Genomic DNA, 54,592 nt, shown 5'->3' on the forward strand with positions numbered 1-54,592 from the left:
CTCGCCTCCCAGGAACGAGGGATAGTCCCCCGTGATTAGCGGCATCAGCGGTCCCAAATATCAGACACGTCCGTCGAGCCACTGAGGAAGTTGTGGCCGCGGGCGTAGGTGAAGTCGGCGTGCTCCTGCGCGAAGATGAGGTATGCCTCCTCCTCGTGCTTCTCGGTGAACACGTAGAGCTGGTCGCTACCCAGCACGCTCGTCTGGAACAGACGCGCAGCGCGCACGGCGATGTAGCGGCGGGCCGACTCGGGCAGCTCCTCGTAGGCGAGGAACCAGGTCACGAAGTCGGCGGTGGGGGCCGACGAGAACGTGTCGGCGAGGGTGAGCGGGTTGATGAGGCGCGTGCCTCGGATCACCAGCGGCTCGCTTCCGCGTGCGGGGACGAGCTTGAGGATCGACTGCGGCGGCAGCACCTTGCCTTCCGCGTTGAGCGTGAAGGTGAACGACTCGCTGGTGTTGAACCACCAGCCAGCGGTTTGGACCTCGCGGCTCACCGCGCGGAGGGTGTCGCGCGCCTGCGAGGCGTACAGGTTGCCGAGCGCTTCGAGGTCGCTGATCGGCGCTTCGCCGATAGCACCGAGCAGCACATTGACGGCTTCGAGTTCCGTGGTCGGAGTGAGTTCGAGGTTCATGGATTCGGGGCAAAAAAACGGGGGACACCCATGTGGATGTCCCCCGTAGATGGAGAGAGATTGAAGCGCCGCGGGATTTGCCCAACGGCGCGGTATTGCTTACGGGGCCTTCGACAGCTCGATGGCACCGCGCGGAGCCAGGATGCCGTGACCCAGCGCGTACTTCGCCAGCATCAGGGTGCCCTGCTTCTCGCCCTGGTACACGTCCTCCAGGGACAGGTCCAGCAGCTTGAGGGTGCCGACCGCCGAGCGGTGGAAGATCACGCCCACGGTGTCCGCGAAGTTGCCGCGGTACTTGGCCGGGATCGAGGCCAGGGCCGACTCATCGACACGCGGCATCGCGTTGATCTTCACCAGCGGGATGCGGGCGACCGAGGAAATGATCGCCTGGCCGTAGGAGCCGTTCGATTCCGCGTTGATGTCGCGGTCGATCAAGTCCTTGTTCTCGGTCAGCAGATACCACTGAGCCGGGGCCAGTGCGCCAGTGAACTCCTGCGGGTTGTCCGGCAGCAGCTTCTCGTCGAACAGCATGCGGGCGTTGCGGAACGCATCGGCCAGCACGGTCGGATCGGAGGCCATCGTGGCGGCCTTGATGATGGCACCACCCGGCTGGCCTTCGACCTTGCCTTCGGTGGTACGAGCGGCCAGGATCGCGCAGCGCAGCTCGTTCTGCATGCGCTTGAGCGCCAGCTCCGCACCCTGCTGACGGGTGTACTCGGAACGCACGTCGTAGTGGTTCATCGCCTCGTCGATGTTGGCGATGAAGGCGTGCGAGATCAGCATCGGATCGAGGGTGATGATGGTCTCGTTGTGCTCGACCACCAGGCCCTTGATCTCGGTGCCCGGCACATGGTACTCGGAGCCGATGGTGCCGACGTTCGGGAACGAGGCGGACTTGCCGCTCTCGATGTTGCGCACCGACACGCGGCCGTCCAGCTTGTAGTTCTCGACGAAGCTGGTGATGGTTTCAGCAGTGTAGTTCTGCTTGAACAGCGCCCAGGCGTCGCCGTTGGCCTGGGCTTGACCCAGGCGGGAGGGGATTGCGTCCGACATTTAGTCCTTGCTTGAGGTTGAGTGGATTACTTGAACAGCGGCGACACGGCCAGGCGGGCGGAGACTTCCGCGCGGTAAGCCGGATCACGGTGGTAGCGCACATCGCGCATCGCTTCGACGACCTGCGCCTGCGACTGGAACGGCTTGGGGCCTGCATCGGCGTTCGATGCGGTCTTGCCATTCAGAAGGCGGCCGTTGCCGCCACGGAGGGCGACGAGGCCCTGGACTGCCAGCGCTGCGCGGCCGGCGTCGCCGGACTGCACCGCTTCGTTGAACGCCCGCTTCTGCTCGGCGCTCAGGTTGGTCTTAGCCCACTGGACCAGGCCGTCGTAACCGGCCTTGCCACCTGCGGGCGAGTAGACGGCGTTCTCGTAGGTCTGCACGCGAGCGCGCAGGCCATCGACGTACACGTCCACCAGCTCCTTCGGATAGCCCGCGTCCTGGAGCTTCTTGTAGCTCTCCTCGGACAGCGAGCCGTTCGAGTTGAACTCGGTGGCGAAGTCGTCCAGGTTCAGGCCAGCCCGCGCCAAGGCGTCACGCGCGTCATCCGCGGTGGCGTCGTCGATGGTCGCGGGGCCGCCCTTGCCACCCTTGTCGTCGGCTGGCGTGCTCAGTTGTGCGTAGGCGGCTTCCAGCTCCTCCACGGTCTTGTACTTGCCGCCGAACAGGCGCTCGCCATCGGTGCCACCCTGCGCGCCCGGTGCGGGCTGCTGGGTGTCCTGGGAGTTCTGCGGCGGCTGCTGACCTGGGGTCGGCTGGCCGTTGATGCCGTCAAGGCTGACGGTCACTTCGGACTTGCCCGGCTGCGACATTACTTGTCCTCGGGCTTGTAGTTGACGATGACCAGGCCGTTCGTCTTGCGGGTGATCTCGGCCTTGCCCTTACGCTCGACGCTCGGAGCCTTCGGGGCTTCCTTGGTCGGCTTGGCGGGCTTCTCGGTGGTTTCGTTCGACATTGCGTCCTTCTCGGGGTTACGGGGTTTGGGTCATCGCTGAGGCGATATTCGGAGCGGCACGGACCATCGCCTCCTGCGCCGAGGCGTCCTGCTGCTCGGCAGCAAGCTCGTCGTCGGAGCGGATCAGGCCCTTGGTGGAAATGTCGGAAGCGGCGGCCAGTCGGGAGATCGCCTCGCCACTGTTGAGGCGGCGCGCCTTCTCCTCTGCGCCGACAAGCGCATCCACTGCCTGACCGAACTCGATCAGCTTGTTCAGGTCGTGGCCGCGGCCGAGGGCGGCGATGCCAACGGTGATGCGCGGCTTGATGAGTTCCTGCGGCAGCTCGGGCAGGCGACCCTGCTTCTGGAGCTTGTGCAGGCGGCGGCGGATCAGCGGCAGCAAGAGCTGCTCGCCCGACATCGCCATGAAGCCGCTGAGGGCGTCGTCGAGTTCCTGGGTGAGCACCCGGATTTCGTAGGCGGTCACGCGCTCGCCGGGGCGCTGCACGGCGGACTTCACGCCGAAGATCAGCTCCAGCGAGTTCGCCAGCCCTTCGGCCTCCTGACGCACGAAGTTCAGGTCGTAGGCTTTCTGGAGCTGGAGCGTGGTCACGTCGCTGGCCTCGCCACGCAGCACCGCGCCGGACTCGGCCTCGGTGAGCTGGCGCTCGCGGATCGTCGAGGTCGGCTTGAGGAACATGATGATCTTCGCCAGCGCGGCGGCACCCTTACGGATCGCCTTGCGCAGCGCCTCCAGCGACTCGAACGCGCCCACGTAGTCGTAGACCAAGCCCTCGCCGTAGTCGTCCACGAGGGACGGCGGCGCGCACAGGGGAATCCACGGGCAGGCGTCGATGGGGTAGGTGCCCACGGTCTCGGGGACTTCGACGCCCTCGACCTCCTGGACCACTTCCCACTCCTTGCCATCTTCCGAGCGACGCACCCAGGTGTAGAGGTTCACGTCGTCGTTCTTGGTCTTTTCGTCGCGTTCCTGGGCGAGCTTCTGCATCACCGCCGCGCGGATCGAGTCCGGCAGCATGGCCGGGGCGATCTTGTCGAGCGTGATGATCTCCAGCACGTTGCCCAGGCCGTCGCGGTCGGTCACGTAGGAGGTCAGCGGATACAGCTTAGGCTTGCCCTCGTCGGGGTCGTAGAGCAGGAAATTGCCGAGGACGATGGCGTGCTTGGCCGCCTCGCTGAGGACCGGGCGGACGCCGCTGGTCTCCAGGTCGTTGACGATGACCCGCTCCACGTCCACCAGCGCGGCCTCCAGTTCGGAGGTCTCCACGCCAGCCTGCTCGGCGATGTTCTCGGCGACTGCCTGGTCAGGCGCGAGCTTGAACACCGAGGCGTTCGGCGGGAGCCAGGCCAGCACGATCTTCGAGGCCAGGGCGTTGACGCACTTCGGGCCGGTGTCGATGTAGGCGGAACCGGGGGTACGCGATTTCGCGCCCTCGTCCACCCACAGGCGGGGCAGGGTAACCTTGGCGCAGCGCTTGGCGCGCGTCTCGGCTTCTTTGCGGTTGGACTTGAGATCGCCGTAGCGCTTCGCGGCCGTCTGCTTCTCGGCCGAGGTCTGCTTGGCGTCAGCCATTCGGAATGGTCAGTCCTTGGTACTGCGTTGCGTTGTTCAGGTCCAGTCGGACCTTGGACTTACGCCGCTGATCGGCCGCGTGGCCGGTCGGCTGGGTGTCCTGGCGGGTCAGCAGGATCGGGTCTTTCTCCTGCTGGTCCGGCATGTTGGGCTTGCTGCACATGATTAGCGGGCGCGGTGCTCCATCTGCTCGACCTTCCGCAGCGCCTTTAGCCGGAGGATCAGGCGGCGCTCGCCCTGCCGGAGCAGGAACTCCTCCTTCGGCTTGGCGGGGTCGTAGATCACTTCGGGGTGCAGTTCGTCCAGGAGGTCGATCAGGTCGTAGGAGTGCAGAGGGATTTGCATAGAACTCCTGGGTTATGAATAGGTGGGGAAACTGTCGTTTCCCCCGATGATGACCACTAAACCCTTAGAGTCGGGCCAGCGATTCCGCGACCATCCGCAGGCGGTGGATCGGGCCGTTGTTGTCGATCACGGTGTCGATCAGGTCGCCGTGGACGCCTGCCTCGGAGGCATGCGCCGAGACCGGGGCCGCGCTGTCGCGGAGCACCTGGACCACCTGGCCGCCCCACTCACGGATGAACTGCGCCTCGTTGTCGAAGCGAACGTCCGACACCACGACGCCAGCAGCGCCGTCGCGGCGGGCCTGACGGATCTTCTGCGCGACCACCTTGACCCACAGGTCGCGGTCGATCATTTCACGGCCCCACTCGGTGCCCACGGTCTGCATCAGGCGGCGCGGGGTCTGCCCGTTGAGCCAGTCGAGCGGCTCCTCCTTGAGCGGGCCGTCCTCCATCGCGGACACCGGCAGGCCGGTGATGTCCGCCACGAAGGCGCGGATCGGGGCCGCGAAGGACAGCTTCACGAAGCCGTGGTCGCTGACCAGGAACTCGGCCAGGGTGTCTTTGCCGCTGCGGGCGCGGCCGGTGATTCCGATGATCTTCATGGGGACTCCAAAAGAGAAACCCGGCCTTAGCCGGGTACAATTCGTGTTCGTTATGGAAGGAGACAGGTATGGCGAGTTCTACGCCGAGTAACACAAACGGAGCGGAAATCTCTGAGCTTGCACAGAAGCTCTATGGCCTACAGGAGGCGATGGATGCGCTCGTGGCATCAGGGCAAGCACAAGGAATTCAGCGAGAGCGCTACGATGCGGCCAAGCAGCTCATCACAGATAAGCTCACTGAGTTCAGCTGCACGTATGAAACGTTGACTACGCCGAAGGCGATCCAGCTTTGGGTTTTCAATAGCCGAGAACCCGTAAGTCGGAATCCGTCAGAGATTGCACACTGGAAGCAGTTCTACGTGGACGAGTTGCGGTAAGCAGGATCAGGTGGCTTGGTTGTCGTCAGGCGAAACACCGGGCGATCAGCCAAGCCGCGCCAGCAACGCCGACAGCGGCCGGCCACAGCTTGACGCTGCCAGCCGAGCGGTACAGGGTGCGTTCGAGGGTGTTGAGGCTGCGCCACCACAGCCAGGCAGCGCCGTAGGCGACGAAGGCGAACAGCACGGCCAGCACGGCGACGATGGTGATGAACAGGATCAGGGTTTCCACAGCTTCACTTCCTTGGTCTTGGGGTTGTAGTCGCCGTAGCGCAGGATTCGCGCGAGGCGTGCTTGGCGGATCGCATCGTGCTTCGACAGCGGCTCGGTGCCGCCGCGGGGGATGCGGGTGGTGTAGGTGGTGACGACGGTGTTCCACAGCGCGCCGAGGTGCTCCTCGACGGACGCATCGCGGTACGCCTCGTGGATGGGCATGAGCAGCTCGTCCGCGCCCTTGTGGCCGATGCCGGGGAAGCCGGGGTAGTTATCCACCTGGTCGCCCGTGAGCACCTGCTTCATCCAGAACAGGTCAGCGTCGTGAGCCGAGATCGGCCGGACGCCCACGTCGGGACGGTTGGGGTTGTAGAGACGGATGCCGGGGATCGTCTGCATGTCCTTGTCGATGGACACGACGATGCGGCTGCCTGGCGCGCGCTTCGGATTCGGGTGCGAGGCCAGCAGCCCCAGCACGTCGTCACCTTCCAGGTTCTCGATCTCCACGATCTTGTCGCCGAACTCGTCGTAGACGAACTCGTCGAGCACGTACCACAGGGCAGGCTTGTCCTTGCTGGCACGGTTGAGCTTGTAGGTTGGGTCGATGTCCTTGCGGAAGTTGTGCTTCTTGCAGGACAGGGCCAGCAGGTAATCACGCGCGCCGAACTTCTCGACGATCTCGTCGATGTAGTCCTCCAGCTTCGCCTTCGCGCGCTCGGGCTGGATCGCTTCGACCTTGTTGCCGTCGCCGTTCCAGTCGATGTTCGCGGTGTTCGAGAACGCGAGCTGGTAGCGCAGCACATCGGCGTCGATCAGTAGCAGGGGGCCGCGCTTGTTCATGCGTCCACCCACTGCCATCCCAGGAACGCCAGCGCGAACCAGCGGTGCAGCCAGTTCGGACGCTCCCGGACCTGCACGAAGAAGTTGCCGCCAATGACCCAGGAACCGGCCGCCTGCGGTGGCCGATAGGTGACGTAGGAAGTCATGGCCGCTTCTCCGGGTAGCGCTCATACCACGCCTGTAGCTCGGCGGCGTAGCGCTTCATTCCGGCCTGGTACTCCGGGCCGTCGCCGAGCGGGTACTCGTGCTCGTCGCACACGAAGTCGGTGGTCGGGATGGTGTACGGAATCTGCGTGCAGGAGTTCCCCGTACACATCGACTGCCACATGATGATGTAGGAGTTCTCGCTGTGCCCTTTCAGGCACGAGCCATAGTCCGCACTCGGCGGCCAGGGCTTCATATCGCACGCAGCGAGGCCAGCACACAGCGCCAGGATCAGGAGAGCGCGCTTCATACCATGCTCTCGTGTACGGCGACCCAGCACTTCTCGCTAACGCGGCGGATGAAGTAGGTCGCGGTGCTCCACTCCACGGGGCGCAGCATGCGCTCGGTGCAGCACGGGCACTTGGCGTTGTAGGCATGAACCTCGGGCTGGTGTTCGAGCACAGCCACGCGGTAGGTGGTACACGGATCGATCACGCGGACATCGCCGTCAGCGGGGCCGCCAATGAAATGCACGCGAAGCCGGTTCTCGTTCATCGGTTCGATTCCTTGAGGACTTCCAGGGCGCTCGCCTTGTCGGCGTTGCAACGCTGGAGGCCGTCCTCGGCGTTGCCGCCGAAGCGGTAGAGGTCGTAGGTGGTGGTGGTCGGGTCAGCCATCACGGCGTCGAGTGAGGAGTGCGTGCCCTCAATGACGGTCGGCTGGAGGAACTGCTCCGGCACGACTTTCGAGGTGTGCGCGGCGCAGCTCGTCAGGAATGCGGCGAGACAGGTAATCGCCAGTTTCCGGGTCAGCATTTGCTGCAATCTCCACAGAGCGGTTGGTGGTGGCGCGGGCGTTCCGCAGCGCTGCATCGAAGGCAGAGCGGCGCACGGCTTCGCGGTTGAGGGTCTCGACGGTCTGCTTGAGGTCGGCCAGTTCCTTTGCCGACTCCTCCAGCTCCGTCACGCGCTGGGCCATTGCGGTGTACTTCCAGGCTGCGAAGCCGCCTGCCGCGAGCGCGGCAACGACCAGCAGCGCCGCGAGGGCGCGCAGGATGTTGGTTGGGTTCATCGGTTCTCTTGGACGTAACAGGCGACTCGCAGAAGCTCCGAGGGAGTCGCGTCGGACTTGATCTGATTCGCGCGTGCGGAGATCACGCGCACGTTGCCCCGGACGTAGCCGAGGTCAGGTTCGATGCGGTCGAGCGTGGGTGAGTTGGGGCCTTGGGCCTTGCGCCCGACAGCGCGGTACAGCGGGATGCCCAGTGCCGGGCAGAAGTCGGGGACCACGATGTCGTCCGACGTGAGGTCGAACGGCAGTCCCTTCCTAGCTGCCCGGCGTTTCGCTTGGCGCACCAGGGCGAGTGCAATGTCCCGCTTGCCGCGGGTCAGTGCGTCTCGGCCCAATTCCTTCCGATCTTGAACTCGCCATCGAGCGGACAGCGGAAGCCGAAGTAATCGCCAGCCTTGCGGATGGCAGCCTGGGCGGTCTTGCCCACGAACTCGGCCTTGTCCTCGTCCACTTCGATTTGCCACTCGTCATGGACGTTGGCGAGGAACTCGTAGTGGACGCCCGGCACCAACCCTGCGGCTTGCAGGTCGGCGTCGAGGATCACCAGGGCTTTCTTCATCACCAGCGCACCGGCCGACTGGAGCAGGGTATTGAGCGCGGCGTGGTCGCTGCGGATGTGCAGCTTCCGGCCGTCGAGACCGATCAGGTATCCCTTCTCGGCCGCGCGCTTCTTGACCCCGCGTACCAGCTTCTCCAGCGCAGGCAGCCCGGCCAGGAACTTCGAGCGGAGCTTCGCCCCGGCCTGGCGACCCTTGCCAACGATGGAGCCGAGCTTCGCGTCGCCTGCCCCATAGAGGAAGGCGTAGATGAAGGTCTTGGCGTTGTCGCGGGTTGGCAGTCCTGCCGCCGATTGGTTGACGGAGTGGATGTCGCCTTCGAGGATGACCTTGGCGTACTCGCCGCCGTCGTGCTTTGCCATGAAGTGCGCCAGGCAGCGCAGCTCCAATCCCGAGGCGTCCGCGCCGACCTGGAGCTTCCCTGTTGGGACGCAGAACAACGAGCGGCACTCGAATCCGTAGCCGCCTTCCTGGCCCTTGAGGATTCCCTTCTCCTTCGAGTGCTGGACCTTCGGCACCTGAGCGATGTTCGGCTTCGAGTGCGTCATGCGGCCGGTCACCGCTGCGTTCTGATTCACGCTGCCGTGGATGCGGCCGTCCTTCTTGATGGCCTTGAGCCACGCCTCGTCGCCTTCGGCGAGCTGGCCGAGGCGCTTGTTGACGATGAAGTGCTCCAGCAGGAGCGGGATGATCGGGAACTTGAGCGCGCCCAGGACTTCTTCGTCGATCTTCGGCTGGCCCTTCTCGGTGAACTCCTGGGGCTGCCAGCCGTACATTGCAGTCAAGCGGTCAGCAATGTGCTGGCGGCTTGCCGGGTTGAACACCACGTCCTTGTAGGTCGTGACCTCCACGCCCTTGACGTAACCGCGGCGCTTGTCGTCGCGCTTCGGTACGAACTTGCGCTTCACCACCTTCCACGGCGGAATGACCTTGCGCAGCTCGGCCTCCAGCGCAGTGCGCCGGGACACGAGGATGCACTCCAGCTCACGCGCCTTCTCCTGATCGAACAGGTAGCCGTAGCGCTGCTGACGCGAGAGGATCGGCGCGACGGCCTGCTCCAGCTCGATGGCCTCGGTAGGGAGGCCCTTGCTCATCAGCAACGCGAACAGCGCTTGCGTGACCGCAACGTCCTGGTCGCAGTAGTCGTCCATTTCCTGAGACCACTGTGCCCAGGGATCGAGGCCGCGTGCGGCCATCTGCGCCGCGTAGTCGCCTTTCCAGCGACCGAGGCGGTAGCCCCACGCTTCGAGGGCGTGGCGGCCGATCAGCTTGCCCGGCAACACCGGGTTCGCTCCCTGCTTCTTGCGGGCCTTGAAGTCGCGGTCCTTGAGGTCCGGGTAGACCAGCGTGGACATCAGCAACGTGTCGAAGTACGCCTGGACCTTGAAGTCCGGGAACACCTTGGCGATAGCCGGAATGTCGAATCCGGCGATGTTGTGGCCGACAACGCGCTTGGCCTTCTTGAGCCTCTCGACGGCCTGACGGACTGTCATTTCGCCCGTGCCGTGATCGTTGGCGGACAGGATGGGACCGCGCGGTGCGCCGGTCTCATCTACCTCTTGGAGGGAAATGCAGTGGATCGTGTCAAGTTCGTCGAGGAGGCCATTGGTCTCGCAGTCGAATACGAGGATCAACGGCGGTCCTCCTTACGGGTAGCCGTGGTTGGTTACGGGGATTGCGCGGACGCGGCGGCGGGCGCGGAGGATGTACTCCGGCTCGGGGGCCTTCGGCGGCGTGTGGACGCCCTGCGGCGCGTGGCCGGGGAAGTCGTCGTCCTCGAACAGTTCGTCCTGCTCGGGCTGGTCGGGATGCAGCGTGTAGCCGTAATCCTCGACGTAGTGCGTGATGCGGCGGATGGTGCGCTCGGTGCCGTTGTTGTTCAGCACGAACAGCAGCTTCTCCGATGCGTCGGCAACCGCGCCTTCGAGGGATACGACCACCACCTCGTCGGTGCTGGGTTCGTAGATGGCGACGTGGGCGCAGCACCGCAGATCGAACCGGGCGCAGTGCTCGTGCGGCGTACCGAACTCGAAGCCGATCAGGCTCACGAGGTGACCCTCGGGCGAGCGGAAGTTGCGGATGCCGTTCGGAGCGGCCTCGCTGGTCCAGTCGTTACGGCCGCTCAGGTACGCGGCCACGTAGGTGTAGCTCGCCAGTGACACGAAGAAGCAGTCGATGTCCTTGATTTCGGTCCCGTCGTAGAACGCGCGCAGGCTTCCGCCACCCAGGATCACCAGGTGGCGGACTTCGGCCGGCAACACGTCGAACAGGGACCGAGCGTGTTGCTCGGCAGTCATGGTTGGTCCCTTAGCGGATCAGGTTGGTGAAGCGCTCGGCGACGCGCAGGGCGCGCTCGGCTTCTTCCTCGTGCTCGTCGGCCTGCGAGTGCAGGACATCGGCCTTGTCGCGCAGCGTCGATGCGGTGGCGATGCGGTCGGCGCTGATCTTGAACAGCTTGTCCACCTGGCCCTCCAGCACCTTCACCACGTCGGTCACGGTGTCCTTGCGGAACGGAGCGGTCAGCAGGTCGATTGCGATGGCGACGATCTCTTTCATTGGGGTAGTTCCTCGGCTTTGATGTGGATGACCACGCGCCGCCCAGGCTTGCCGTACATGACACGGCAGGCTTGGTCGGAGCGCGGGAGTTGGTAGGGGAGAACGAGGCTCTCAGCGAAGGAGAGCGGCGCATCAGCTGGGATGAAGCCGACGACCGAGCGGCCGTCAGTAGTCGGAGGTGGATACATCGGATGACTCGTCGGCGAAGTCGCCGTATTCGCCCGGAGCATCTGCATTGAGCAGGCGGCCGGATGCGTGGTCGTAGCTGTAGTAGAGAACCTGGCCGTTCGACTGGCCGGTGAAGCGATCCTTTAGGACGCGGAAGGTCGTGCAGTTGCGCTCGGCCTCGTTCTCGGCCTGCGTGTTGCGCTCCAGGCCGAACGCGAAGTGCGTCCAGAAGCCAATCGCGCGGCTGCCCTTGAAGTGGCGGAGCATCACGCGCCCGCCTTCCTCGTGTGGCTTGCCTTCCGGCGTGGCGAGGTGCGAGACCAGGTAGATGCAGATGAGGTGGCGCTGCGCGAACTGCGCGATCTTCGCCATCGTGTCCTCCAGCATCTTCCGCTCGTCCTCGGCACCGGCCGCAAACGACGTGAGGTTGTCGAGGACGATGTGCTTGACGCCCTCGGCGACGACCATGTGGGCCATCTTGGCTTCGATCACGTCCCACTCGGACGAGCCGAAGTGGTCGTAGATGAACACCTGGCCCTTGTCGAGAATCTCGAACGCGGCTTCCAGCTCCTCCTGCGTCCAGCTCCCATCGGGGACGTGGAAGCGGCGGCCAGCAACCTTGCCTGCCATGCGCTTCGCCGTCTCGACCGGCTGCTGCTCCAGGAAGAACAGGCCAACGCGGTCGCCGGTTTCCTGCGCGATGAAGGCTGCTTCCTCCATCAGCCAGTCGGTCTTGCCGATGCCGGTGCCCGCGCCGAAGGTGTAGACCTCGCCGTACCGCTTGCCGTAGGTCAGCGCGGTGAGGCGCGGGTCGTGCCAAGGCATGCCCATCGAGACCGGCTTGAGTGCCTTCTCCTTGAGGGAGCCGAACGTCACCACTCCATCGGGGCGCTTGGTCTGCGCTTCGTAGATGGCGCGGGTGATCGCCTCGGCATCGCCACGCTGGAGCAGCTCGTTCGGGTCTTTCGCCGGGAGCTGTGCGATCTTGGCCTTGCCGGGAGTCAGCAGCAGCGCCACTTCCTGCGCGGCGGCTTGGCCCGGTTCGTCCATGTCGAACATGAGCACAACCTCGTCGAAGCCGTTGACCCACTCCAGCTCGCGCTTGATGGACTTGGCCGCGCCTTGCGCTCCGTTCGGAACGGACACCACCGGCCAGCGGAGGCCGAGTGCCTGCGCCACGGAGAGCGCGTCGATCTCGCCTTCGGTGATGACGAGGCGTCGCCCCGGTTCGTAGAGGTGCTGGCCGAACAGCCCGCACGCCTTCGAGTCGCCGATGAATGAGAACTTCTTGTCGGGGTAGCGGAGCTTCTGCGCGACGATGCCGCCATCGCGCTTGTAGTTGGCGATCTGCACGGTCTTGCCGTGCTTGTCCTTGCCGATCCAGTAGCCGTACTTACGGCATGCTTCCTCAGTGATACCGCGCTTCGCCAGGGCTTGCGGTTCACCCTTCGCAAAGTCGCTCATGGTTTTCCTGCTGGTGGGTTGAGAGACCTCCTCGCCTTCGGCTGGCTCGTAGTGACCGCAGCCGAAGCAGTAGCCGTGCCCGTCGCTGTAGCGCGCAAGGTTGTCCTTGCTGCCGCAGTTCGGGCACGGCTCTTTGTGGAGGTATTCGGAGTCAGCGCTTTGCACGCTCCACGGACCACATGCGCTTGCGGTAGGAAATGCCGAGGCGACGATTCAGCGCACCCTTGACGGTGCGGCCCAGGCCGCGGAACGGCTTGTCGGCGCGCGCCCATGCGCGCTCGAAAGCCAGGCGCATCGCGGACGGAATGACGGTGGTAGCGGTGTTGGTCATGCGTTCTTCTCCAGCAGGAACTTGGTGAATGCGGCGACTTCTTCGGTCGCATCGTTGGCGTCGAGGCCCAGCTCGTCGGTGCAGTAGTTGCGATACAGCTGGAGCAGCGCATCGACGCGGTACTGCTTCGGAGCGCGGCGCGCTTCCAGGAGCGGAGCCTTGCTGCGGCGCTGACGGCGCGACAGGCGATAGCGCGTGTACCGCTGCCCCGAGGCGTCCTCGCAGGTCTGCGTTTCGATCTCGAAGCCAGCAGCGCGCAGCTCATCGACGCGCGAGGCGAGGCGGCGGATGCGGTAGACGCCTTCGGCCTGCCACGAGGTCAGGTGCGAGTGGCGACGCAGGTGATCCAGGACGACCTGGGTTTGCGGGGGCAGCGGTTTCACGTTGGGTTCTCCTATCGAGGGAAGTCAGGTGCCCACACGACGGGCTTGCCGTAGGCGGCGAGCAGGCGTCGCAGCGCGGCGTGTTGGGCTTCGGTGAAGTTGTCCTCGGGCTGCATGGCGTCGTTGACGCCGCCCAGGAGGCAGACTTGGTATGCGGATTGGTTGTGCTTACCGGCGAGAGCGCCGGGCTGATTCAGCGGGCGACCGTCGTAGATCGAGCCGTCACGTTCGATGACGAAGTGGACGGCGATCTTCGAGTAGCCCTGCGAGCGGTGCAGGCGTGCGAGTTCTTCGCCGGTCGTGACCTGCTCGGGGCGGGTCATGCTGGCGAGGACGAACAGCGCCTCTACCGATTCCAGAGGTTTGAGGCGCACTTAGAGTTTGTAGAGGTGGACTTCGGTGCGTGGTTCTTCGTCCGGCTGCGCCCAGCGCTTACCGGAGAGCAGCCACATGACTTGCTTGTCGTCGGCCCAATAGCCGGTGGCTTTGGTCACAACGTCCATCGGCCCCTTGGCGAGGTTGTCCACGTCGCCCTTGGGAAACGCGGCCTTCGAGGTCTTGGCGCGTTTGCATACCGCGATGATGACCACTAAAACCGGATCGGTCGGCGACAGGTCCAGATCACCGGCTGGCAGATGCTTCTCTGCGGCTTCCTTCCAGGTCTTGTAGGTCTTGCCGTAGTAGACGCCCCAGCGCGAAACCTTCGGGCGCGAGGCGGGCACCGGGTCAAACGGGAACGTGAGGGAGGCCAAATGCTTGGCCCCCCTCGCGGTGTTCACGATGACCGACAGCGGATCAGTAGTCGCCGTCATCGCCCTCGTCGTCGGAGTCGCTGTCGTCGTCCGAGTCGTCATCGCTGTCGCTGAACGGCGCGCTGTCGGCGGCCTCGTAGCCGTCCTCCTCGCCGAAGCCGTAGTCCTTGGCGTTGCGCTGGCCGAACTCGACCAGCTCGATCACCTGGACGGCGACCATGTAGCAGGTCAGGTAGAACTTCTTGGCCGATTCGACGAACGAGCCGCCGATCTCGTAGGAGACCTTGAGTTCGCTGCCGCCGCCGATCTGCGGCGGGTTGTCGATCTTCTTGCCGCGGGCGTCGAAGATGTCCGGGCGCATGGTGAACTTCTTGCCGGTGCGCTTGCTGACGCCGCTGGCCTTCATCTTGAACTTCACCAGCACGCGGCCGGTGTCATCGCCGTTCTCGTCGGTTTCTTCGGTGAACACCGGGGCCACTTCGGCACCCTTCTTCTTCTTCGGGTTCTCGCTCAGGAACTCCTGGAACAGCTCGTCGCGCCGGGTTTCCAGCTTCTTCGCCAGCGCCTTGAAGTCCTTGTCGTTCGGGTCGAACGCCAGGCTCACGGTGTATTCGCCTTCCGGCTTGAACTTGGTGTCCGGTTCGTTCAGGCGCGGCCACACGGCGGTGCCCTTGGGGGAGACGAATCGTTCGCGCTTCTTGGTTGCCATCAGTTGTCGGTCTCGTAGTTGGTCGGGAGATAGATGCCCGCGCGCCACAGGTCAGCGGCGGCGGTCAACGGGGTGTCGGCGGAAATGCCGAAGGCTTCGTCGATGTCGAAGCCGATGAGCGCCTCGTCGATGAAGGCGTCGGTGATCGGGTCACGCATCACGGGTAGTGCGGTTTCAGCTCGCGCTCCGCGTAGCGGCGCACGGCGTTGAGGGTGTTGACCTGCCGGTAGCGGCAGTCCTGCTCCATGCGCGAGACGACCCGCAGCACTTCCATCGGATCGAGGCCGAGCACTTCGCAGAAGTTCTTGAAGGCGCACGCCAAGCCGATCACCTGATCGGCCGGGTGGCCGAGGGACTGCACGCTGTCGATCACTACGAAAGCGCCGCGTGCGGCGCTCTCGGCAGAACGTGAGTGCAGTCCGTCGATGACGCGATCACGCACCTGCGTGCAGCTCCGTCATGCGGTGCTTGAACTCCTCGACCGTGCCGTGTTCGGCCGGGTTGTAGATGCCGAGGACCACACCGAAGTGGTCCTGGGCAACGTAGGTGTTCAGTGCGTGCTGGTAGTTGATGCTCATGTTGATGTTCTCGCTTGGGGTATCAATTGCCAAAGGGGGATGGACTAGGCAAAGAAATAGCGCGACTCCAGCACCAGGCTGAGGTCCAGGTCGCCATGCGGCGGGAGGGGTGGGAGTTTCTCTGCCGCTTCTGGCGGGAGCTGCTCGACGAGTTGCTGTCGGAAGTCGGCCAGTACGTCGCCGCTGTATTGATCGACGAACGCCTGCCGGAGTGCGGCGGCGAGGATTGCTGCCTGGCCCGCGTGCGTACCGTAGGAGTCGTGGATCATGGCGAACGACTCGATGCCGTTCTCTGCCGCGAGGCAGGTGGTCAGCATCATGTGGCTGGCGTCGCAGGAGTGGACGAAGTTCGGACTGATCCCGAGGGTCTGCCTGCGACGGTCGAGCTTAGTACCGCCGATGTTGACCACTAAATTCACCTCGCGGCCTCCGACGTGCGGCCGGATGCGGACGCCTTCCTCCTCGCGGTACTCCTGGAGGACCGGGAAGCCAGCGGGGGTCGTCCAGCTCACCGGCAGGTCGGCCGACGAGGCGACCTTGGAGGCGTCACGCAGCCAGTCCATCGCCGCGCGGGCTGCGATCACGACCTCGCCGATGCACTCCCACAGCAGGGTCGCCAGGTACTCGGCGGTCTCCCAATCGTCCTCCATGCCCAGCTTCTTGAACTTGGAGAGCACCTGGGCGCGCATGCCCGACTTCGTGACGCCGTAGGGCAGCGTCATCACCGGCTGCTTCACGATGTCGCGGGTGAGCTGGCCGTCCAGCTTGATCGCCAGCGGGTCGCCGCTCTCGGCACGGGCGCGCAGCTTCTCCTGGGCCACGTCTTTCACGCGCGAATAGATGTCGGCGGGCTTCGGCTGCGGGATCAGGTTGGTGGCTGCACCGCCCACGGAGTCGCGGAGCATGGCCGAGAAGTTCTGGAGGCCGTTACAGGAGCCGTCGAGCGCGATGGGCAGGTGGGAGACGTGATCGCGGCCGTTGAGGCTGTAGCCGAGCCACTCGAAGCACGCTGCCAGCGCGCAGAACGGGCTGTCGGCGTCCATCCAGAAGCGTTGGCCGTCCAGCGGATCGAGGGCGCTGTCGAGAATCTGCTCCTCGTGCTCGCGCACCCAGGCCACGCGCTCCTCGAACGACACCTTGTCCACGCCGAAGCAGTTGGCGACGTGGATGGCGAGCCAGTAGGCACCGTCCTCGCCGAGCGGCACGCCTTGGGCGAACGTCAGCAGGCCCTTGGCCGCATCATCACCCTGCGGGGTCAGCGTCGGGGGCAGGGGGTAGCACCGGCCGCGGAAGTCGAGGTTGTGAGGGAAGTAGATCGCGGGGTACTCGGCGAACTTCTCCGCCAAGGCGATCTTCTGCGCGGCGGCGAGGCGGGTGGACACGCTGCGCGCGTTGGCCTCGTAGACCTTGGCGCGGTCGCGCTTCCATTCCTTGAACTCGTCGGCGTGGTGCTCCTTGAAGTAGTCCGGGTCGGTCTCCAGCAGGGCAGGGCGGCTCGGCAGGTCCATCAGTTCACGCTCCGGCAGCCCGGCGACACCGCCGCCTGCGTTCCACAGCTCGCGCATGACCTCTAGGACGGGCACGTTCACCTTCCAGGCGGTTGCCTGGATGGCGTTGAGGGCCTGGTAGACGTTGGGCATATCGACCAGCGCCAGCTCGCGCTTGTAGGCGCGGTTGCGGGTACGCACGAGGTCAGCCCGGCCGCCGATGTCGGTCAGGTAGCCGCCGTCGCGGGGCGTGGTCCACGGACGGGGCGGGACGACCATCGGCATCAGCACCGGCTGGTACAGGGCGGCGCTGTCGTGGGCCTTGGTCAGCCAGTCGAGCACCTTCTGATTCCCGGCGATGAGCAGGTGGCGCTTGCCGCGCTCGGCGACGGTGACCAGCTCGACCAGCCCGGTCGCCTCGACGAACAGCTCGATGAGCTTCATGCCCACCAGCAGCGCGTCCTTGTCGGACAGGTAGAGGCGCTTGTCGTCCTCGGGGGCGAACTCGGCGTCGGCGATGACGTGCCGCATGACGGCGGTGGAGTGCCGGGCCGAGGTGGACTTCTTGAGCTGCTCCTGGACGACCCGGTACAGGCCGGGGTGCTTCTCGCGGAGCAGGGAGAAGTTGATCTCGTTGGCGACCTCGTGGCCCAGGGTGATCGCCACGGACACCGCCTTGCGGTGATCGGCGACCAGCGCGTTGACGCAGGTGAAGCTGGTCAGATAGGCGAGGGCGTGGGGGTTCAGGTGGCGGATGAATTTGAGGGCGGCGTGGCGCTTGCCCGGCTTGCCGGTGTCGGCTTCGGCCACGAACGCCATGATCGCGGCGGCGGTGGCGTCGATGCTCTCCATGACCAGCTTGCGGCCGGGGCCGGTCTCGGCCTCCTGGCGCTGCTCCCTGATCTTCTCGTAGCGGGCAATGCCCAGGCTGGTGCTTTCCTTCTCCAGTTCGAGCTGGGCGGCGTGCAGGTCGTTCTCTTGCCAAGTCGTCATCGTTTGCCCTCGGGGGATGCAAAAGTCAAAACGGGAGGACCGCACCGGGGGCTGCCCGGTACGGTCCTGAGTGGTTCGGTTGTTGGTCCTGGGTGGACCTATGTGGAACTGTAGTAGTCCTCGGTGGTGAACAGCAATGAGTAGTTCTGAATGGTTGTCCTAGGAGGAGGTCCGCCGAAGATGACCACTTTATTCGGCGTCACCTGGTGTCACCTGTCGCGGCACCCGGCGTCACCTATATGTCACCCGAAGCGTCACCTGATAGACTGGAACGCTGTAAGTAGTTGAGTGGTCAGCACTAATCGGCAGGGGCTTCGGGATTTAGGTTCCAGTGCCGCAAGGCGTGGGGGTTCGAGTCCCCCCTTTCGCACCAGTGCCGGCCTGTCCCCGCCCTGATCGGGCCCCGCTGCCCCCCCTTGACCGGCACGCGCTGGCAGTGCAGGCCGAATTGGGCGAAACTAAAGGGCTGCGGCAAGCAGGCGCGTCCCAGACGTCGTGTCCTTACAACCGTTTCATCCCAATCATCGAGCCGGGGGCGTGGGCCACCGGTGGCAGGAGTCAACATGCAAGCTTCGATCGAATCCACCGGCAACCTGGAACGCCGCCTGAGCTTCTCGCTGCCGGAAGACCGTCTGCAGAGCCACATCGTCGGCCGCCTGGGCGAAATCGCCCGTACCACCCGCATCAAGGGTTTCCGTCCGGGCAAGGTGCCGGCCAAGGTGATCGAGCAGCGCTTCGGCGCGCAGGTCCGTGGCGAGGCGCTGGACGGCCTGCTGCGCGAAACCTTCGACGCGGCCGTGCGCGAGCACGATCTGCGCATCGTCGGCAGCCCGCGCATCGACAAGGGCGACGAGGGTGAGTTCTCCTTCGTGGCCACCGTGGAAGTGGTGCCGGACTTCGGCGACATCGACGTCAGCAAGCTGACTGTCGTGCGCCACACCGCCGAGATCACCGACGCCGACATCGACCAGATGATCGAGAACCTGCAGAACCAGCGTCGTACCTGGGCCCCGGTCAGCCGTGGCGCGCAGGACGGTGACCTGGTCGCGGTGGAAACCTGGTCGCAGGCTGGTGAAGAGCGCCTGCCGGCCGAAGGCACCGAGAAGGGTTCGATCGTGCTCGGCCAGGGCATGATGTTCGAAACCATTGAAAAGGGCCTGGTCGGCCTGGCCAAGGGCGAAGAGAAGACCCTGGACGTCGAGTTCCCGGCTGACTGGCGCGTGCCGGTGCTGGCCGGCAAGACCGTGCAGGTCACCGTCAAGGTCGCCGAAGTCTCCGAGCCGGTCGTGCCGGCGGTCGACGAAGCCTTCATCAAGAGCTTCGGCGTGAAGGGTGGCGATGTGGAGCAGTTCCGCAGCGACATCCGCGCCAACCTGGAGCGCGAGCTGAAGGGCGCCCTGATGAACCGCCTGCGCCGTGAAGTGGGCGAGCAGCTGATCGCCGCCTATTCCTCGGTGGAAATGCCGCCGCGCCTGGTCGAGAACGAAGCCCGCGCCATGCTGGCCCAGCAGGTCGAGCAGATCCGCCGCAACGGCCAGAACGTCGGCGAGATCCCGGCCGATGCCCACGAAGGCTTCAAGGAAGCGGCCGCCAAGCGCGTGCTGGTCGGCCTGCTGGTCGGTGAAGTAGCCCGCATCAACGACCTGCGCCTGGAAGCCAAGCGCCTGAACGAAACGATGCGTCTGATCGCTTCGACCTACGAAGAGCCGGAGCAGGTCATTGAGATGTACCGCAACGACCCCCAGCTGATGTCTGGCCTGCAGAACCGTGTGATGGAAGAGCAGGTGATCGACTGGATCGCCGAGCGTGCCCAGCACACCGAAGAGAAGCTGTCGTTCCAGGACGCGATCCGCCAGTAAGCCCGGGCGGATCACCGGATGCCCCGCGCCTTTGCCGGCGCGGGGTTGTTGCCCCCCAAGATAGGTACCTCACGTAATGGACAACCGAACCAAAGCCCTGAACCTGGTTCCGATGGTGGTCGAGCAGACCAGCCGCGGCGAGCGTGCCTACGACATCTATTCGCGCCTGTTGAAGGAGCGCCTGATCTTCCTCGTGGGCCCGATCGACGATCACATGGCCAACGTGGTGGTGGCGCAGTTGCTGTTCCTGGAATCGGAGAACCCGGAAAAGGACATCAACATCTACATCAACTCGCCGGGTGGCGTGGTCACCGCCGGCATGGCGATCTACGACACCATGCAGTACATCAAGCCGAATGTGAGCACCACCTGCATCGGCCAGGCTGCCTCGATGGGTGCCCTGCTGCTGGCCGCGGGCGAAGCCGGCAAGCGCTATGCGCTGCCGAACTCGCGCGTGATGATCCACCAGCCGCTGGGCGGCTACCAGGGCCAGGCCACCGACATCGACATCCACGCGCGTGAGATCCTGACCCTGCGTTCGCGCCTGAACGAGGTGCTGGCCAAGCACACCGGCCAGTCGCTGGAGACGATCGCCCGCGACACCGAGCGCGACAACTTCAAGAGCGCCTTCGAGGCGCAGGCCTACGGTCTGGTCGACCAGGTCCTGGAGCGTCGTCCGGATGAGTCGATCCAGGCCGGTTGACCGGCCTTCACGGGGCCATGGAGGCCTCGTTCCTGCAGGGTCGGGCGGGACTGGTGTCCCCTCGGCCCTGTGCTATTCTCGAATCGAACCCCCGTTCAGCGGGTGGGGTAACTGGGTAAGCGAAGCATGAGCGAAGACCGCCAAGGTCGTTCCACGGACACCGGCAAGATCCTCTACTGCTCTTTCTGCGGCAAGAGCCAGCATGAAGTGCGCAAGCTGATTGCGGGTCCGAGCGTGTTCATCTGTGATGAATGCGTGGAGCTGTGCAACGACATCATCCGCGAGGAGCTTGAGGAAAAGGCGCAGTCGGCGCGCAGTTCGCTGCCGAAGCCGCGCGAGATCCTCGAGGTGCTCGACCAGTACGTGATCGGCCAGAACCGCGCCAAGCGCACCCTGGCCGTGGCCGTGTACAACCACTACAAGCGCATCGAGAGCCGGCAGAAGAACGACGACGTCGAACTGGCGAAGTCGAACATCCTGCTGGTCGGCCCGACCGGTTCGGGCAAGACCCTGCTGGCCGAGACCCTGGCCCGCCTGCTCAACGTGCCGTTCACCATGGCCGACGCCACCACGCTGACCGAAGCCGGTTACGTGGGCGAGGACGTGGAGAACATCATCCAGAAGCTGCTGCAGAAGTGCGACTACGACGTCGAGAAGGCGCAGCAGGGCATCGTCTACATCGATGAAATCGACAAGATCTCGCGCAAGAGCGAGAACCCGTCGATCACCCGCGATGTGTCCGGCGAAGGCGTGCAGCAGGCCCTGCTGAAGCTGATCGAAGGCACCGTGGCCAGCGTTCCGCCGCAGGGCGGCCGCAAGCACCCGCAGCAGGAATTCCTGCAGGTGGACACCAAGAACATCCTGTTCATCTGCGGCGGCGCGTTCGCCGGGCTGGACAAGGTGATCCAGGCCCGTTCCACCGACGTCGGCAGCATCGGCTTCGGCGCCAAGGTGAAGAGCAGCGAGCGCAAGCAGGAAGTGGGCAAGGTGCTGGCCGAAGTCGAGCCGGAAGACCTGATCAAGTTCGGCCTGATTCCCGAGTTCGTCGGCCGCCTGCCGGTGGTGGCGACCCTGGAGGAGCTGGACGAGCCGGCCCTGATCAAGATCCTGACCGAGCCGAAGAACGCCATCACCAAGCAGTTCAAGAAGCTGTTCGAGATGGAGAACGTCGAGCTGGAGTTCCGCCCGGACGCGTTGTCGGCCATTGCCCGCAAGGCGCTCAAGCGCAAGACCGGTGCCCGCGGCCTGCGTACCATCGTCGAATCGGTCCTGCTGGACACCATGTACGACCTGCCGTCGCAGGAAAACGTCAGCAAGGTGGTGGTGGACGAGTCGGTGATCGAGCACAAGTCCGAGCCGTACCTGATCTACCAGACCCCAGCGGCCCCTGAACAGAAGGCCGCAGGCGCCGAGTGATCCTTCCAGGTTGTTGATTGGAAAGGATTTTCAAGGAATGCCTTGCATCTGAAAGCCGATGGCCCCATAACGGGGCCATCGGCTTTTTTTGTCTCCGGAAGATGCCCTCCCGGAGGCGGTTTTCCCCCTTCCCTGGAGCCCCCATGGCCCGTTCCCCAAGTGAAACCCTCGACCTGCCGGTCCTGCCGCTGCGCGACGTAGTGGTGTTCCCGCACATGGTCATCCCGCTGTTCGTCGGCCGTGACAAGTCCATGCACGCGCTCGAACAGGCAATGGAGGCGGACAAGCGCATCCTGCTGCTGGCGCAGAAGTCGGCCGAAACCGACGACCCGCATGCGGCCGACCTCTACCAGGTCGGTACGCTGGCGCAGGTGCTGCAGCTGCTGAAGCTGCCCGACGGCACCATCAAGGTGCTGGTCGAAGGACTGTCGCGCGTACAGGTCACCCACGTCGACGAGCGCAACGGCTCGCTGCACGGCCAGGCGGTGGAGATCGAGGCCACTGACGAGCGCGAAGCGCGCGAGGTCGAGGCCATCGCCCGCTCGCTGATGTCGCTGTTCGAGCAGTACGTCAAGACCAACCGCAAGCTGCCGCCGGAGCTGTTGCAGACGCTGTCGGGCATCGATGAGCCGGCGCGCCTGGCCGACACCATCGCCGCGCACATCAGCGTGCGCCTGGCCGACAAGCAGCGCCTGCTGGAAACGCTGGCCGTGGGCGACCGCCTGGAAATGCTGGTCGGCCTGGTCGACGGCGAGATCGACGTGCAGCAGATGGAGAAGCGCATCCGCGGCCGCGTGAAGTCGCAGATGGAGAAGAGCCAGCGCGAGTACTACCTCAACGAACAGATGAAGGCCATCCAGAAGGAACTGGGTGACCTGGACGACGCACCGGGCGAGCTGGAAGAACTGGCCCGCAAGATCGCCGAAGCCGGCATGCCGAAGGCCGTTGAAGCCAAGGCGCGCAACGAACTGAACAAGCTCAAGCAGATGTCGCCGATGTCGGCCGAAGCCGCTGTGGTGCGCAACTACCTGGAGTGGCTGCTGGGCGTGCCGTGGAAGAAGCGCAGCAAGGTGCGCAAGGACCTGAAGGCTGCGCAGGACACCCTCGACGCCGATCACTACGGCCTGGAGAAGGTCAAGGAACGCATCCTTGAATACCTGGCGGTACAGTCGCGCGTGAAGCAGATGAAGGGACCGATCCTGTGCCTGGTCGGGCCGCCGGGCGTGGGCAAGACCTCGCTGGGCCAGTCCATCGCCAAGGCCACCAACCGCAAGTTCGTGCGCATGTCGCTGGGCGGCGTGCGCGACGAGGCCGAGATCCGTGGCCACCGTCGTACCTACGTCGGTTCGATGCCGGGCCGCATCGTGCAGAACCTCAACAAGGTCGGCAGCAAGAACCCGCTGTTCGTGCTCGACGAGATCGACAAGATGTCGATGGACTTCCGTGGCGATCCGTCTTCGGCGCTGCTGGAAGTGCTCGACCCGGAGCAGAACAACGCGTTCAACGACCATTACCTGGAAGTGGACCTGGACCTGTCCGAAGTGATGTTCGTGGCCACCTCGAACTCGCTCAACATTCCCGGCCCGCTGCTGGACCGCATGGAAGTGATCCGCATCCCCGGCTACACCGAGGATGAGAAGCTCAACATCGCCACCCGCTACCTGGTGCCCAAGCAGGTCAAGGCCAACGGCCTGCAGCCGGAAGAGCTGGAGATCGGCAGCGATGCCATCCAGGACATCGTGCGCTACTACACGCGCGAATCGGGCGTGCGCAACCTGGAACGCGAGATCGCCAAGATCTGCCGCAAGGTGGTGAAGGAGATCGCGCTGGCCGGCCCGCAGCCGGCGGCGAAGGCGAAGAAGGGTGCGAAGAAGAAGGCGCTGGTGAGCGTGTCCAGCAAGAACCTGGACAAGTACCTGGGCGTGCGTCGCTTCGACTTCGGCCGTGCCGAGGAAGAGAACGAGATCGGCCTGGTCACCGGCCTGGCCTGGACCGAGGTCGGCGGCGATCTTCTGCAGATCGAATCGACGCTGGTGCCGGGCAAGGGCCAGCTGATCCTGACCGGCCAACTCGGCAACGTGATGAAGGAATCGGCTTCAGCGGCGCTGTCGGTGGTGCGTTCGCGCGCGGTCGGCTTCGGCATCGACAGCGACTTCCTGCAGAAGCACGACGTGCACCTGCACGTGCCCGATGGCGCCACCCCGAAGGACGGCCCGAGCGCCGGTGCGGCAATGGTCACCTCGCTGGTGTCGATGTTGACCAGGGTGCCGGTGCGTGCCGACGTGGCGATGACCGGCGAGATCACCCTGCGTGGTCGCGTCACCGCCATCGGTGGCCTGAAGGAAAAGCTGCTGGCGGCACTGCGTGGCGGCATCCGCACGGTCATCATCCCGGAAGAGAACCGCAAGGACCTGGCCGACATTCCGGCCAACGTCACCCGCGATCTGAAGATCGTCCCGGTGAAGTACATCGAAGAGGTCCTGGACCTGGCGCTGGAGCGTCCGTTGGCACCGAAGAAGGCGCGCAAGAGTGCGCAGCGTGTCACGGTGCGCAGCAAGGCCAAACCGAGTGGAAGCGCGCGCGTCAAGCATTGACGCGCGCTGTCCAATGGCCCGAAACCCGCGTCATTGCTGGCTTTCCAGCTTGCGTGGGGGTAGGGCCACTGGTATAAAAGCAGCACTCGCGAATGAGTGATCGCTGTCAGCGATGACTGAATCGGCGAACCGTTTCCACATGGTGGCCGCATGCAGAAGGCATGCGGTTGCTTCCCTGTCGAATAAGCGGAACCCACCGCCAAAGGAGTTGTAGAGAATGAACAAGACCGAATTGATCGATGCCGTTGCTGAAGCTGCCGACCTGACCAAGGCCGAGTCCAGCCGCGCTGTCGATGCCGTCGTTGCTGCCATCACCAAGGCGCTGAAGGACGGCGATGCGGTCACCCTGGTTGGCTTCGGTACCTTCCAGGTCCGCGACCGTGCTGCACGCACCGGCCGCAACCCGAAGACCGGCGACACCATCAAGATCGCTGCTTCGAAGAATCCGTCGTTCAAGGCTGGCAAGGCCCTGAAGGATGCTGTAAACTAAGCGGCTCGCTGGGGTGCTTAGCTCAGCGGTAGAGCGTCTCCTTTACACGGAGAGGGTCGGGGGTTCGAAACCCTCAGCACCCACCACAGCACCGCGGTAAAAGTTTGAGTGTGGAGCGGTAGTTCAGCTGGTTAGAATGCTGGCCTGTCACGCCGGAGGTCGCGGGTTCGAGTCCCGTCCGCTCCGCCATTCAACGAGGCCTCCGGCCAAAAGCTGGAGGCTTTGTTTTCTTCCCGGTCCAGGCCGGCTGGAAAGCAAAAAAAGCAACAATGCGGAGCGGTAGTTCAGCTGGTTAGAATGCTGGCCTGTCACGCCGGAGGTCGCGGGTTCGAGTCCCGTCCGCTCCGCCACTACATCGAGGCCCCCGGCCTGAAGCCGGGGGCCTTGTCTTCTCCCCGGAAGGTTCGGGAAGAAGGCGAAAAGTTTTGCAAGAACGGAGCGGTAGTTCAGCTGGTTAGAATGCTGGCCTGTCACGCCGGAGGTCGCGGGTTCGAGTCCCGTCCGCTCCGCCATTGCAGAATTCTTAAGTCCCTGTGAAAAAACTTTGAAAAAAGTGTTCACCGGGCTGGGTTTCCAGGGAGTCTTCGGATATACTGGGCGCCTGCAAAGTTTCAGCGCGGAGCGGTAGTTCAGCTGGTTAGAATGCTGGCCTGTCACGCCGGAGGTCGCGGGTTCGAGTCCCGTCCGCTCCGCCAACTCTAAAAGCCCTCGGCGCAAGCCGGGGGCTTTTTCTTTGTGCCGTCGGAAGCGGTGCGCAGGCCACGCCGGTGCTGCTTTTGGTCCCTGCGACGAAGCGGGTTACACTGCCGGGCTCGCCAATCAGGCCTTGTGATTCCTCACCATGCTGCAGAAACTCCGCGACAAGACCTCAGGCTGGATCGTCACCGTGATCCTGGGGCTGCTGATGATTCCGTTCCTGTTCGTGATCGACAACAGCTACCTCGGTGGCGTTGGCGCACAGAACGTGGCCAAGGTTTCCGCGCCGCCGACCTGGTGGCGTTCGGCACCGTCGTGGTGGCCGGTGCGCATGCTGTGGCAGCATCATGAGATCAGCGCGCAGGATTTCCGCACCCGCTTCGAGCAGGAGCGCATGCGTGAGCGCCAGCAGCAGGGCGAGAATTTCGACCCGCGCGCGTTTGAAAGCACCGAAAACAAGCTGGCCGTGCTCGATCAGCTGATCGACGAACAGGTCGTGCGCCTGGTCGGCGAGCAGGCCGGTGTCGTGATCGGCGATGGCGCGGTGCGCGAGTACATCGCCACCATCCCGGCCTTCCTCGATTCGAACGGCAAGTTCAACGAGAACAACTACCGCCTGGCGCTTGCCGGTGGCAATCCGCCGCGCACGCCGACCCAGTTCCAGGAACTGGTGCGTGAGAGCCTGCAGCAGTCGGTGATCCCGTCGGGCCTGCAGAACTCGGGCTTCGTTACCCAGTCCGAGACCGAGCGCCTGCTGAAGCTGCTGGGCGAGACCCGCGATGTCGAACTGGCCGCGCTGCCGGAAGTGCCGGCCGATACCGCGCCGGTGACCGACGCGCAGATCAAGCAGTGGTACGACAGCCATGGCAAGGACTTCCGCCAGGCCGAGAGCGTTTCGCTCGAGTACGTCGAGATCAATGGTGCGAACCTGCCGGCACCGACCGCCGCCGACGAAGCCACCCTGCGCAAGCGCTATGAAGACGAGAAGGCGAAGTTCACCACGCCGGAGCAGCGCCAGGCCTCGCATATCCTGATCACCGGCGACGGTGCCGAAGCCAAGGCGAACAAGATTGCCGCCGAAGCCAAGGCCGCCGGCGCCGACTTCGCTGCACTGGCCAAGGCCAACTCGGAAGACCCGGGTTCGAAGGGCCAGGGTGGTGACCTGGGTTGGGTCGAACGCGGCGCGATGGTCAAGCCGTTTGAAGATGCGTTGTTCGCTGCCAAGGCCGGTGACGTGATTGGTCCGGTCAAGACCGAGTTCGGCTATCACATCATCAAGGTTGCTGCGGTCCGTGGCGGCCAGGGCAAGTCCTTCGAGGAAGTGCGTGACACGCTGGCTGCCGAGCAGCTGAAGGCCGACGGCGAGCGCGGCTTCAACGAACTGGCCGGCCGTCTGGTCGACGCCATCAACAAGAGCCCGAGCGATCTGGCTGCCGCGGCCAAGGAAGTGAACCTGCCGCTGCAGACGCTGGGCCCGATCACCCGTGCCACCGCCAGTGGCATCGCCGCTGACCCGGGCGTGCTGCGTGCCGCCTTCTCCGACGTGCTGGTGCAGGACGGGACCGCCAGCGACCCGATCGCGCTGGGCGGCGCGACCAACCACAGTGTGGTCATCCGCGTGGCCGCACACACCCCGGAACAGGCCATGCCGCTGGACAAGGCGCGCGAGCAGGTGATCGCTGCGATCCGTGCCGACCGTCAGCGCCAGGCCAGCGACAAGGCGGCCGATGCCGTGCTGGCCAAGCTGAAGGCGGGCGCCACCCTGCAGTCGCTGGCGGCCAGCGAGAAGCTGCAGCTGAGCCCGATGCCGGGCCTGCCGCGCAGCCAGCCGGTACCGACCCCGGAAATCAACCGCGCGATCTTCAGCGCGCCGGTGCCGGCCGATGGCAAGCCGAGCTACGGCAAGGTCGATGTCAACGGCCATGCGTTGCTGTTCGCGGTGAACAAGGTGAACCCGGGCGACGTGAAGGAAGTGACCGCCGAGCAGCAGAAGCAGCTGAAGGACCAGCTGAGCCAGATCGATGGCATGGCTGCGGCCAAGGCCTATGTCGAGGCGATGCGCAAGAAGTTCGTGATCCAGACCACCGAAGCGAACCTGTAAGCCTCGCGGCGGGCAGGATCGAAGAAGGCCCGGCAATGCCGGGCCTTTTTTTGTCTTCGCGTCGTTTGTGGCGCGCTTGGCCTCTGGTAGTGGTCGAGCTTGCTCGACCGCCTTTTGTAAGGTCGAGCCGTGCTCGACTGCATCCGCTGGGCGCAGGCATGAAAAAGCCGAGCATGGGCTCGGCTCTATACGGGAGGCGCGCTTGGCCTGTGCGTCAATCCTCGACGCGCAGCACCGCGCCAGGCTTCAGCACGCTGCTGCCGCTCAGGCCGTTCAGCGACAGCAGGGCCTTCACCGGCATGCCGTAGCGGCGGGCGATGGTCCAGGCCGACTCGCCATCACGCACGGTGTGGCGGCGGCTGCGCGGACGGTCGGCGATCGCGGCGACGGTTCTGGTGACCTGCGGCGTCGGTACAGCGGCCGCCACCGGTGCGGTGGTGGCGACCAGCGCGGTCGCTGCCTCCGCTACCGTCGCATTTGCGGCCGAGACCGGCGCCAGCACGCGGGTGGTACCCGAGGGGCGGCCACCGGAGGCCAGGGCCGGGTTGAGGCGGGCGATCCTGGCAGGGTCCAGGGCGCGCTGTGCGGCCCACTGCTGCACGCTGGTGCCCGCAGGCAGGGTGTGGTCCTTCAGCACCGGCACGGTGCGGTCCAGCGAGGCCATCACGCCAGGTTGGTCTTCCACGTCTTCCAGCACGCAGGCCAGGGCATGCAGCTTCTCGACGTAGGCATGGGTGACCGGCGACAGGCCGGGCAGCGCCGAAGGCTTGGCGTTCTGCGCGTTCATGCCAGCCTTGCGCATGGACTGCAGCACGCGGTACTCGCCGGCGTTGTAGGCCATCGTGGCCAGGCGCCAGTCGCCGCCGAACATGCCGTGCAGGGTCTTCAGGTAGCGCACTGCGGCCTGGGTCGAATCGACCGCCGACAGGCGGCCGTCATAGCCGTTGGTCATCGGCACGCGATGGTTGCGCGCGGTGGTGGCGATGAACTGCCACAGGCCGGTCGGGCCGCTGCCATTGCGGGCATTGGGCCGGTAGCCGCTTTCCACGAAGGGAATCAGCGCGAACTCGGTGGGCAGGTCGGCCTTGCGCAGCTCTTCGACCACGTAGCCGAACAGCACCAGCGCATCGTCATCCTGGTTGGCCAGGCGCGATGGGGCGTGGGCGAACTGCTTCTGCCAGCGCGGGCTGGTGGCCTCGGCGTCGCAGCTGGGTTCGGCCAGGCCGTCGCGGAAGCTGGTGAAGATCTCCTGGCCGTTACGCACCGAGGCTGCTGGCAGCGCGGACGGATCCAGCGGCAGGGCCGCGGCAGCGGTCAGGTTCTGGCTGATGCCGGCGCCCAGCGACTGTGCGCCCGCGGTTCCGGCCAGCCCCAGGGCAAGGCCCAGGGCCAGCGGCAGACTTCGGCGCATCATGCGCGGAAGCCGTCTTTCCAGTGCCGGAGACCGGCCATCACGTCGACGTCGTCAACGACGTCACGGCCCAGGTGTGCCGAGACCGACGCACGGATCGGCGCCGCGTGCACACGCAGGAAGGGATTGCAGTCGAATTCGTTGGCCAGGGTTACCGGCAGGGTGGAACGGTCATCGCGGCGCATGGCCAAAGCCTCCTCTTGGCGCTGCCACAGGGCAGCGTTGGCGGGGTCGACATGCCGCGCGAAGACGGCATTTGACACGGTGTACTCGTGGGCGCAACAAAGCAGCAGTTGCGCGGGCAAGGTACCCAGCTTGCGCATCGATGCCAGCAGCTGGGACGGCGTACCTTCGAACAGACGTCCACAGCCCAGGCTGAACAACGAATCTCCGCTGAAAAGATGTTCAGCAGTGTGAAACGCGATGTGGCTGCGGGTATGCCCGGGCACGGATAGTACGTGGAACGTCCGGCCCAGTGCCTGAACGCGTTCACCTTCGCCGACGCGTTCGGTGGCCGTGGGGATGCGCTCTTCGACCGGCGCGATGACCCGTACACCGGGAAAACGAGCCTGCAGTGCGGGCACGCCACCGATGTGGTCGTCGTGGTGGTGGGTGAGCAGGATCGTGTCCACGCGCAGGCCCTGATCGGCCAGTGCGAGCACTGGCGCGGCATCGCCGGGGTCGACGACCACGGCAGTGCCATCGTCGGCGATCAGCGTCCAGATGTAGTTATCCGCAAATGCGGGCAGGGCAGTCAGTCGCATAGAATTGGACCATGCCCGCGCTGCAGAGCACCCGTCAAGCGAGCCAGACCCCGTGGTTCGACAGTGAGCCGGCGTCGGCGCTGCGCGTTCTGGAACGGCAGTTGCTGCTTCCGCAGCTGTCGGCGCTGCCCGCGCAGCCCTGGCTGTGGATCGCGCCGAGTGCGGCCTGGCTGGAGGATGCGCAGCTGGGTGGGCGTGGCCTGCGCCTGTACCGGCAGGGGTCGGGACCGGGCTATGACGGCGATACCCGCTGCGGGCTGCCCTTGCCCCTGGCCAACGAGAGCGTCAATGCGATCGTGCTGCAGCATGTCACCACCGGCGATGCCGACCTGCTGCTCGACGAGTGCGAGCGCGTACTGATGCCGGGCGGCCATTTGTGGCTGAGCAGCCTCAATCCGTTCAGCCCCTACCGCACGCACTGGCGGCAGCATGGGCTGGTGGTGCGCACGCCGCAGCGGATCCGCCTGCTGCTCGGCCGCCATGGCCTGGAGTGCGACGATATGCGCTACCTCGGCCCGCTCTGGCGCGGTGCCGGCAGCCGTCGCCCGGGGGGCTGGGCGCCATTGCGCGCGGCCTGCCTGTTCCATGCGGAGAAACGCACGCTGGCCCTGCCCGGGCCGAAACCGCTGCCGGTGCGCTGGCACGGCACCGTTGCTACCTGATTCTGGAGCTGTATTGAAAACCATCGAAATCCACACCGACGGATCCTGCCTCGGCAATCCCGGCCCCGGCGGCTGGGCTGCGTTGCTGCGCTACAAGGGCCACGAGCGCGAGCTCAGTGGCGGTGAAGCGCACACCACCAACAACCGGATGGAGCTGATGGCGGCCATTTCCGGGCTGGAGACGCTGACCGAGCCGTGCAACATCGTGCTCTACACCGACTCGCAGTACGTGCGGCAGGGCCTGACCCAGTGGATGCCCGGCTGGATCCGCAAGAACTGGAAGACCGCTGGCGGTGATCCGGTGAAGAACCGCGAGCTGTGGGAGCGCCTGCACGCGGCCACGCTGCGGCACCAGATCGACTGGCGTTGGGTGAAGGGCCACTCCGGCGACCCGGACAATGAGCGGGTGGATACCCTGGCCCGCAACGCGGCGATCCAGATCCGCGACGCCAGCCCGGTAAACTGAGCCCATGCGTCAGATCATCCTCGATACCGAAACCACCGGCCTGGAGTGGAAGAAGGGCAACCGCATCGTCGAAATCGGCTGCGTGGAGCTGTTCAAGCGCCGCCCGACCGGCAACAACTACCACCAGTACATCAAGCCGGACTGCGAGTTCGAACAGGGCGCGCAGGAAGTCACCGGCCTGACCCTGGAGTTCCTCGATGACAAGCCTGAATTCGCGCAGATCGCCGATGAGTTCCTGGCGTTCATCGATGGCGCCGAGCTGATCATCCACAACGCGGCGTTCGACCTTGGCTTCCTCGACAACGAGTTGTCGCTGCTGGGGCCGCAGTACGGAAAGATCGCCGACCGCTGCACGGTCATTGATACCCTGGCGATGGCGCGTGAGCGCTTCCCGGGCCAGCGCAACTCGCTGGATGCGCTGTGCAAGCGGCTGGGCGTGGACAACTCGCACCGTGCGCTGCATGGCGGCCTGCTCGATGCGCAGATCCTGGGCGATGTCTATATCGCACTGACCTCGGGTCAGGAAGAGATCGGCTTCGGCCTGGGCGAGGAAGATGGCGGCGGTGCCGGCGCGGCGTTGCAGGCTTTCGATACCAGCAAGCTGCTGCCTCGTCCGCGCGTGGTGGCTACGCCGTCGGAACTGGAAGCGCACGCTGCGCGGCTGGAACGGCTGCGCAAGAAGGCCGGCCACGCACTGTGGGATGGCCCGAAGGTGGAAGAGCCCGCCAGCGCGTAATACATCGAGGTAGTGCCGGCCGCTGGCCGGCATCGTCCTGATACGAGGTTCCCCGCGTGAGCCGGCCAGCGGCCGGCACTACCGCCTCCACGCATGGCGAGGCTCTACCGGTTAATGGCAGCGCACCAGGATCACGCTGATGTTGTCACGGCCACCGCCGTCGAGTGCGGCGGCGACCAGCGTATCCACGCATTCCTGCGCGCTGGCATCTTCGAATGCCAGGGTGCGGGCGATGCCGCGGTCATCCACTTCCTCGGTGAGACCGTCGCTGCACAGCAGCAGCTGCATGCCCGGACGCAGCTCACCACTGGTGGTGGCCACGTTCAGGTGGGCTGGATCGGTCACGCCCAGTGCCTGGGTGACCACGTTGCGATGCGGATGCGCGCGTGCCTGTTCGGCGGTCAGGTTGCCCTGCGCGACCAGTTCCTGCACCACGCTGTGGTCCTGGCTGAGCTGCGCCAGCTGGCCGTCGCGCCACAGGTAGGCGCGGCTGTCGCCGACCCAGGCCACTTCATAGCGGTTGCCCTGCACGCGCGCGGCGACCACGGTGGTGCCCATTGGCAACGTGTCGTTGCGCCGGCGCGAGGCGCGGATGATCTCTTCGTCGGCAGTGCGGATGGCCTGTGCCAGCGGTGCGCCGCGGCGGATCTCGCGCACGATGGTTTCGCGTGCCAGTGCACTGGCCACTTCGCCGCAGGCATGCCCGCCCATGCCGTCGGCCACCAGCCACAGGGCCAGCTCGCTGTCACCGTAGTAGGTGTCCTCGTTGAGCTCGCGGCGCATGCCGGGGTGGGTGAGGTGTCCGAATTCGATCATGGTAGGCAGGGCGGGGTATTGCCGGGGGAGACAGGCATCATCGGGTGGCCGCAGGCATCCGGCAAGGCATGCGCCCAGGAAATTTTCAGTTCGTTGGCCGGAATGACTTGTCGTCGGCCTCACTTCCTCGTATGATGCGCGTCCCCGGTCCGCCGGGGACCACCCGGAGAGGTGGCAGAGTGGTTGAATGTACCTGACTCGAAATCAGGCAGGCGTTTATAGCGCCTCGGGGGTTCGAATCCCCCCCTCTCCGCCAGATAAAAGAAAAGGGCTGCCGAAAGGCAGCCCTTTTCTTTTATCTGGCGCGGGACACGACGCGCGTTTCGCGCGTCGCCCCACACGTTGCGTGGCAACGCGTGGGCCCCTCCCTTTGCCTGCCTCTCCCCGCCCCTGTCGGGGCAGCCCCTCAACAGAGGGGCTTGCTTCTCCAGATGGTTCCGGGCGTGGATGCGGCATTGATGACTTCCTTGTCTCTGCGGGAATAGAAGAGGGCTGCCGAAAGGCAGCCCTTTTCTTTTATCTGGCGCGGGACGCGACGCGCGTTTCGCGCGTCGCCCCACACGTTGCGCCGCTCGTTGCCCGCTGGGTGCATCCACGCACGGCGTGGAAGGCAAGGCCATTCGCACAGGGTGGGGACCGATGCCCTGTGCGAATGGCGTGTGCTCAGAACGTGTAGCCCAGCCCCAGCTGTATGCCGTTCTGGGTCTGGCCGTCGCGCCGCTCGCCCACGTAATCAACCATCACCGACACGCGCTTGCTGGCACGGCTGGTCACGCCCAGGTTCCAGGCCAGGACCTGCTCACCGACGGGCTGGCTGCTGGCACTGAACAGCAGGTCCGGGGCGGCGGCGAAGCCGTTGCTGTAGCGGGCCTGGGTATCGCCCAGCTCCTTCTGCCAGACCACGCGGGCCCGCGGGGTGATGCGCTCGCCGTTGTTGCCGTCGAAGGTCTTGAACAACTGCAGGCCGGCGCCTACGCGGATGCTTTCCAGGCTGCCACTGCGGCCGATGAGTGCGGCTGCGTCCTGGCCTTCGTTGAAGTGCGTGGCCGAGGTGCGCATGTAGTCGATCACCGGCAGCAGCGGCTGTATCACCAGGCCGTTGCCGGTGGTGAACGAGAACGCATGCTCCACGCGCGCGGAAATCGCGTCGTTGCTGTACTTCGCGCGCAGCGGTGCCTGCAGGCCCTCGATTCCCTCGATGCTGCGACGGGTGTCGTGGCGAAGATCGGTGTAGCGGACGGCGGCGGAGAGGTAGCCACGCGAATAGAGCGCGTCCACGTAGCCGCCGATATCCAGCGCGCGGACATCGCCGCTGAATCCTGCACCTTCACTGGACCGGGTCGACATGTCGGCCGCGGCAAGGCTCACGCCCAGTGTCACGCGGTCGTCTGCCAGACGGGTATCGGCACCAAGCGCGATACCGCCGATGGTGTGGTTCAGGCCGGCGACGCCCGCACCACCCTCGATGCGGCCATGACTGCCGAACCCGCGCGCCCAGAAGCTGCGGTTGTGTCCGGCGTCGCCCGCCTCACTGCCCGCATCTGCCGGTGCGACCAGGTGCATCGCCAGCTGGTTGAACAGGCGACTGCCGGTCGTTGCCGATTGCGCCGAGGCGGTCTGCGCGGCCTGTGCTGCCAGGCCGTCCGCATCGCCACCGCTGCGCGATGCTGCCTGGTGCTGCTGCACGACGTTGCCGATGCTGCCGACCAGTGCGGTATCGGCCAGGCGCAGGCTGGCATGCGCGTCGCCGCGCAATGCTCCCGCCTGGCGCGCGATGTCATCGCGGTCAGCGAACTGCAGGGCACCCAGCAGTCCGCTCATCGAGGAGGTGCGCTGCGCAGCGGCCTGTTGCAGTGCGATGCCCAGACCGTCGCCGGACGGGGCATTGCCGAACAAGCGTGTGTCGTCGAAGGAGGGATTGGCGGTCAGCCACAGGCCACTGCCGGTCTGGTTGACGGTGAAGCTGAGCAGTGAATTGTGGCGAGGGCGGAATACGGCGCCGGGAGCGGTGAGGTCCACCGCGCTGCCGGCCTCGCCACTGCGCTCGACGTACTGGAAGCGCCCTTCGATGAAGTCCGACACCGGTGCTGCGCGGGTCAGGGTATCGGGCGTCGCGGTGCGGCACCACAAGCCGGCGTACTCACCGTTCGACGGGCCGCAGGGGGCGACGGGCAGCTGCAGGGCGCTGGAATCCACCTGGGTTCCGACCAGATGGTTCTGCTGGCCTGCCGGGAAGAACGCCTGCTTGATGTCCAGCGTCAGCCTGGCGCTGGGGGCAATGCTCAGCACGGCGCGGTTGATGTTGCCGTACAGGTTGTAGTCACCGGACCGCCGGTCCTCTTCGACCAGGAAGTAGCGGGCTTCTTCCAGCGTCAGTGCCGGTGCGGTGCGCTGGCTGTCGACCTGGAAGGCCAGGTTCGCACCGTCATTGAGGTTGATGTAGCGCCCCTTGCCGATCCGGAAGCGTTCGCTGGTGAACACGTCGTCGCCACCCGGCGCGAGTGCTTCCAGCGAGTAGGGGCGCATGACGATGCCGGAGGGCGCGAGCGTTCCGCCCTCGTTGATGTCGATCGTGGCATTCAATGAACCGTTTCCGGTCAGCACGCCGCCGCGTTCGACCACGGTCAGGCTGCGCAGTGCGCCCTGCTGCAGCTCGATGCGCCCGCCATTGCGGGCGCCGATGGCTTCGGCGTGGTGGATCCAGCCATTCTGCTGCAGGCGCAGGGTGCCGCCATCGGCCACCACATACTGGGCGGCGGAGGCGGTATCCAGTGACCAGACACCGCCCTTGCCGATGCGGATCACACCGAAGGCGTCGTCCAGCCGGATGTCCGGGGTCGATTGCTGGAAGTAGCGCAGGTTGGCCAGCGCATTGGTGTAGCGCCCGCGCACGGCCAGGTTCGGATTGAGGTCTCCGCTCACGTCCTTGTCGATGGAAAGCACGTCGCCGGTCTGGACGTAACCGGCTTCGGTGACGACGCGATCACTGTAGAAGGTCACACCGGGATACGCGGTGCAGTTGCCTGCCGCGCTCTGGTCGCGGGTCGGGCAGAAGCGCGTGGCCACGGCCGCCACGTTCGGGTCGAAGTAGCGCAGGAAGCCCGACTGCTGGGTCAGTTCATAGTGCGCCTGGACGATGCGCGCTTCGATGACCGCGAAGTCGGTCGGGCCGAACATGTCCCGGTAGTACTTGATGTACTTGTCCTGCCCCGGGTACGGGGTAGGGCCGTTCGGGCCGGATTCGCCATGGATGCCCAGCACCGTCTCCGTGTAGTTGCCGTGCGCCGGCAGCAGGCCGAATTGCGTGACCTTGCGCTTCACGCCGGCAACGAAGGCGTCGGCGCAGGCCGAGTAGCAGCCGCCGTCCAGCACGGTATCCAGCCCGTGCTGGCGGATGATGGCGCCCATGCCCACGCCACCGGAGGCGGCCCCGCCCGGCGAGTTGCGGAACACCACCTGGCGCAGCGGCGTACCCCGGGCCTGCGCGGCGAGGATGTAGGCCTCCAGCGTCTGCGGATCGGTCGCCAGCACGTTGCCGGTGTAGTAGAGCGTGTCTCCATTCACGTGGAAGGCACTGGCATGGGCCTGCGGCGAGGCAGCGATGCCGAGAAGCGCTGCAACAAGGGCACTGCCGAGGACGGTGGCGCGACGGGTGGGGAGGGCGGGATATCGATGCATGCGGAGTTCCACGGAAAGGAGTGAAGTGCGGTTGCCGCCCCTTTTTCGCTGCATGAACACGCTGATGCGGCGTGGTTTCAACACGTTGCAGCGTGGGCAGGGCGGCGGGTCGCGCGCGCTCGGCCGTTGGACTGGCCGGGCGAGGAGGGCGACAGGCCGCCTCTCCAGACCGCTAACGCAGCTGCGGGGGGTTCTCCCCCAGTCATCGCGCTCGGCTGACCATGCAGGCGCCGGGGCGCAGCGTTTGCGCCGCGCGGGTTACCATGTATGCATCACCTGCTGGAGCCTTCCCCCATGAGCGCTGAAATCCTTGTCCCCGTGTCCTTCGGCGAGCTGCTGGACAAGATCTCGATCCTGCAGATCAAGTCCGAGCGCATCAGCGACGAGGGCAAGCTGGCCAACGTGCGCAGGGAGCTGTCGGCGCTGGAGCAGACCTGGATGGCGCACCCGGCGGCGGTGAAGGACATCGCCAAGCTGCGTGCCGAGCTGAAGGCGGTCAACGAGCAGCTGTGGGACATCGAGGACGACATCCGCCTGAAGGAAAAGGCGCAGGCGTTCGACCAGGGCTTCGTCGACCTGGCGCGCAGCGTCTACCTGCGCAACGACGAGCGTGCGCGCATCAAGAAGGCGATCAACCTGGCGCTGGGCTCGGCGTACGTGGAAGAGAAGTCCTACCAGGATTACGCGCAGCGCGCGTAATCCCGGCGGCCAAAAGGGGGAGGTCCACGCCACGCGTGGATGAAACCGCAGGGCGCAGGCCAACGCCCGGCCGGCCCATCACCCCAGATGATCGGCCACGTAACGCTCGAAAGCCGCGATGCCGTCTTCGACAGTGATCAGTTCCATCACATCGTCGAACTCGATCTTGGTGCCCCATTTCAGATCGGCAGCCTGCTTGGCCAGGTACTTGCGTGCGGCGTCGTCGTAGCGGTCCACGCAGTAGCGGCGGTCCGAGTACGGTCCGCTGCGGTTCGGGTTGCTGGCCGCATGCAGGCCCAGCACCTTGGCGCCCATCGCGTTGGCGATGTGCATCGGGCCCGAGTCCGGAGTCATCACCAGGTTGGCGCGGGCAAGCAGGGCAGGCAGCTGCTTCAAGGTGTCCTTCCCGACCAGGTCCAGCGCCGGCGTGAGCAGTTGTGCCTGGATGGCATCGGCCATGCTGCGCTCCAGTTCGCTGCGGCCACCGCACAGCACCACCTGCCAACCACGCTGCGCGGCGTGGTTGGCCACGGCTGCATAGCGGTCTGCATACCAGTTGCGGCGCACGTGGCTGGAACAGGGCGAGATCATCAGCACCGGGCGCCCATCGTCCTGCCATTGCGCAGCGGCCCAGTCATATGCGGACTGGGGCACGGCCAGGTCCCAGCTGACCTCGGTCTGGCGCAGGCCCAGCGGCTCGCAGAAGCTGCCGATGGCATCCAGCACATGGACGCCGGGGCGGTCGGGAATGCGCTCGTTGATGAAGAGCCCGTGCAGGTCCTTGGAACGGCTGCGGTCGTAGCCGATGCGTCGCTCGGCGGGAATGAACGCCGACAGCAGGTTGGCGCGGAACGCCACCTGCATCTGCAGCAGCGCTTCAAAACGCCCCGGTGGCAGCTGTTTGCGCAGCTCCTTGACACCTGCCATGCCGCTCTTCTTGTCGTAGGCGTGGAAAGTGACGCCGGGCAGGCCATCGAGCAGTTTGTGGCCGACCTTGTCGATGATCCAGTGGATCGGCGTGTCCGGACGCGCAGCCTGCAGGGTGCGCACCAGGGGCACCACGTGTGTGACATCGCCGAGTGCGGACAGGCGCAGGAGGCACAAGGAGGAGGACGCTGATGCCATGTGTTGTTAGACTCAATGAAATGGTCGCATTCGACGCCAATGAAGCGCTGACGCCATGCCGCGAGGGTCGCGGCATCGGGGCCATTCTGTTCGACCGCGAGCGGCTGCGGCAAGCCGAGGTTGGCCTGTTCTCCCCCCAGCACTGGGGCAGCAAGGCCCGGCCGGTCGGCGAGGGCGGCCGCGGCAGCGCCTGGTTCATCGATGCGCCGTTCGGCGCCAGCGTGCTGCGCCACTACCTGCGCGGCGGCCTGGCAGCGAAGATCAGCCATGACCAGTACCTCTGGCGTGGCTCGGACCGGACCCGGAGCTTTGCCGAATTCCGCCTGATGCGCGCCCTGCGCGAGAAGAAGCTGCCGGTGCCCCGGCCGATCGCCGCGTACTACATGCGCGAAGGCCTGCGCTACCGGGCGGCAATCCTGATGGAGCGGATCGAGGGCGTGCGCTCGCTGGCCGACCGTGCGCTGGTCGCCGGACGGGGCGCGCCCTGGGAAGAGACCGGGCGGCTGATCGCCCGCTTCCACCGTGCCGGCCTGGACCATGCCGACCTCAACGCGCACAACATCCTGTTCGATGGCAACGGCCATGGCTGGCTGATCGACTTCGACCGTGGAGTGATCCGCATTCCGGCCACCGCCTGGCGCGAACGCAACCTCAAGCGCCTGCTGCGCTCGCTGATCAAGCTGCGCGGCGAGCGCAGCGTGGAAGACGTGCAGAAGGACTACGCGCGGCTGAGGCGCGCCTATGACATGGCCTGGAACCGGGGCACCTGATGGGCTGGTCGTTGCGTTTCCTCGGCGTCGGCAACGCGTCGGCGGTCGAGCTGGGGTCGCCGATGTCGGTGATCGAGCGGGACGGGCGGCCGTGGCTGACGATCGACTGCGGCGGCGAAGGCCTGACCGCGTTCAAGGCGCACTACGGGCACATGCCGCAGGCACTGTTCGTCACCCATGTGCACCTGGATCACGTGGCCGGTTTCGAGCGGCTGTTCGTCGATTCCTTCTTCAGTACGCAGCGCCGCGGCAAGGTGCGCCTGTATGTGCCTGCCACCGTGGTGCCGCTGCTGCACAAGCGCATCGGTGACTACCCGAACGTGCTGGCCGAGGGCGGTGCCAACTTCTGGGATGCGTTCCAGTTGATCGTGGTGGGCGAGGCGTTCTGGCACGAGGGCGTGCGCCTGGAAGTATTCCCGGTACGCCACCACTGGCCGGAGACGGCGTACGGCCTGCGCCTGCAGGGCGCGCTGACCTGGAGTGGTGATACCCGGCCGATTCCGGAGATGCTGGCCCGCTTCGCCAATGACAACGAACTGATCGCCCACGACTGCGGCCTGCACGGCAATCCGTCGCATACCGGTGTGGACGACCTGGAGCGCGAGTACAGCGCGGAACTGCAGGCGCGGATGATGCTCTACCACTACGCCAGCGTGGCTGATGGTGTGGCGCTGGCCGCGCGCGGCCACCGCGTGGCGCAGCCGGGGCAGTGCGTGCCGCTGGCAACCCCGACTGCACCGCACGTGCTGGCGCAGGATCCGCCGTGAGCGGTGCCGGCCTGCCCGCCGACGCGGCGCTGGCCGCCGGACTGGAGGTGCTGGAGCGCGCGCTGCATGCGCCTGCGGTGCGGGCCGATCCTGAGCGCCTTGACGCATTGCTGGACGAGGATTTCAGCGAGATCGGCAGTTCCGGGCAATGCTACGGCCGTGATGCAGCCTTGCAGGAGATCCCGTTGGAGCGCGCGCAGGTGCTGATCGAATCGGAACAGTACGCGGTGTGGTTGCTGGCCGACGGTCTGGCCCAGGTGCGTTATCGCAGCCGCCATTACCTCGACGGCCAGCCGCAAGGCTGGGTGCTGCGCAGCTCGCTGTGGCGCCGGCACGGGGATGGATGGCGCATGCTGTTCCACCAGGGCACGCCCGAGGCACGGTAGGACCGGGCCATGTCCGGCGAAGGGCGCCAACCAGGGGTGGCACCTGCCAGGGGCGGGGCGTCGCCGGAAAAGGCGATGGCCCCGCCGGCTGACCTCGGCGCCCGCGTCGATCGATACCGTTGCTGCCTTCCGGCCCTGGCGGGGTTTTCGACCTAGCGTCGCGAGGGGCCGACGGGGCCACCATAGAGACGTCGGCCGCCCGGAGGGCAGCCAGTTCACGGACCAGGGGAAGCAGCGCGCGATGCGCCAGAGACCACAGCCGGACTGCGCATCGGCTGGCCGATGGCAGACGCGTAGTCTAGCGCAGGCAGGTGCATCGACGCCAGCTTCACGCGCTGAATCCGCTGTAACCCGTTCCCGCCCATGGCGGCCCGGGCCACCCGCCGTTGCTAGAATGCCGGCCAGGAGGAACGGCCTCCCCCACATCGGGAATCAAAGACCAGGACGGCCTGGCCCTACCAAGAGGAGGGCCGTCATGGCCTGGATCTATCTGTTGTTCGCCGGCCTGCTGGAAATCGTCTGGGCCGTGTCCATGAAGCAGTCCGAAGGCTTCACCAAGCTCACCCCCACCGTGGTCACGATCGTCGGCATGATCGCCAGCTTCTGGTTGCTGGCGGTGGCCATGCGCAGCCTGCCGCTGGGCACCGCCTATACGATCTGGACCGGCATCGGCGCGGTCGGTGCGTTCGTGGTTGGCATCGCGTTCCTCGGCGAGCAGGTCAGCCCGATGCGGATCGGTGCAGCGGTGCTGATCGTTTCCGGCCTGGTGCTGATGAAACTCTCGAGCAGCTGAATGATTTACTTATGGCGGGGAAAGGAATCTCCGCTTCCAGCAGATATATGCATTTTCGGCAAGACCATTTTGTCCGCCCGTTTTATTTGACGTACGTCATGAAAATAACGAGCGTGATTCACATGCCGCTGGCACCGACGGTCGCACAGTGCCGCCATTCGTCGGGCGAAACCGGGGAGTTTTCGCCTTGAGGGACACGCTGTCGTACCTGTCGCCGGGTGCGACGGCGTGAAGATGTGAAGATTTTCAGGAGTTAATGCCTTCGAACCTTGTTTCCGCATCGGGAGCCGGGGTGGGCCGCATTGTCTCCAAAAAACCTGCCAGCTGTGCCATCCGGTCTTTTCATGGAGATTTACCGATGAACCGCATTTACCGTCTGGTTTTCAATCGTGCCCTTGGGGTAATGCAGGTTGCTTCGGAGGTCGCCCGGAATCCCGGCGGAAGCGCGGTCAGCGCAGGGCGGGTGCCGCGATTGCGGGCGCATCAGCTGGCGGTGGCACTGGCGGCCACGCTGGCCAGTGGATCGGCGTTTGCGGCCTGCACTACCGCAGGTACGACGGTGACCTGCGCCACCGGCTCCAATACCAATTCGCTGACCAACAGCATCAACGGCGTGACGCTGAATATCCAGACCGGCGCCGAGCTCAGCGTGCCGCCGATCGTTGGCGGAAGTGCAGTGAATTTGAGTGGTAACGGCATCACCGTGAACAACCAGGGCACGGTCGATCCCACCATCAACGGTGGCCTGAGCCTGGCAGCGTCGGGCATGGTGCTGGGCAACAATACCGTCGGTGGAAACACCATCAGCGTCAACAATCAGGCAGGCGGGGCGATCAAAGGCCTGGTCAACATCGGCTCCATCCTCGGTTTCGGCGGACAGGCGCTGGTGGTGCAGAACGCTTCCGGCGGTGTCAGCAACATCGTCAATGCCGGTAATGTGGACATGTCGATCTTTGGTGCAGGCCTGTTGACCACGGCCGATGCGGCATCGATCGTAAGCTACGGTGGTGCGCAGACCACTCTCAACAACACCGGCACCATTACCGGCCGCATAGGGTTCCAGGGTTCGGCCACGGCGGGGGCCGGCAATACCTTCCTCAACGCGGGAACCATCAACGGCAGTGTGAACCTGGGCAGTTCGGTCGCCGGCAACACCTTCACCGCCGTGTCTGGTTCCAGCGTCAATACCGCCGGTATCGGCGTGGCCGGGCAGGTCGGCGCGCTTGCGGTGAATCTGGCCGCGGCCGGCATCGTCGACGGTGGCTCGGCGTCCAACAACAGCCTGGTGCTGCAGAACAGCGCCACCGTCCCGGGCAGCGGTACCGGCGGAGCGGTAACCACGCTGGGCTGGAACCAGTACATCAACTTCCAGAGGCTCACCGTCAACAGCGGTACCTGGAACCTGCAGGGTGTGTGGGCGGGTGCGGGCACGACCACGCTCAACGATGGCCTGGTCAATTTCAATAATGCCGGTTCCTTCGGCACAGGGCTGTTCACCGCCAACGGCGGTGCCATTGCCGCCTCCACGGCCGGTCTGAACCTGACCAACGCCTTCAACCTTGGCGGCAACCTTTCCCTCGGCGGGACCAATGCGTTCAGCCTGGGTGGCGTGCTGTCCGGTACTGGCGGGCTGACGGTCAACAACACCGGCATCGTCACGCTCGGCGGCGCAAACCTGTTCTCCGGCGGCGTCAACCTCAATGCCGGCGGCCTGGTACTGGGGAATGCCGGTGCACTGGGCATCGGCAACCTGACCGTCGGTGGCAGCGCTTCGCTGGATACGACGGCGGGCTTCAACCTGGGCAACAATCTGGTGGTCAATGGCGGGGGCTCGCTGAACCTGCTGGGCAGCAATGCGCTGACATTGAGTGGCTCGATTTCTGGTGCCGGCAACGTGACCAAGAACGGCGCGGGCACGCTGACCTTGAATGGCGCCAATTCGCTGACCGGCGCCTTCAATCTGGCCGGCGGCGCATTGGCGCTGGGCGCGGGTGGCAGCCTGTCGCCCACCGGTGCGATCACGCTGGGCGTTGGTACCAGCCTCGATCTTTCAGCGGCGACCAACCAGACCATCGGCTCGCTGGCCGGTCTCGGCGGTTCGGTCAATCTCGGCAGCCACACGCTGACCCTGGGTGGGCTGGGCAATACCAGCTACAGCGGCACGTTCGCCGCAGGCACCGGTGGCCTGATCAAGCTCGGTACCGGCGTGCAGACCCTGTCCGGCGTCAACAACCTCAGCGGCGGTGTTGCGCTCAACGCCGGCGGCTTGTTGCTGGGCAATGCGGCCGCGTTGGGCAGCGGCACGCTGTCCGTCGGCGGCAATGCCACGCTGGATGGCACGACCGGGTTGGCGTTGACCAATGCCGTCAACCTCGGTGCCGGGGCCAGCCTGAATCTGCTGGGCAACCAGGCGCTCACATTCAACGGCGTGATCGGTGGCGCTGGTGGCCTGATCAAGAATGGCGCGGCAACCCTGACGCTCAACGGCGCCAATACGTTCGGCGGCGGTCTGGCGCTCAATGCCGGCAGCCTGGTGCTGGGCAACGGCGGTGCACTGGGAACCGGGGCGCTGAACGTCGGCGGTGCGGTATCGCTCGACGCCAGCGCCGGCCTCACCGTGGGCAATGGCATCACGCTTGGCGCCGGTGGTTCGCTCGATGTGCTGAGCTCGAATGCGCTGACGCTGGGCGGTGTCATCGGCGGGAGCGGCAGCCTGGTCAAGAACGGCGCCTCCACGCTGACGCTGGGCGGCGCGAACACGTTCACCGGTGGGCTGGCGGTGAATGCCGGAACGGTGTCATTGGCCAGTGGTGGCAGCCTGGCGGCGACCGGCGCGGTCAGCCTGGCCGGCGCTGGCAGCGCACTGGATATCTCGCTGGGTGGCAACCAGACCATCGGTGCGTTGTCCGGCGTGGCTGGCAGCACCCTGTCGCTGGGCAGCAGCACGCTGACCTTCGGTGATGCCACCAACCAGACCTTCGCCGGCGTGATCGGCGGCACCGGTGGCCTGATCAAGCAGGGCACCGGCGTGCAGACGCTGACCAGCGCCAGCACCTTCAGCGGTGGGGTGAATCTTGCCGCCGGTGGCCTGGTGCTGGGCAACGCCGGTGCGCTGGGAAGCGGTGCGCTGACCGTCAGTGGCAACGGTTCGCTGGACGCCACTGCTGCACTGAACCTGGGCAATGCGATCAACCTCGGCGCGGCGTTGACCCTGCCGGGCAGCCAGAACCTGGCCCTGGCCGGCAACGTCACCGGCACCGGCAGCCTGGTCAAGAATGGCGCGTCGACACTGACCTTGAACGGTACCAACACCTTCAGCGGTGGACTGAGCGCAAACGCCGGCAGTCTGCTGCTGGGCAACAGTGGCGCACTCGGTACGGGAGTATTGGGCATTGGCGGCAGCGTCTCGCTCGATGGCGGCGCCCCGCTGAACCTGGCCAACAATGTGTCCCTGGGCGCGGGTGCCGCGCTGTCGCTGCCGGGCTCGCAGGCGATCACGCTGGGTGGCGTGGTGTCCGGTGCCGGCAGGCTGGTCAAGAATGGTGCCACCACGTTGACCCTCAACGGCGCCAACAGCTTCGGTGGTGGGCTGACCGTCAACGGCGGCGGCGTGTTCCTGGGGAACGCCGGCGCACTGGGCACCGGTGCACTGTCGGTGGGCGCCAATGCCACGCTGGACAGTTCAGTAGCGCTGAACCTCGCCAACGACCTCAACCTTGGGGCGGGCGCGGCGCTGGATCTGCTGGGCAGCCAGAACGTGTCGCTGGGCGGTCTCATCAGTGGTACTGGCAGCCTGGTCAAGAACGGTACGGCGACGCTGGCGTTGAACGGCGTCAATACGTTCAGCGGGGGCGTCGGCCTCAACGCGGGCCTGCTGCAGCTGGGCAATGCGCAGGCGCTGGGTACCGGCCAGCTGGACGTGGGCGGCAACGCTTCGCTGGAGGCCACAACGGCGCTGGCGCTGGGCAACACCATCGGTCTCGCTGCCGGTGCCAACCTTTCCGTGCTGGGCAGCAATGACCTGACGCTGGCCGGTCCGGTATTCGGTGCCGGTGGGCTGATCAAGGACGGCACGGCGCGGTTGACGTTGTCGGGCGCCAATACCTACAACGGAGGCACCACCATCAACGCCGGCACGCTGGCGCTGGGCGCAGGCGGCAGTCTCGCCGCAGCCGGTGCGGTGAATCTTGCCGTTGCGGGCGCGACACTGGACATCTCCGCAGCCGGTGCGGCACAGACCATCGGCGCGTTGAATGGCGTGGCGGGCAGCCAGCTGGCGCTGGGCGCGCAGTCGCTGACCTTTGGCGGTGCCAGCAATGGCAGCTTTGCCGGTGTGATCGGTGGAACCGGTGGCCTGGTCAAGACCGGCACGGGCGTGCAGACGCTGTCCGGTGCAAACACGTTCAGTGGTGGCCTTGCGCTCAACGCGGGCGGGTTGGTACTGGGCGATGCAGGTGCGCTTGGTACCGGTGCGCTGGGTATTGGCGGCACCACCACGCTGGACAGCACGGTGGCATTGAATCTGGCCAACGCGGTGAACTTCGGTGCCGGCACCCAGCTCACCCTGGGCGGAACCAGTGACGTTGCATTCGGAGGCGTGCTGAGCGGCAACGGCAGCCTGGTCAAGAATGGTGCGGGCCTGCTGACCCTCAACAACACCAACACCTTCGGTGGCGGCCTGACCTTGAACGGTGGTGGCCTGGTGGTCGGCGCGAATGGTGCGCTCGGTACCGGTGCGCTGGCGGTCAATGCCAGCACCACGCTGGATGCAGGCACTGCAGTGACGCTCGGCAATGCGGTCACGCTGGGCTCGGGCGTCGCACTCACGCTGCCCGGCAGCAATGCGCTGACGCTGTCGGGCGTGGTAGGCGGCAATGGCAGCCTGATCAAGAATGGCGGCACCACGTTGACGCTGTCCGGTGCCAACACCTACACCGGCGGTACCACCATCAACGCCGGCACGCTGGCGTTGGGCACGGGTGGCAGTCTCGCCGCAGTCGGTGATGTCACGTTGGGCGCAGGCGCAGGCTTCGATATCTCCGGTGCCGGCGGCAACCAGACCATCGGCGCGCTCAACGGCGCGGGCGGCAGCACGCTGACGCTGGGCGGCAATTCGTTGACCTTCGGTACCGCCGGCAACGCCGCGTTCGATGGCGTGATCAGCGGCGGTGGTGGCCTGGTCAAGGTGGGCGCGGGCGTACAGACCTTGTCCGGCGCCAATACCTTCGGTGGCGGCGTGACGCTCAATGCAGGCGGACTGGTGCTCGGCAATGACGCAGCGCTGGGCACGGGCGCATTGACCGTCGGTGGTGCTGCCACGCTGGATACCACCGGCCTGGCAACGCTGGCCAACAACATTGCGCTCAATGCCGGGCTGACCGTAATCGGGACCAATGCACTGACGCTCAACGGCGTCCTTTCCGGTACCGGCAGCCTCACCAAGAATGGCAGCGCGACGCTGACGTTGAATGGCGCCAACACCTACACCGGTGGCACCAACATCAACGCCGGCACGCTGGCGCTGGGGGCCGGTGCCAGCCTGGCCGCGAGCGGTACCGTCAATCTTGCCACCGGCGCCACGCTGGACCTGTCGGCCGGCAGTGGCACGCAGCAGTTCGGCACGCTGGTCGGCAACGGTACGGTGAACCTCGGTGCCAACTCGATCGAAGTGGGCGGCGCCACCGATGGCACCTTCAGTGGCTCGATCGCAGGCACCGGTGGCCTGACCAAGGTCGGTGCCGGCATCGAGACGCTGACCGGTGCCAACACCTACACCGGCGGCACGTTCATCAACGCCGGTACCCTGGCGATCGGCCCCGGCGGCAGTCTGGCCGCGACCGGTGCGGTGAGGCTCACTGCGGCAGGCACGGGCTTCGATATCTCGACTGCCGGCGCCAACCAGACCATCGGGGCGTTGAACGGCGTGGCGGGTTCGACGGTGAGCCTGGGGGCGCAGACGCTGACCCTGGGCGGCGTTGGCAACAGCATCTTCGATGGCGCGATTTCCGGCACCGGTGGCCTGGTCAAGAATGGCGCCGGCATCCTCACGCTGGGCGGTGCCAATCTGTTCAGTGGTGGCGTTGCACTCAACGGCGGTGGCTTGGTGGTCGGCAACAATGCTGCGCTCGGCAGCGGTGCGTTGACGGTCGGAAGCAACGCAACACTGGATGCATCGACCGCTGCCAGCCTGGCCAACAACATCAGCCTGGCAGCGGGTGCCAACCTCGACCTGCTCGGCAGCCAGGCGCTGGCGCTGGGCGGTGTGATCTCGGGTACAGGTGGGTTGATCAAGGACGGTGCGGCCACGGTAACCCTGAGCGGTGCCAACACCTACACCGGTGGTACCACCATCAACAGCGGCACGCTGGCGATCGGTGCCGGTGGCAGCCTCGCCGCGACCGGCGCGGTGAATCTGGCCGGTGCTGGCACGCTCGATATCTCCGCGGGCAACCAGACCATCGGTTCGCTGGCCGGCGTCGCCGGCAGCACGGTGGCGCTGGGCGGCAGCACGCTGACCCTGGGCGGCACCGTGGACAGCACCTTCAACGGTGCGATCAGCGGCAATGGCGGGCTGATCAAGAACGGCGCGGGCGTGCAGACGCTCAATGGCGGCAGTACCTTCAGCGGCGGCGTGGCGCTCAACGCCGGTGGCCTGGTGGTCGGCAACAATGCTGCGTTGGGCACCGGTGCGGTGACGGTCGGAGGCGCTGCGACGCTCAATTCGAACACGGCGGTCACCCTCGCCAACAACTTCACCCTCAACAACGCGTTGACCGTCCTCGGCAGCAACAACCTCACCCTCAACGGCATCCTCAGTGGTACCGGCTCACTGACCAAGGAGGGTGCCGCGACGCTGACCTTGAATGGTGCCAACACCTATACCGGCGGTACTTTCATCAACGCCGGCACTCTGGCACTGGGTGCTGGCGCCAGCCTGGCCTCCTCAGGCATCGTCAACCTGGCCTCGGGTGCGACCTTCGATCTGTCGGCGGGCAGCGGCACGCAGCAGTTCGGTACCCTGATCGGCAACGGTACGGTGAATCTGGGCGCCAACACGCTGACGATCGGAGACGCCACCAATGGCACGTTCAGTGGTTCGGTGGCCGGCTCCGGTGGCCTGATCAAGGAAGGTTCGGGTACCCAGACGTTGACCGGCACCAACACCTTCACCGGTGGAACCACCATCAATGCCGGTACGCTGGCGATCGGCGCCGGTGGCAGCCTCGCGGCGACTGGTGCGGTGAACCTGGCCAATGCCGGTACCGCCTTTGACATCAGCGCGGGTGGTGCGCAGGCGATCGGTTCGCTGGCAGGCGTGGCAGGTTCGACCGTGGCGCTGGGCGGCAGCACGCTGACCCTCAATGGCGTGGGCAATACCACCTTCGCCGGCACCATCGGAGGGGCCGGTGGCTTGGTAAAGAACGGCGCAGGCATCCAGGGCTTGACTGGCGTCAACGTCTTCACGGGCGGCGTGACCCTCAATGCCGGTGGCCTGCTGCTGGGCAACGGCGGTTCGCTGGGCATCGGCGCGCTGACCGTAGGCGGCAACGCCAGCCTGGATGGCACCAGTGCGCTGACTCTGGCCAACACCGTGCAGCTGGCCAGCGGCACGCTGACTCTGGTCGGCAGCAACGCGCTGACCTTGAACGGACCGATCAGCGGTGCCGGTGGCCTGCTGAAGGATGGCGCGGCGACGGTCACCCTGGGCGGTGCCAGCAGCTATGCCGGCACCACCACCATCAACAGCGGCACGCTGGCGGTAGCAGCCGGCGGCAGCCTGTCCGGTGCCAGCACGGTCAACCTGGCCGGTGCTGGCACACTGGATATCAGCGCCGGTGGCAACCAGAGCATCGGCGGCCTGGCCGGTGTGGCCGGCAGCACGGTGGCGCTGGGAGGCGCAACGCTGACTACCGGCGGCAACAACGCCAGCACCGTGTTCGCTGGCGTCCTCAGTGGCACCGGCGGCCTGGTGCAGGGAGGTACCGGTACGCTGACCCTGAGCGGCGACAACACCTATACCGGCGGTACCACCATCAACGGTGGCAGCACCCTGCAGATCGGCAACGGTGGCAGCACCGGTTCGGTGCTGGGCGACATCACCAACAATGGCAGCCTGGTCTACAACCTCGGCACCACGGCAACCGTGGGTGCGGTGGTCAGTGGCAATGGCGGTCTGACCCAGGCCGGCAGCGGCACGCTGGTGCTGACCGGCAACAACACCTACACCGGAGGGACCACCATCAATGCCGGCGGCGCGCTGCAGATCGGCAACGGTGGTGCGACCGGTGCGATCGTCGGCGACATCACCAACAACGGCGCGCTGGTGTCCAACGTGGCCGGCAACACCACGCTCGGTGGCACCATCAGCGGCAGTGGCGGCCTGACCCAGGCCGGCAGCGGTACGCTGGTGCTGACCGGCAACAACACCTATACCGGCGGCACCACCGTCAATGCCGGTGGCACCCTGCAGGTGGGCAATGGCGGTGCGACCGGTGCGATCACCGGCAACGTTGCCAACAACGGCAGCCTGGTATTCAACGTGGGCGGCAACACCACGGTCGGTGGCGCGATCAGCGGCAGCGGTGGCCTGACCCAGGCCGGCAGCGGCGTGCTGACCCTGGTCGGCAACAACACCTATACCGGTGGCACCACGATCAATACCGGCGGTACGCTGCAGGTCGGCAACGGCGGGGCAACCGGCGCCATCGCTGGAGACATCACCAACAATGGCGCGTTGATCTCCAACGTGGCCGGCAACACGCAGCTGGGCGGCACCATCAGCGGTACGGGTGGCCTGACCCAGGCGGGCAGTGGGTCGCTGGTGCTGACCGGCACCAACACCTACACCGGGGGTACCACCATCAACGCCGGCGGCACGCTGCAGCTGGGCAATGGCGGCGCGACCGGCTCGATCATTGGCGATGTCACCAACAACGGCACGCTGCTGTCCAACGTGGCCGGCAACACCACGCTGGGTGGCACCATCAGTGGCAGCGGCGGCCTGACCCAGGCCGGCAGCGGCACTCTGACCGTGACCGGCAACAACACCTACACCGGGCCGACCACGATCAATGCAGGCGGCACGCTGCAGGTCGGCAACGGCGGTGCGACCGGCGCGATCGGTGGCAACGTCACCAACAACGGCAACCTGGTGTTCAACGTGGCCGGCAATACCACGGTCGGTGGCGCCATCAGCGGCAGCGGTGGCCTGACCCAGGCCGGCAGCGGCACGTTGATCCTGGGCGGCAACAACACCTATACCGGTGGCACCACCATCAATACCGGCGGCACGTTGCAGGTCGGCAATGGCGGCGCCAGCGGTGCGATCGCCGGCAACGTCAGCAACAACGGCAGCCTGGTGTTCAACGTGGGCGGCAACACCACCGTCGGAGGCACCATCAGCGGCAATGGTGGCCTGACCCAGGCCGGCACCGGAACGGTCACCCTGACCGGCAACAACACCTACACCGGCGGCACCACCATCAATGCCGGCGGCACCGTGCAGGTCGGCAATGGCGGCGCCAGCGGCTCGATCACCGGCAATATCACCAACAACGGTGGCCTGGTCATCAACACCGGCGGCACCACCACGCTGGGCGGCACCATCAGCGGTGGTGGCAGCATCGTGCAGGCAGGCCCGGGCGGCCTGAACCTGGGCGGCAACAGCGGCGGCTTCAGCGGCACCGGCCAGGTCACTGGCGGTGGCCTGAATGTCACCGGCAACATCGGTGGCCAGTGGACCATCGGCAGCGGTACCACGCTGTCCGGTACCGGGACCATCGGTGGCACGGGTGGCGGCGTGACGGTGTCCAGCGGCGGCGTGCTGTCGCCGGGCAATGGCCCGGGCAACGGCAGTGGTGCGGGCAATGGCACCGGCACGGTCACGGTGGGCGGCAACCTGACGTTGTCGCCGGGCAGCACGCTGGGCGTCGACCTGGGCGCCACCGGCAGCGATACGGTACAGGTGGGCGGCAGCGCCAACGTGGGTGGCAGCATCGTCAAGGTGAATACCATCTCGCCGAACACCAGCTACCAGCAGGGCCAGCAGTACACCGTGATCAACGCGGGTGGTGGCGTCAGCGGGCAGTTCGCTTCGGCGACCTCGCCGTCGGCCTTCCTGACCATCACCCCGGTCTATACCGCCAACACGGCCAACCTGCAGATCGACGTAGCGCAGACCGCGGCATTCACCACGGCGGCGAAGACGCGCAACCAGTACAACACCGCTGCAGCGCTGGACAGCCTGCCGCAGAGTGGTCCGGCACTGGGCCTGTACAACACGCTGCTGATGTATGACGCGGGTACCGCGCGTGCGGCGTTCGACCAGTTGTCCGGCGAGGTACATGCGGCCAGCCGTGCGGTGCTGCTGTACGACAACTACCTGGAAGAGGGCATCCGCCAGCGTCTCGGCAGCGAACTGCCGACCGTGCGTGGCGAGCGTGCCTCGGCCTGGCTGGCCGGCAGCGGCAAGGTGTTCCGCCAGGACGGTGACGGCAACGGCGATGACATCCGCTCCAACCGCAATGCACTGATGGCGGGCGTGGACTGGCAGCTGGGCGAACACGTGGTGCTGGGTGCGGCCGCAGGCAACGAGCGGCTGGATACGCGCCTGTACGATCGCAGCTCGCGGGCCCGCCTGCGCGGCAACACGTTCGGCCTGTATGCGCAGGGCCAGTGGAACAACGGCTTTGCGGTCGGTGGCAGCGTATCGCGCGGTGACTACCGCACGCGTACCACGCGTGAGGTGCCGCTGCTGGGCCAGACCCTGTACAGCCGCCAGGACTCGGATGTGACCATCGCGCAGGTGGAGGGCAGCTGGACCTGGACCCATGGCAGGACCCAACTGCAGCCGTATGTGCAGTTCACCAGGCACTGGGTCGACAGCGATCGTGCGGTGGAGCAGGGCGGCACGGCTGCGCTGGTGCTGGAAGGCGGCAAGGACACGCTCAATGTCAGCACCGTGGGCGTGCGCGGCCGTTGGGATGTGGGCAGCGGCGAGCGCTTCCCGGCGCAGCTGACGGTTGGCCTGGGCTGGCAGCATGCATCGGGTGATACCGATGTGGCCGGCCGCAACCGCTTCGCGGTGGGCGGTAATGCCTTCGACGTCTACAGCGCGGTGATGGCACGCAATGCGCTGGTCAGTCAGGTGGGCGTGGCGGTGGGCCTCGGCCGCAACAGCCAGCTGTCGATGTTCGTGCAGGGCCAGCACGGCGATGGCCGCCGCGACGTGGGCGGGCAGATCAACCTGCGCGTGGGCTTCTGAGGAGAGTGGGGCGAGGTTGGATCCACGCCTGCGTGGATCCAGGGCGGTGCGGAGGGCTAGACCCTCCGCTCCATCTCCACGGCATCGATCCCGGCGCCGTGGCCATTGGAAACGATCCGCGTCACCTGGAAGCCCAGGCCAGCATAGAAGCCCTGGGTGTGCTGGCTGGTACTGAGCGTGATGCGCTTGATCGAGGGATCCGCTTCGGCCTGGCGCAGGCGTGCCAGCGCCAGTTCCCGGCCCAGTCCATGCTGGTGCAGCGCGCGCTGTACCATGCCCCAGCAGAAACCGGCACTGCCGTCGCCGCGTCGCGACAGGCCGCCGCAGGCCACGATGCTGCCATCTCGTTCGATGACCTGGAATGCACAGTCCATGGCCTGTTCTTGCAGGAAGCGCTCAAAGTCGCTGCGCTCTTCGGGCGCGAAGTAGGTGGGTACGTTGCTGTCGAAAATCGACAAGCAAGCGCTGGCATCGGCGGGGCGGTAGAGGCGGAGGTTCATGGAAAATGCCTTGGCGTTGCCCGGGCGCATTTCAACCGTCCAGACGTTGTCCTTCTCAAGGGGGTATCGCGCGACGAGGCCGCAGGAGCCGCCGAAGTGCTCCAAGGTACATGGAGCGGAGTCGATCTTCTCACGGATGATTTCGCCCACCTCGAATGACTGTGCGGAACACAGGCGCCTGCACCAGGCGGGTGCGTCGGTGGCGGGTAGTGGCGAGGCGGATGCGGGCGCGATGGCGTGCAGCGGGGCGCGGCGGCTCTTGGGCTATGCTCTCGACACGTGGGACTGACCGCGCGGCAGGATCCGCCGGCCCCATTCGTCTTCCTGCCTGCAACGGAGCTGCCCAGCGATGCCCGACCCTTCTCTTTCCCGGACTGCCCAGGTCATGCGCGGTCTGCTGTTTGGCGCGGTGGGGCTGTTGATCCTTGCCGTGGCCGCCTTCGAAGTGACGCATCGCCTTGAGTTCCTGCAGATCGCGCATGCCGTCGATGGCCAGGTCGAGCGCCTGAACGCGGGCGGATCGCATCCGCAGATTGCGTTCACCACCGCGACCGGCCAACACGTCTCTTACCCGCAGGGCGGCATGATCTTCGGCTATGAGCCTGGACAGCCGGTACGCGTGCTGTACGATCCGACGCAACCGCGCCTGGAGCCGGTCCTGGATACGTTCGGTGCGCTGTGGGGAATGACGGTCGTGTGGATGCTGCTGGGGCTGGCGTTCGTCGGCGTCTGCGTGCGGGGACTGCTCCGGCGCAGGTGACTCGCAGCGGTCGCGCGCTGTCGCCGGGCGGACCGTTGGACCTGCCCCTGGCGGCAGAGCCTGTTCAGTCCGGTACCTAGCGCGCTTCCCGCCAGCCAAATAAAAAAAGCCGCCCAGTGGGCGGCTTCTTCATTTATCTGGCGGAGAGAGGGGGATTGTCGGGTGCATCCCTGCACCCGATCCCGATGCGCGTTGCGCCCCGGGACCAGCCTGCGGCTGTCCGGTTCTGCTCCTGCAGAACCGTCGAACCCCGGCGGGGCTTCTCACCACCCATCCCATCCGCCAGACAAACGCAAAAGGGCCACCCTGTGGGCGGCCCTTTTGCGTTTGTCTGGCGGAGAGAGGGGGATTCGAACCCCCGAAGCGCGGTTTAGACGCTTACACACTTTCCAGGCGTGCTCCTTCAACCACTCGGACACCTCTCCGGATCCCTGCCATCGGCAAACGCCTCAGCAGGGGCGCAGATTCTAGCGGGCTGCGCGGCACTTCACAAGCACCCCGGCCAGGAACCCGCGAAAGATGTGCCGGAGGCGAGGGGGCTGGACAGGCATGGCACAATGGAACATCCGATGGAAAACGGTGGCCTGATGTCCTATCTCGTCCTTGCCCGCAAGTGGCGTCCAAAGCGTTTTGCCGAGCTGGTGGGCCAGGAACACGTGGTCCGTGCGCTCAGCAACGCGCTGGACAGCGGCCGGGTCCACCATGCGTTCCTGTTCACCGGCACCCGCGGCGTGGGCAAGACCACCATCGCGCGCATCTTCGCCAAGTCGCTGAACTGCGAACAGGGCACCAGTGCCGATCCCTGCGGCCAGTGTGCAGCCTGCCTGGATATCGACGCCGGCCGCTACATCGACCTGCTGGAAATCGACGCCGCGTCCAACACCGGCGTGGACGACGTGCGCGAGGTGATCGAGAACGCGCAGTACATGCCTTCGCGTGGCAAGTACAAGGTCTACCTGATCGACGAAGTGCACATGCTGTCCAAGGCGGCGTTCAATGCGCTGCTGAAGACGCTGGAAGAGCCGCCGGAGCACGTGAAGTTCCTGCTGGCCACCACCGATCCGCAGAAGCTGCCGGTCACCGTGCTCAGCCGCTGCCTGCAGTTCAACCTCAAGCGCCTGGACGAGGACCAGATCCAGGGCCAGATGACCCGCATCCTGGCGGCCGAGGAGATCGAGGCCGACGGCAGTGCCATCGTGCAGCTGGCCAAGGCCGCTGATGGCAGCCTACGGGATGGCCTGTCGCTGCTGGACCAGGCGATTGCCTATGCCGGCGGTGCGCTGCGCGAGGACGTGGTGCGTACCATGCTGGGCACGGTCGACCGCACCCAGGTGGCGGCGATGCTCGATGCG

The 54,592-nt window shown here is 65.8% G+C and carries 54 protein-coding genes, 7 tRNA genes and 1 other RNA gene (2 of these 62 only partly in view); 24 read left to right on the forward strand and 38 right to left on the reverse strand.

The features are described from left to right. The 9 genes from AC5P6X_RS06255 to AC5P6X_RS06295 all read right to left on the reverse strand — a co-directional run. A protein-coding gene (locus AC5P6X_RS06255) for a phage nozzle protein (protein ID WP_005412401.1) crosses the window boundary here: on the reverse strand, positions 1–45 show its 5' portion. The gene continues 2,088 nt to the left of window position 1, outside the view; only the first 45 of its 2,133 coding nucleotides appear in the window; the start codon lies at positions 43–45; its stop codon lies beyond the left edge, outside the window. Further along, positions 45–635, reverse strand: coding sequence for a phage tail tubular protein A (locus AC5P6X_RS06260; RefSeq protein WP_005412402.1), 591 nt, complete (start codon positions 633–635; stop codon positions 45–47). Before AC5P6X_RS06260 ends, AC5P6X_RS06255 begins: the two co-directional genes overlap by 1 nt. Before the next feature lie 99 nt (positions 636–734). After that, positions 735–1,688, reverse strand: coding sequence for a major capsid protein (locus AC5P6X_RS06265; RefSeq protein ID WP_005412403.1), 954 nt, complete (start codon positions 1,686–1,688; stop codon positions 735–737). A gap of 26 nt (positions 1,689–1,714) precedes the next feature. Then, on the reverse strand, positions 1,715–2,500 hold the full coding sequence (locus AC5P6X_RS06270) for a capsid assembly protein (protein WP_005412404.1): 786 nt from the start codon (positions 2,498–2,500) through the stop codon (positions 1,715–1,717). Beyond that, positions 2,500–2,643 (reverse strand): hypothetical protein, encoded by a 144-nt coding sequence (locus AC5P6X_RS06275; protein WP_004154577.1) that lies wholly within the window; start codon positions 2,641–2,643, stop codon positions 2,500–2,502. The genes AC5P6X_RS06270 and AC5P6X_RS06275 overlap by 1 nt, the downstream gene beginning before the upstream one ends. A 16-nt stretch (positions 2,644–2,659) precedes the next feature. After that, a complete protein-coding gene (locus AC5P6X_RS06280) occupies positions 2,660–4,216 on the reverse strand; it encodes a portal protein (RefSeq protein ID WP_005412405.1) in 1,557 nt (518 codons plus the stop codon). Then, positions 4,209–4,361 (reverse strand): hypothetical protein, encoded by a 153-nt coding sequence (locus tag AC5P6X_RS06285; RefSeq protein WP_005412406.1) that lies wholly within the window; start codon positions 4,359–4,361, stop codon positions 4,209–4,211. The genes AC5P6X_RS06280 and AC5P6X_RS06285 overlap by 8 nt, the downstream gene beginning before the upstream one ends. A gap of 20 nt (positions 4,362–4,381) precedes the next feature. Then, positions 4,382–4,561 (reverse strand): hypothetical protein, encoded by a 180-nt coding sequence (locus AC5P6X_RS06290; RefSeq protein ID WP_005412407.1) that lies wholly within the window; start codon positions 4,559–4,561, stop codon positions 4,382–4,384. A gap of 64 nt (positions 4,562–4,625) precedes the next feature. After that, on the reverse strand, positions 4,626–5,162 hold the full coding sequence (locus AC5P6X_RS06295) for a deoxynucleotide monophosphate kinase family protein (protein WP_004154581.1): 537 nt from the start codon (positions 5,160–5,162) through the stop codon (positions 4,626–4,628). A gap of 68 nt (positions 5,163–5,230) precedes the next feature. On the opposite strand from AC5P6X_RS06295, the gene AC5P6X_RS06300 reads away from it, so the two are divergent. Further along, complete coding sequence (locus AC5P6X_RS06300; RefSeq protein ID WP_032961816.1) at positions 5,231–5,539, forward strand: hypothetical protein; 309 nt, start codon at positions 5,231–5,233, stop codon at positions 5,537–5,539. A gap of 25 nt (positions 5,540–5,564) precedes the next feature. On the opposite strand, the gene AC5P6X_RS06305 is transcribed toward AC5P6X_RS06300, so the two are convergent. The 21 genes from AC5P6X_RS06305 to AC5P6X_RS06405 form a co-directional block, all read right to left on the reverse strand. Next, the gene (locus tag AC5P6X_RS06305) at positions 5,565–5,771 is read right to left on the reverse strand and encodes a hypothetical protein (protein ID WP_005412408.1); all 207 of its coding nucleotides are present in this window, start codon (positions 5,769–5,771) and stop codon (positions 5,565–5,567) included. Then, the gene (locus tag AC5P6X_RS06310) at positions 5,759–6,592 is read right to left on the reverse strand and encodes a hypothetical protein (protein WP_004154583.1); all 834 of its coding nucleotides are present in this window, start codon (positions 6,590–6,592) and stop codon (positions 5,759–5,761) included. Before AC5P6X_RS06310 ends, AC5P6X_RS06305 begins: the two co-directional genes overlap by 13 nt. Next, positions 6,589–6,738, reverse strand: a complete 150-nt coding sequence (locus tag AC5P6X_RS06315) for a hypothetical protein (RefSeq protein WP_005412410.1) — start codon at positions 6,736–6,738, stop codon at positions 6,589–6,591. The genes AC5P6X_RS06310 and AC5P6X_RS06315 overlap by 4 nt, the downstream gene beginning before the upstream one ends. Next, entirely contained in the window at positions 6,735–7,046 is a 312-nt protein-coding gene (locus tag AC5P6X_RS06320) for a hypothetical protein (protein WP_005412411.1), read from the reverse strand. Before AC5P6X_RS06320 ends, AC5P6X_RS06315 begins: the two co-directional genes overlap by 4 nt. Further along, positions 7,043–7,291, reverse strand: coding sequence for a hypothetical protein (locus AC5P6X_RS06325; RefSeq protein WP_005412412.1), 249 nt, complete (start codon positions 7,289–7,291; stop codon positions 7,043–7,045). The genes AC5P6X_RS06320 and AC5P6X_RS06325 overlap by 4 nt, the downstream gene beginning before the upstream one ends. After that, positions 7,288–7,413, reverse strand: a complete 126-nt coding sequence (locus tag AC5P6X_RS06330) for a hypothetical protein (protein ID WP_005412413.1) — start codon at positions 7,411–7,413, stop codon at positions 7,288–7,290. The genes AC5P6X_RS06325 and AC5P6X_RS06330 overlap by 4 nt, the downstream gene beginning before the upstream one ends. Before the next feature lie 28 nt (positions 7,414–7,441). Further along, the gene (locus AC5P6X_RS06335; protein ID WP_005412414.1) at positions 7,442–7,807 is read right to left on the reverse strand and encodes a hypothetical protein; all 366 of its coding nucleotides are present in this window, start codon (positions 7,805–7,807) and stop codon (positions 7,442–7,444) included. Then, entirely contained in the window at positions 7,804–8,142 is a 339-nt protein-coding gene (locus AC5P6X_RS06340) for a hypothetical protein (RefSeq protein ID WP_050483582.1), read from the reverse strand. Before AC5P6X_RS06340 ends, AC5P6X_RS06335 begins: the two co-directional genes overlap by 4 nt. Further along, positions 8,124–9,998, reverse strand: coding sequence for a DNA polymerase (locus tag AC5P6X_RS06345; protein ID WP_049417451.1), 1,875 nt, complete (start codon positions 9,996–9,998; stop codon positions 8,124–8,126). Before AC5P6X_RS06345 ends, AC5P6X_RS06340 begins: the two co-directional genes overlap by 19 nt. Before the next feature lie 12 nt (positions 9,999–10,010). Beyond that, positions 10,011–10,661 carry a Gabija anti-defense Gad2 family protein gene (locus tag AC5P6X_RS06350; RefSeq protein ID WP_005412416.1) on the reverse strand — a complete coding sequence of 217 codons (651 nt, stop codon included), beginning with the start codon at positions 10,659–10,661 and terminating at the stop codon, positions 10,011–10,013. A gap of 10 nt (positions 10,662–10,671) precedes the next feature. Continuing rightward, positions 10,672–10,920 carry a hypothetical protein gene (locus AC5P6X_RS06355; protein ID WP_005412417.1) on the reverse strand — a complete coding sequence of 83 codons (249 nt, stop codon included), beginning with the start codon at positions 10,918–10,920 and terminating at the stop codon, positions 10,672–10,674. A gap of 165 nt (positions 10,921–11,085) precedes the next feature. Further along, the gene (locus AC5P6X_RS06360; protein WP_005412418.1) at positions 11,086–12,552 is read right to left on the reverse strand and encodes a toprim domain-containing protein; all 1,467 of its coding nucleotides are present in this window, start codon (positions 12,550–12,552) and stop codon (positions 11,086–11,088) included. Positions 12,553–12,703: 151 nt separating this feature from the next. Beyond that, the gene (locus tag AC5P6X_RS06365; protein ID WP_004154591.1) at positions 12,704–12,883 is read right to left on the reverse strand and encodes a hypothetical protein; all 180 of its coding nucleotides are present in this window, start codon (positions 12,881–12,883) and stop codon (positions 12,704–12,706) included. Then, on the reverse strand, positions 12,880–13,266 hold the full coding sequence (locus tag AC5P6X_RS06370) for a helix-turn-helix domain-containing protein (RefSeq protein WP_004154592.1): 387 nt from the start codon (positions 13,264–13,266) through the stop codon (positions 12,880–12,882). The genes AC5P6X_RS06365 and AC5P6X_RS06370 overlap by 4 nt, the downstream gene beginning before the upstream one ends. 11 nt (positions 13,267–13,277) lie before the next feature. Beyond that, a complete protein-coding gene (locus AC5P6X_RS06375) occupies positions 13,278–13,640 on the reverse strand; it encodes an N-acetylmuramoyl-L-alanine amidase (protein WP_004154593.1) in 363 nt (120 codons plus the stop codon). Further along, positions 13,641–14,078, reverse strand: coding sequence for a RusA family crossover junction endodeoxyribonuclease (locus tag AC5P6X_RS06380; protein WP_157178715.1), 438 nt, complete (start codon positions 14,076–14,078; stop codon positions 13,641–13,643). It lies immediately after the preceding gene. After that, on the reverse strand, positions 14,062–14,727 hold the full coding sequence (locus AC5P6X_RS06385; protein ID WP_004154595.1) for a hypothetical protein: 666 nt from the start codon (positions 14,725–14,727) through the stop codon (positions 14,062–14,064). Before AC5P6X_RS06385 ends, AC5P6X_RS06380 begins: the two co-directional genes overlap by 17 nt. After that, positions 14,727–14,885: a hypothetical protein gene (locus AC5P6X_RS06390; protein WP_154267700.1), complete on the reverse strand. Its 159-nt coding sequence runs from the start codon at positions 14,883–14,885 to the stop codon at positions 14,727–14,729. The genes AC5P6X_RS06385 and AC5P6X_RS06390 overlap by 1 nt, the downstream gene beginning before the upstream one ends. Beyond that, the gene (locus tag AC5P6X_RS06395) at positions 14,885–15,169 is read right to left on the reverse strand and encodes a hypothetical protein (protein ID WP_005412421.1); all 285 of its coding nucleotides are present in this window, start codon (positions 15,167–15,169) and stop codon (positions 14,885–14,887) included. The genes AC5P6X_RS06390 and AC5P6X_RS06395 overlap by 1 nt, the downstream gene beginning before the upstream one ends. Further along, complete coding sequence (locus AC5P6X_RS06400; protein ID WP_005412422.1) at positions 15,162–15,305, reverse strand: hypothetical protein; 144 nt, start codon at positions 15,303–15,305, stop codon at positions 15,162–15,164. Before AC5P6X_RS06400 ends, AC5P6X_RS06395 begins: the two co-directional genes overlap by 8 nt. A 44-nt stretch (positions 15,306–15,349) precedes the next feature. Beyond that, complete coding sequence (locus AC5P6X_RS06405; protein ID WP_005412423.1) at positions 15,350–17,785, reverse strand: DNA-directed RNA polymerase; 2,436 nt, start codon at positions 17,783–17,785, stop codon at positions 15,350–15,352. 563 nt (positions 17,786–18,348) lie between these two features. Here AC5P6X_RS06405 and tig point away from each other — a divergent pair. The 11 genes from tig to AC5P6X_RS06460 all read left to right on the forward strand — a co-directional run bounded on the left by tig (position 18,349) and on the right by AC5P6X_RS06460 (position 27,644). After that, a complete protein-coding gene (gene tig, locus AC5P6X_RS06410) occupies positions 18,349–19,644 on the forward strand; it encodes a trigger factor (protein WP_005408268.1) in 1,296 nt (431 codons plus the stop codon). Positions 19,645–19,720: 76 nt separating this feature from the next. After that, complete coding sequence (gene clpP / locus AC5P6X_RS06415; RefSeq protein ID WP_004146318.1) at positions 19,721–20,347, forward strand: ATP-dependent Clp endopeptidase proteolytic subunit ClpP; 627 nt, start codon at positions 19,721–19,723, stop codon at positions 20,345–20,347. A gap of 126 nt (positions 20,348–20,473) precedes the next feature. After that, positions 20,474–21,763, forward strand: coding sequence for an ATP-dependent Clp protease ATP-binding subunit ClpX (clpX, locus tag AC5P6X_RS06420; RefSeq protein ID WP_004154600.1), 1,290 nt, complete (start codon positions 20,474–20,476; stop codon positions 21,761–21,763). A 143-nt stretch (positions 21,764–21,906) separates the two neighbouring features. After that, positions 21,907–24,357, forward strand: coding sequence for an endopeptidase La (gene lon, locus AC5P6X_RS06425; RefSeq protein ID WP_088436039.1), 2,451 nt, complete (start codon positions 21,907–21,909; stop codon positions 24,355–24,357). Between the two features lie 217 nt (positions 24,358–24,574). Then, entirely contained in the window at positions 24,575–24,847 is a 273-nt protein-coding gene (locus AC5P6X_RS06430; protein WP_005408270.1) for an HU family DNA-binding protein, read from the forward strand. A gap of 11 nt (positions 24,848–24,858) precedes the next feature. Beyond that, positions 24,859–24,933, forward strand: a tRNA-Val gene (locus AC5P6X_RS06435). 26 nt (positions 24,934–24,959) lie between these two features. Next, a tRNA-Asp gene (locus AC5P6X_RS06440) sits at positions 24,960–25,036 on the forward strand. 84 nt (positions 25,037–25,120) lie between these two features. Then, positions 25,121–25,197, forward strand: a tRNA-Asp gene (locus AC5P6X_RS06445). A gap of 85 nt (positions 25,198–25,282) precedes the next feature. Beyond that, a tRNA-Asp gene (locus tag AC5P6X_RS06450) sits at positions 25,283–25,359 on the forward strand. A 106-nt stretch (positions 25,360–25,465) separates the two neighbouring features. Then, positions 25,466–25,542, forward strand: a tRNA-Asp gene (locus AC5P6X_RS06455). A gap of 146 nt (positions 25,543–25,688) precedes the next feature. After that, positions 25,689–27,644 carry a peptidyl-prolyl cis-trans isomerase gene (locus AC5P6X_RS06460; RefSeq protein WP_005408271.1) on the forward strand — a complete coding sequence of 652 codons (1,956 nt, stop codon included), beginning with the start codon at positions 25,689–25,691 and terminating at the stop codon, positions 27,642–27,644. A gap of 214 nt (positions 27,645–27,858) precedes the next feature. Here AC5P6X_RS06460 and AC5P6X_RS06465 read toward each other — a convergent pair whose 3' ends face one another. Then, complete coding sequence (locus AC5P6X_RS06465; protein WP_043033713.1) at positions 27,859–29,058, reverse strand: lytic transglycosylase domain-containing protein; 1,200 nt, start codon at positions 29,056–29,058, stop codon at positions 27,859–27,861. Then, on the reverse strand, positions 29,055–29,819 hold the full coding sequence (gene gloB / locus AC5P6X_RS06470) for a hydroxyacylglutathione hydrolase (RefSeq protein WP_005412427.1): 765 nt from the start codon (positions 29,817–29,819) through the stop codon (positions 29,055–29,057). The genes AC5P6X_RS06465 and gloB overlap by 4 nt, the downstream gene beginning before the upstream one ends. 11 nt (positions 29,820–29,830) lie before the next feature. Between gloB and AC5P6X_RS06475 the strand changes: the two genes are divergently transcribed. From AC5P6X_RS06475 to dnaQ, 3 genes are read left to right on the forward strand one after another with little or no spacing between them, the layout of a single operon-like run. Then, positions 29,831–30,481: a class I SAM-dependent methyltransferase gene (locus tag AC5P6X_RS06475; protein WP_108270507.1), complete on the forward strand. Its 651-nt coding sequence runs from the start codon at positions 29,831–29,833 to the stop codon at positions 30,479–30,481. Positions 30,482–30,494: 13 nt separating this feature from the next. After that, positions 30,495–30,947 (forward strand): ribonuclease HI, encoded by a 453-nt coding sequence (gene rnhA, locus AC5P6X_RS06480; RefSeq protein WP_005408275.1) that lies wholly within the window; start codon positions 30,495–30,497, stop codon positions 30,945–30,947. A gap of 4 nt (positions 30,948–30,951) precedes the next feature. Next, a complete protein-coding gene (dnaQ, locus tag AC5P6X_RS06485) occupies positions 30,952–31,683 on the forward strand; it encodes a DNA polymerase III subunit epsilon (RefSeq protein ID WP_108270508.1) in 732 nt (243 codons plus the stop codon). Between the two features lie 111 nt (positions 31,684–31,794). Here dnaQ and AC5P6X_RS06490 read toward each other — a convergent pair whose 3' ends face one another. Further along, positions 31,795–32,499 carry a PP2C family protein-serine/threonine phosphatase gene (locus AC5P6X_RS06490; protein ID WP_005408277.1) on the reverse strand — a complete coding sequence of 235 codons (705 nt, stop codon included), beginning with the start codon at positions 32,497–32,499 and terminating at the stop codon, positions 31,795–31,797. Between the two features lie 165 nt (positions 32,500–32,664). On the opposite strand from AC5P6X_RS06490, the gene AC5P6X_RS06495 reads away from it, so the two are divergent. After that, positions 32,665–32,755: transfer RNA gene (locus AC5P6X_RS06495), tRNA-Ser, on the forward strand. Positions 32,756–33,162: 407 nt separating this feature from the next. On the opposite strand, the gene AC5P6X_RS06500 is transcribed toward AC5P6X_RS06495, so the two are convergent. After that, positions 33,163–36,177 (reverse strand): autotransporter outer membrane beta-barrel domain-containing protein, encoded by a 3,015-nt coding sequence (locus tag AC5P6X_RS06500; RefSeq protein ID WP_108270509.1) that lies wholly within the window; start codon positions 36,175–36,177, stop codon positions 33,163–33,165. A 294-nt stretch (positions 36,178–36,471) separates the two neighbouring features. On the opposite strand from AC5P6X_RS06500, the gene AC5P6X_RS06505 reads away from it, so the two are divergent. Beyond that, positions 36,472–36,876: a DUF6165 family protein gene (locus AC5P6X_RS06505; RefSeq protein ID WP_005408281.1), complete on the forward strand. Its 405-nt coding sequence runs from the start codon at positions 36,472–36,474 to the stop codon at positions 36,874–36,876. A 78-nt stretch (positions 36,877–36,954) separates the two neighbouring features. Here the strand turns inward: AC5P6X_RS06505 and AC5P6X_RS06510 are convergent, their stop codons facing one another. Then, entirely contained in the window at positions 36,955–38,001 is a 1,047-nt protein-coding gene (locus tag AC5P6X_RS06510) for a glycosyltransferase family 9 protein (protein ID WP_012479274.1), read from the reverse strand. Between the two features lie 20 nt (positions 38,002–38,021). Here AC5P6X_RS06510 and AC5P6X_RS06515 point away from each other — a divergent pair, with 20 nt between their 5' ends. Genes AC5P6X_RS06515 through AC5P6X_RS06525 form a run of 3 tightly spaced genes read left to right on the forward strand, consistent with a single transcriptional unit; the run spans position 38,022 to position 39,924 of the window. After that, positions 38,022–38,771 carry a 3-deoxy-D-manno-octulosonic acid kinase gene (locus tag AC5P6X_RS06515; protein WP_012479275.1) on the forward strand — a complete coding sequence of 250 codons (750 nt, stop codon included), beginning with the start codon at positions 38,022–38,024 and terminating at the stop codon, positions 38,769–38,771. Then, a complete protein-coding gene (locus AC5P6X_RS06520; protein WP_108270510.1) occupies positions 38,771–39,538 on the forward strand; it encodes an MBL fold metallo-hydrolase in 768 nt (255 codons plus the stop codon). Before AC5P6X_RS06515 ends, AC5P6X_RS06520 begins: the two co-directional genes overlap by 1 nt. Beyond that, positions 39,535–39,924, forward strand: a complete 390-nt coding sequence (locus AC5P6X_RS06525) for a nuclear transport factor 2 family protein (RefSeq protein WP_012479276.1) — start codon at positions 39,535–39,537, stop codon at positions 39,922–39,924. Before AC5P6X_RS06520 ends, AC5P6X_RS06525 begins: the two co-directional genes overlap by 4 nt. Before the next feature lie 78 nt (positions 39,925–40,002). Here the strand turns inward: AC5P6X_RS06525 and ffs are convergent. Further along, positions 40,003–40,099: signal recognition particle sRNA small type (gene ffs / locus AC5P6X_RS06530), an RNA gene on the reverse strand. Positions 40,100–40,399: 300 nt separating this feature from the next. Here ffs and AC5P6X_RS06535 point away from each other — a divergent pair. Then, on the forward strand, positions 40,400–40,717 hold the full coding sequence (locus AC5P6X_RS06535) for a DMT family transporter (RefSeq protein WP_108270511.1): 318 nt from the start codon (positions 40,400–40,402) through the stop codon (positions 40,715–40,717). A 358-nt stretch (positions 40,718–41,075) separates the two neighbouring features. Then, on the forward strand, positions 41,076–51,980 hold the full coding sequence (locus AC5P6X_RS06540; protein ID WP_495215368.1) for an autotransporter-associated beta strand repeat-containing protein: 10,905 nt from the start codon (positions 41,076–41,078) through the stop codon (positions 51,978–51,980). Positions 51,981–52,036: 56 nt separating this feature from the next. Here the strand turns inward: AC5P6X_RS06540 and AC5P6X_RS06545 are convergent, their stop codons facing one another. After that, positions 52,037–52,480, reverse strand: coding sequence for a GNAT family N-acetyltransferase (locus AC5P6X_RS06545; protein WP_049451108.1), 444 nt, complete (start codon positions 52,478–52,480; stop codon positions 52,037–52,039). Positions 52,481–52,829: 349 nt separating this feature from the next. Between AC5P6X_RS06545 and AC5P6X_RS06550 the strand changes: the two genes are divergently transcribed. Then, on the forward strand, positions 52,830–53,240 hold the full coding sequence (locus tag AC5P6X_RS06550; RefSeq protein ID WP_275043323.1) for a DUF3592 domain-containing protein: 411 nt from the start codon (positions 52,830–52,832) through the stop codon (positions 53,238–53,240). Between the two features lie 332 nt (positions 53,241–53,572). On the opposite strand, the gene AC5P6X_RS06555 is transcribed toward AC5P6X_RS06550, so the two are convergent. Then, a tRNA-Ser gene (locus AC5P6X_RS06555) sits at positions 53,573–53,665 on the reverse strand. Between the two features lie 162 nt (positions 53,666–53,827). Here AC5P6X_RS06555 and dnaX point away from each other — a divergent pair. Beyond that, positions 53,828–54,592 carry the 5' end (the start) of a DNA polymerase III subunit gamma/tau gene (dnaX, locus tag AC5P6X_RS06560; protein WP_049451114.1) on the forward strand. The gene runs 1,269 nt beyond the window's last position, so only the first 765 of its 2,034 coding nucleotides appear in the window; the start codon lies at positions 53,828–53,830; the stop codon falls past the right edge of the window.

The sequence above is a fragment of the Stenotrophomonas sp. YJH_SMC_40 genome (genome assembly GCF_059368615.1).

Excerpts from the sequence above, each read along its gene's own strand:
- AC5P6X_RS06260 (WP_005412402.1), bottom strand. The coding sequence starts at position 635 with ATGAACCTCGAACTCACTCCGACCACGGAACTCGAAGCCGTCAATGTG.
- AC5P6X_RS06265 (WP_005412403.1), bottom strand. The coding sequence starts at position 1,688 with ATGTCGGACGCAATCCCCTCCCGCCTGGGTCAAGCCCAGGCCAACGGC.
- AC5P6X_RS06270 (WP_005412404.1), bottom strand. The coding sequence starts at position 2,500 with ATGTCGCAGCCGGGCAAGTCCGAAGTGACCGTCAGCCTTGACGGCATC.
- AC5P6X_RS06275 (WP_004154577.1), bottom strand. The coding sequence starts at position 2,643 with ATGTCGAACGAAACCACCGAGAAGCCCGCCAAGCCGACCAAGGAAGCC.
- AC5P6X_RS06280 (WP_005412405.1), bottom strand. The coding sequence starts at position 4,216 with ATGGCTGACGCCAAGCAGACCTCGGCCGAGAAGCAGACGGCCGCGAAG.
- AC5P6X_RS06285 (WP_005412406.1), bottom strand. The coding sequence starts at position 4,361 with ATGCCGGACCAGCAGGAGAAAGACCCGATCCTGCTGACCCGCCAGGAC.
- AC5P6X_RS06290 (WP_005412407.1), bottom strand. The coding sequence starts at position 4,561 with ATGCAAATCCCTCTGCACTCCTACGACCTGATCGACCTCCTGGACGAA.
- AC5P6X_RS06295 (WP_004154581.1), bottom strand. The coding sequence starts at position 5,162 with ATGAAGATCATCGGAATCACCGGCCGCGCCCGCAGCGGCAAAGACACC.
- AC5P6X_RS06300 (WP_032961816.1), top strand. The coding sequence starts at position 5,231 with ATGGCGAGTTCTACGCCGAGTAACACAAACGGAGCGGAAATCTCTGAG.
- AC5P6X_RS06310 (WP_004154583.1), bottom strand. The coding sequence starts at position 6,592 with ATGAACAAGCGCGGCCCCCTGCTACTGATCGACGCCGATGTGCTGCGC.
- AC5P6X_RS06315 (WP_005412410.1), bottom strand. The coding sequence starts at position 6,738 with ATGACTTCCTACGTCACCTATCGGCCACCGCAGGCGGCCGGTTCCTGG.
- AC5P6X_RS06320 (WP_005412411.1), bottom strand. The coding sequence starts at position 7,046 with ATGAAGCGCGCTCTCCTGATCCTGGCGCTGTGTGCTGGCCTCGCTGCG.
- AC5P6X_RS06325 (WP_005412412.1), bottom strand. The coding sequence starts at position 7,291 with ATGAACGAGAACCGGCTTCGCGTGCATTTCATTGGCGGCCCCGCTGAC.
- AC5P6X_RS06330 (WP_005412413.1), bottom strand. The coding sequence starts at position 7,413 with ATGGCTGACCCGACCACCACCACCTACGACCTCTACCGCTTCGGCGGC.
- AC5P6X_RS06335 (WP_005412414.1), bottom strand. The coding sequence starts at position 7,807 with ATGAACCCAACCAACATCCTGCGCGCCCTCGCGGCGCTGCTGGTCGTT.
- AC5P6X_RS06350 (WP_005412416.1), bottom strand. The coding sequence starts at position 10,661 with ATGACTGCCGAGCAACACGCTCGGTCCCTGTTCGACGTGTTGCCGGCC.
- AC5P6X_RS06355 (WP_005412417.1), bottom strand. The coding sequence starts at position 10,920 with ATGAAAGAGATCGTCGCCATCGCAATCGACCTGCTGACCGCTCCGTTC.
- AC5P6X_RS06360 (WP_005412418.1), bottom strand. The coding sequence starts at position 12,552 with ATGAGCGACTTTGCGAAGGGTGAACCGCAAGCCCTGGCGAAGCGCGGT.
- AC5P6X_RS06365 (WP_004154591.1), bottom strand. The coding sequence starts at position 12,883 with ATGACCAACACCGCTACCACCGTCATTCCGTCCGCGATGCGCCTGGCT.
- AC5P6X_RS06380 (WP_157178715.1), bottom strand. The coding sequence starts at position 14,078 with ATGACGGCGACTACTGATCCGCTGTCGGTCATCGTGAACACCGCGAGG.
- AC5P6X_RS06385 (WP_004154595.1), bottom strand. The coding sequence starts at position 14,727 with ATGGCAACCAAGAAGCGCGAACGATTCGTCTCCCCCAAGGGCACCGCC.
- AC5P6X_RS06390 (WP_154267700.1), bottom strand. The coding sequence starts at position 14,885 with ATGCGTGACCCGATCACCGACGCCTTCATCGACGAGGCGCTCATCGGC.
- AC5P6X_RS06400 (WP_005412422.1), bottom strand. The coding sequence starts at position 15,305 with ATGAGCATCAACTACCAGCACGCACTGAACACCTACGTTGCCCAGGAC.
- AC5P6X_RS06405 (WP_005412423.1), bottom strand. The coding sequence starts at position 17,785 with ATGACGACTTGGCAAGAGAACGACCTGCACGCCGCCCAGCTCGAACTG.
- tig (WP_005408268.1), top strand. The coding sequence starts at position 18,349 with ATGCAAGCTTCGATCGAATCCACCGGCAACCTGGAACGCCGCCTGAGC.
- clpP (WP_004146318.1), top strand. The coding sequence starts at position 19,721 with ATGGACAACCGAACCAAAGCCCTGAACCTGGTTCCGATGGTGGTCGAG.
- clpX (WP_004154600.1), top strand. The coding sequence starts at position 20,474 with ATGAGCGAAGACCGCCAAGGTCGTTCCACGGACACCGGCAAGATCCTC.
- lon (WP_088436039.1), top strand. The coding sequence starts at position 21,907 with ATGGCCCGTTCCCCAAGTGAAACCCTCGACCTGCCGGTCCTGCCGCTG.
- AC5P6X_RS06430 (WP_005408270.1), top strand. The coding sequence starts at position 24,575 with ATGAACAAGACCGAATTGATCGATGCCGTTGCTGAAGCTGCCGACCTG.
- AC5P6X_RS06460 (WP_005408271.1), top strand. The coding sequence starts at position 25,689 with ATGCTGCAGAAACTCCGCGACAAGACCTCAGGCTGGATCGTCACCGTG.
- AC5P6X_RS06465 (WP_043033713.1), bottom strand. The coding sequence starts at position 29,058 with ATGATGCGCCGAAGTCTGCCGCTGGCCCTGGGCCTTGCCCTGGGGCTG.
- gloB (WP_005412427.1), bottom strand. The coding sequence starts at position 29,819 with ATGCGACTGACTGCCCTGCCCGCATTTGCGGATAACTACATCTGGACG.
- AC5P6X_RS06475 (WP_108270507.1), top strand. The coding sequence starts at position 29,831 with ATGCCCGCGCTGCAGAGCACCCGTCAAGCGAGCCAGACCCCGTGGTTC.
- dnaQ (WP_108270508.1), top strand. The coding sequence starts at position 30,952 with ATGCGTCAGATCATCCTCGATACCGAAACCACCGGCCTGGAGTGGAAG.
- AC5P6X_RS06490 (WP_005408277.1), bottom strand. The coding sequence starts at position 32,499 with ATGATCGAATTCGGACACCTCACCCACCCCGGCATGCGCCGCGAGCTC.
- AC5P6X_RS06500 (WP_108270509.1), bottom strand. The coding sequence starts at position 36,177 with ATGCATCGATATCCCGCCCTCCCCACCCGTCGCGCCACCGTCCTCGGC.
- AC5P6X_RS06505 (WP_005408281.1), top strand. The coding sequence starts at position 36,472 with ATGAGCGCTGAAATCCTTGTCCCCGTGTCCTTCGGCGAGCTGCTGGAC.
- AC5P6X_RS06510 (WP_012479274.1), bottom strand. The coding sequence starts at position 38,001 with ATGGCATCAGCGTCCTCCTCCTTGTGCCTCCTGCGCCTGTCCGCACTC.
- AC5P6X_RS06515 (WP_012479275.1), top strand. The coding sequence starts at position 38,022 with ATGGTCGCATTCGACGCCAATGAAGCGCTGACGCCATGCCGCGAGGGT.
- AC5P6X_RS06520 (WP_108270510.1), top strand. The coding sequence starts at position 38,771 with ATGGGCTGGTCGTTGCGTTTCCTCGGCGTCGGCAACGCGTCGGCGGTC.
- AC5P6X_RS06535 (WP_108270511.1), top strand. The coding sequence starts at position 40,400 with ATGGCCTGGATCTATCTGTTGTTCGCCGGCCTGCTGGAAATCGTCTGG.
- AC5P6X_RS06540 (WP_495215368.1), top strand. The coding sequence starts at position 41,076 with ATGAACCGCATTTACCGTCTGGTTTTCAATCGTGCCCTTGGGGTAATG.
- AC5P6X_RS06545 (WP_049451108.1), bottom strand. The coding sequence starts at position 52,480 with ATGAACCTCCGCCTCTACCGCCCCGCCGATGCCAGCGCTTGCTTGTCG.
- AC5P6X_RS06550 (WP_275043323.1), top strand. The coding sequence starts at position 52,830 with ATGCCCGACCCTTCTCTTTCCCGGACTGCCCAGGTCATGCGCGGTCTG.